Genomic DNA, 56773 nt, shown 5'->3' with positions numbered 1-56773 from the left:
TATCGATACGGCGACGCATTTCCGGAACGGTACCGAAAGCGCGGCCGTGCCCGCGCCGCAGGTCTTCCCGGTCCAGGCACCCGCCACGCGGGCAGCCTGCCGTACGGACTACGCCTTTGCGGTGGACATGCGGGTCGACGGAGGTCAGCTGGCGCTGCGCTTCGCCAATACCGGGGCGATCGGCGTCGCCCTCATCGCGTTTCATCAGCCGATGTCCGCGGCGCAGACCTCCGAACACTTTACGATCGAGGCCGGAAAGTCGCTTTCAGCGGTACGGCCCGTTGCCGACGACGGCCGTTATGACGTCGCGATTCATGGTCCCAACGGCTTTCTGCGCGAGTGGCGAGGCGATCAGCGGGCCATGGGGTCCGCAGGACTCGCGGCGGAAGTCAGTGCTTCGCATCAGGAGTGGAAGGGCAGTCTCTCCATTCGTCTCGACAACCGGGCCAGTGACAAAGCGTGCGTGTTTCAGCTGGGCGATAACGCGTATTACGAGAATGGACCGATGCAGGTGCGCGTCGAGGCCGGTTGCGAGCGGACGATCGAGTGGCAGGTGAGCCGTGGCTGGTACGACGTCGCCGTGCGCGTCGCGGGGCAGGCGGGTTACCTGCGACGCATGGCTGGCTATGTACCGCAGAAGCTCCGGGCTCCGGTCACCGACCCGGCCATTGGCAACGACCGGATGTTCCACGCGCTGGTGTCGATCCAGGGCGAGGGCTATGCGGGCCGTCGCTTCGACTACGCGGTGCCACCGTGGCACCACCGTCCGAAGAACTGGATCGGTGTGTTCGCCGCGGGTTCGGAGCCCACTAAAAAACACCTGCTCCGCTGGGTGTATGCGCCGCGTGGTGTCGGCTCGGTCATGCTGGCCGACGCGTCGGGCGATGCGCTGCCGCCTGGCCGCTACGAAGCGTGGTACTTCTTCGACGACGGATACACCATGCTGGGTGGCAGGCCCATCCCGTTCCGCATCTGACGTCTCTGTCTGCTCGTCTAGGGTGTCGCGCTTGCGTCGACCCCCTGGATCAGCCGCTTCGCCAGCCGCGGATCGCGAAACTGGTCCAGCCACCAGGCGAGCGCACGACCTTCGTGTTCCTCCCGCCATGCCACGTACAGCGTGTTGGGCTCGCGCGGATTGGCCACCGTCTTCTCGATGAGGCTGCCGTTCTTCAGCAGGCTGAGGATGCGGTCGCGCGGCAGCCAGCCCACGCCCAGGCCGTCGCGCTGGGCGCGCATCTTCGCGCGCATGCTCGGCACCGCCAGCGTGGGCTGGCCGCCGACGACGCCGTAGCCGCGACGCTGCCGGCGCGACGAATCCGCGACCACGATCGCCCGATGGTGGGCCAGGACGTCCTGCGTGAGAGGGCTCGTTTCCTTCGCGAGCGGATGGCGCGGTGACACGGCGAAGACCCAGTCCATGGTCCCCAGTTCAAACCAGCGCAGCCCCGGAATGGCCGGTGGTTCGTTGGTCGCGCCGACGATGAGGTCGGCGCGACCGTCGGCCAGGGCTTCCCAGGTGCCTCCCAGGACTTCGTGGGTCACGCGCAGCGTAACGCCGGAACCCAGTGCGTCGAATGCACGGATCGATGGCAGCAGCAGTTCGAACTCGAAGATCTCGTCCGTGACCAGCCAGAGCTGTTCCTCCCACCCACCGGAGATCTGCTTGACCCGCTGAGTGAGGCGGCCGACGTCCGCGGCCAGTCGTGCGGATTCCTGAGCGAGCAGCTGGCCGGCGGGTGTCAGCTGCAGACGGTAACGACGCCGGTCGAACAGCAAGGCATCGAAACGTGCTTCCAGCTGCCGCGCAGCGTGCGAAATGGTGGAAGGCGCCTTGCCCAGCCGGCGTGCTGCGCGCGACAGGCTGCCGGCCTCTCGAATGGCCTCGAGCAGGGCGATTTCATCGTCCGAAAGCATGAGACGTTCGACCCCTTCGAACGAGTGCGTCGAAAGGATGGTACGGCAAAAGACACGGCACGGCGCAGCATGCTTCCATCAACCACCCCACGGGAGTCATGTCATGAACCGTTTCAAAGACAAGAACGTTCTGGTCACCGGCGGCACCACCGGCATCGGCTTCGCCGTGGCTCAGGGCTTTATCGCCGAAGGTGCGCGGGTCATCGTCACCGGTCGCGATCAGGCGGGTATCGATCGCGCCGCAGCGGAACTGGGGCCGCGCGCCACCGTTATCCGCAACGACGCCGGTTCCATCACCGATGCCCGTGCGCTGGGCACCACCGTGGCCGACCTCGGGATCAAGCTGGATGCGGTATTCATCAACGCCGGTATGGCCCGCTTCGCCTCGCTGGCCGAGGTGGATGAAGCGTTCTGGGACCTCAGCTTCAATACCAACATCAAGGGTGCTTTTTTCCAGATCCAGGCGCTGGCACCTCACCTCAATACCGGTGCATCGATCGTGCTCAACGGCTCGATCAACGCCCACATCGGCATGCCGAACTCGTCGGTGTATGCGGCGACCAAGGCGGCGCTGATCTCGCTCGCCAGGACCTTGTCCGCCGAGCTGATCCCGCAGGGCGTACGCGTGAACGTCGTAAGCCCGGGCCCGGTGCAGACGCCGCTCTACGGCAAGCTCGGCATGGATGCGGCGACGCTGCAGGCCACCGCGGACAGCATCCGGTCCCAGGTGCCGATTGGCCGCTTTGGCCGTCCGGAAGAAGTCGCCGCGACGGTGCTTCACCTGGCCTCGCCGGAGTCGGCTTTCATCGTCGGCACCGAGATCATCATCGACGGCGGGATGAGTCAGCTATGAGCACGCCGTCCACGATGAAAGCGGCCTGGATTGCGGATGCCAGGTCCGGCGATCTCACGATCCACGTGGGCGAGACGCAGGTGCCCGCCAGCGCCGACGACCGGCTGCTGATCGACGTCGAAGCCGTTTGCCTGACGTTCGGCGAACCCGCGTGGGTCACGAATGGAACGATGGCCTTACCCGACGGTTCGCCTCGTGCGCTTCCCGTCATCATCGGTCACGAGTTCGCGGGGCGAGTGGCGCATGCTGGTGCCGGGACTCAGGGCTTCGCCATCGACGACCGCGTCGTCGGCCTGATCGACTTCTGGCGCAACGGGGCTGCGGCCGAGCAGGCCAGTGTCCTGCCGTCAGAGGTCACCCGGCTCCCTGACATGGTGACTGCCATCGAAGCGTCCACGTTGCCGATCGGTGCACTGACCGCGTGGCAGGCGCTGTACGACATCCCTTCGCTGCGTGTCGATGCGTTGCCGGTCGTAGTGTTTTTCGGCCCGATCCTGTAACCACGTGACGTAGCGGCGCAGGGCCCGACCGCCGCTGCGTTCACGGCTTACGGTTGCCGCGAAAGTCGACGACGTCGCGCGCTTCCATCAGGTCGAACCAGCTCGTAGCCAGCTTCACGTAGAGCTGTTGCTCCGTGTCGGCCATCTGCCAGTTGGCCTGATCGCTCGCGTGGCTCGCCTGGTCCAGCGCGACGCTGTTGGCTTTTCGCCAGAGCGGCTGGTTCAGGCTGAGCTGGCCGGTGTGCGCGTGGTACGTGTCATGCAGCGTCGGCGTGACCCCTGTACGGTCAGCATTTTCGCACCCCTAAGGTGGCGTGCCGAGTGCGCCTTCACGACGCTACAATGCCCTACGGTCCGCCGACGGCGCCGACCGGAAACAGGGGAAAACAATGAAACGGATGCTTTGTGCGGTCGCCCTGGTGATCGCGGTCACCGGGTGCCAGACGACCGGTCACAAAATCACGCAGATCGATATCGGCGCGAGCCGCGACCAGGTGGTGGCCACGCTTGGGCGACCGGATTCGGTGCGGACCATCGGCGATTTCGAAGTCCTGAACTACCTGGACCGGCATCGCACGCGGGTGTCGATGGGTCATACCGACTATGCGGTGGTGCTGCTGGATGGGAAGGTGAGTCAGTTCGGGCCGGGGCAGGTGAGGCGGGATGGGCTGCGGTCGGTGGTGATTGATTCGGGAGTTCGATGAAGTGAAGCGATTCGTCTGGGTTTTCGTATTGCTGTGCTTGTTGCCGGCGGTGGGGCAGGCCGGCGACCCGTTGAAACAGCAGGAGCCGCTTCACTCCATCCTGCAGCAGAAGGTGCCGGATGATGACGTCGGCGCGTACAAGCTCCTTTGGCAGATGTACGACGCAAACGGAGTCCTATGGACGCCTTCACTGCGGACGTGGCTGTGGCGACGCGACCTCACTCGTCTGGAAGGTGGCACGCCGCCGTCTATGACGGTGGAGCAAGCGATCGACTCCCCGCTCGCCGACGGTGGTGCATACCGCGAGGCTGCGATGGCTTACGTGGCCGAACGGTTCAGCATCCGCCTGGCTGTTGACGGCGTCGCTGGAATCCCGCCTGGGACCATTCGTTCAGGGGAAGGAATCTACGTCACCCGCGCCGGCGACCACGTGTTTGTTGGGGCTGTCGTGACGAATCGTGGATCGTTGAATGCAGAGCTAGGTGCTCGCGTTCAAGTCGACGACGCGTCTTTGTCGTGCGCTCCGGTCCAGATCAGCGCGGGGGGAGTGGCCGGAACGTGGTGCAGGGCTTCTGGCCCTGGCGGTACGGTGGCTGGACAAGTTGCCTACATCGTGGAGGCGCTCAAGCATTTTGATGGCATCGTAAAACGAGTCGATCTCGCGACCGGGGACCCGACCCGGCATGTCATGGCAGACTCTGGTGCTGACTACGCCCCGCCATGGGAAACGGCGTTGGGCGTCCGGGAGCTCGCAGGCGTGGAGATCTCGAATCGAATTCGCGCCATCGAAGCGGCCAGGAGCCCGGTACCGACGACAGCCTGGGCCGTACTTGTCGTTATCGCGGCCTTACTGGCGACCGGAGGTACGGCACATTACAACTCCGCCCATCGCGCCTTTCTGCCTCGTGGGCTGTTCGTCGGCTACGTGATACTGGTGGTCGTGGCGCTCTGCATTTCGGGCCTTGATGAAAGCACGGGTGCGCCGATGAAGGGCGTGCTTTCTTTGATGGCTCAGATGGTGGTGGGGTTGCCTTGGTCGCTTTCCTTGCTGTCGCCGGATAATCGATTGCCGAATGGGTCGGGTTTTCCTTGGCTGTTCGCTGCAGGGAATGCGGCGTTGCTGTTTGTTTTTAGTTCGCCTGGGCGCCGGTATGAGGCGGGCTGACGGTTATGTCCGGGATACTGGAGGAGCGACGAATGCCGATACGTGTTCTTTGCCGGCTTTTCAGGCGGGCTGGTTTAGCTATCACGGTCATGACGGTGTTCAGCAGCATCGCGAAAGAACGGGTGCCCGATGTCGCTGCGCGCGTTTGTGGTGCCGAAATCATCGAAGCGGTTGCCGGAGAGCTGCGCTTGCCTACCTTCGACCCGGCCTTGTCCTCATGCCGTCGTGATCCGGTCACGTCTGGCACCTCTATTGTCGCCATCGTTAGTCCTGCTGACGACGAGCATTTTAATCTGGACGTGGCTATCTGGGATGTGCGTGCCCGGAAAGTTGTGGCAAAGCGACGAGATCCAGCCTATCTCGTCTCGGATGCTTCCTCCTTGCGGGCGACGGAAGTTGATACGGCGCGCTATCAACTTGCCGCGGACGTTCGTGCGTTTGGTGTTCGCGACATCCACTACCCCTACAACACGCATTCGAAATGGAGTGAGACGCGCCTGACGATGTTCGTTCGGCGCGGCGAGGCGATTGACAGGATCTTTTCGACCCAGGTTGAGCTTTTAACAGATGGCGGTAGTTCACCTGGGTGCGATGACGCTACGCGTGCGGTCCGCTCGGCGATCACGATCGCGCCGACCGGCGGTCGTGGCTTTAAGGATCTTCTCGTGGTCACACATGACAGTGTTGAATCGGGTGTTCCGGGAAAATCCTGTAAGGCGGCGACGATCGATCGTCAGCGGCTCACGTATGACGGAGCGACGTATGGATCGTTTTCTGCACCGGGCTACTCACGCCTTTAATCATTCGATGTCGCATTTCACCGAACCTAAATCGATTAAACGCATAGGAGATGCATAGCTTGAGCATCAGGATGGGCGCCATCGCCTTCACTCTTGCACTAGTGCTTTCATTCGTGGCGCACGGCTTTCCCCTGGTCAGTCGCGCCCCGCCTGATCTTCTGGTGGAATGGGAAGGCAGACTTACGGCCGACCAGAGCGCAAGCTATGGCGCGTAAAAAGCTGCATCCAAGGCGTACTTTGAGCAGCGCGCCGCGTTCGAGGACGTTTCGCCAGCTACCCATACACCACCGTGACTCGAGCAAGCAGCGAACAGCGCATCGGAACCGTCCATTGGCACGAGAACCCCGTAGCGTCCGGGTGTGTTCTCGCCATCATCGAAGGCCACGGGCACGCCTAGGTAAAGGGGGCCGGAACGGTGGTAGCCGTGAGCGTTATCGCAACACGGTTCGTCTGCTACCGCCGGGAACGGGATGAAGAAAATCGCGAGCGCGAGGGAAAGGCCGGCGACGAAGAAAGGATGTTTCATAGCAAAAGCCTTCCGGGAGCAACGTCGACGACCCTCGCGCCTGGGCCGACCATGCGGATGGCGCTGAAGCCAGCGATCGACGCTGGCTGGCGAAGCCATTCCGTGAGGGCCATGACGAAGCCATGTGGCAGAGTGTAGAGGCTGGCGTCGCCGGACGCCCAGATGAGGCCCTTTTCTTCTGGAACCTCTGCCTCGAGTGGTGTACGCCACTGTCTGCCTAGAGATCCGACGTACCTGTGTGTATGTGCGGCATCTGCGAGCACGGAGTGCGCACTCCCCTCTGACCTCCGGTCGGTAGCCCATCCGGCACTGCTTAGGAGAGAACTGAGCATAAGAAGGCGTTGTCGAAATACTAGTTGTCTGCTTCCGGGCTTCATATTTCTCTTGTCTCAGGGGAGCTCCTCAGGCACCAGCGATGTGAGCAGCCGAACGACTCGAATGTGACAACAGGTCCTGTACCTCAGGCTGTTCTATCGATTGCGCCCCCAGATCCATACATGCCCGTCGCGATCGAGTGCGGCGCTGCGGTCACGTCCCGCCGCGATACCCACGATAGGGGGCAGAGAGGGTACCTTCACCGGCACTTCTGAATAGTTCTCGTCGGCACCGAGTTCTTCGCTCGACGCACACTGTCGTGGATCCGTATGTCGGGGAACCATTGCTCCCAATTGCCCCGCGCCGTCATTACCCGTCGCCCAGACCACGCCGTTCTTGTCGAGAAATAGCGCATGTCGGACGCCCGCGCTGACTGCGAGCAGAGACGGCATGCCCTCGATGCGTTGTGGCTGCCTCTGAAACGTCGCCTGCGCCGCGAGGGCCTTCGGATCACGCCCGGTGACGCCACATTCGTCGTAGCCCCAAGCCCACGGGTGGCCGTCGCGATCGATCGCAAGTACGAAATTCTGGAACATATCGATCGAACGAACAGATGGAAGCCCCGTGACCTGCACGGGTAACACATGCGGGGTTTCGTCCAGGCCCATGGCACTCCTTCCTGCGGGTCGGCATAGCGGGGCCATCGGCTCGGCGTGGTAGATTCCGCCTGCAAGAGCCCACGATGTCGAGAGACTGCCCCAGCCCCATACGCGTCCCTCTTCATCTAGCGCCGCACTGTAGCGACTTCCGGTCGCCACGGCGGTGATCTTCGGCAAGCCAGGCACACGGCCATAACCGCGCGATTCGGAAGAGAACTGCCCCTGGCGGTCGAAGCTGCCCAACTGGCCGCAATCGTTCATTCCCTCGCTCCAGACAGCGCCCTCTCGATCAACGGCGAGCAGATGCTCGTGACTTCGCGACACATCCGTCATGTCCCGGCGAACGTCAGTAATTCGATCCTGGCAGGGTCCGGGATGATGACTGCCATGTGGGCATGCATCGTTGACGCGGTCGTGGTACCAGCGCACAACGCGCCCGTCGTCGGACAGCCCGATGGCTTCCGATGTCGACGACGCGAGTTTATACATCCGGGTGGCTGACGGATCGTCGTCGCCAGCGTGACGTCCTAAATAGACATGTTGTGGCGTGCCGATGCAATACTCGGTTGGTTGCGCACGATACGACCAGGTGCGGCCTTCACTGTCGATTGCCGCCAGCCAGCCGCCCTGGTAGGCGATAGATACGATGTGATCGAGGCCAGGGATCTTCCAGGGCTGGGTGCGTTCATGTGGACAAGCGGCGCCGGCAGGACGCGTCCCCTGCACCTGGAGAAAATGGCGCCCGCTTTGCCAGGAGCCGATCAGGCATAGCCCGCAGGCCGCGAGTGCAACGAGTGCCAGAACAATCCAGCGCAGCTTTGCATTATTGAGTAAGGCCGGCCGTTGAGTTAACAACTCTGATCCTTTCTGTTGCGATAGCAGCGAAGTTTTGCCGATCGTCACCCGCCGTACTCGTAGCCGTTGTCGAAGTACCCAACCTGTTCGACTTTTTTACCGACGGCCCAAATGCCCACGCGCTTGCCACAATCGACAGGAACGATGAGATAGGGTTTGTCGGCAAGGACAAGGCCCGTGGGGCGAGCGGGCAATTCGGCAGCCCGACGGAGTATCCCGTGTTCGCGAGTGAAGACGGTCTCGGCGGTCGTTGCGCAGTCGTTTTCGCCATTACCGTCGGGAACGTGTCGCGTACCTGCCATGAACAACAGGGATGAGCCGTCTGGCAGGCTGATCGTTTCGATCGCCGCAGAATCGAGGGACGGGTCGAGTGCTCGTACGGACGCAACATCCACGGGCACGGCTTTAGCTATGGAGGGCTCGAATAGCTTGAACGCGGTCGTCGAAAAAACCACCGGGAGCGCAAGGCCCTGACCCGCGCCACCGAGAGCCGCCGGATCGACTCCAAGCACTGCGAGGGTGTCCCCCTTGGTGACACGGTTGCAAGCGACCGGGTTGGTTTCGCCAGCTACCCATACACCACCGTGACTCGAGCAAGCAGCGAACAGCGCATCGGAACCGTCCATTGGCACGAGAACCCCGTAGCGTCCGGGTGTTTTCTCGCCACCATCGAAGGCCACGGGCACGCCGAGGTAAAGGGGGCCAGAGTGGTGGTATCCGTGCGCATTGTCGCAGCACGGCTCGTCTGCGACCGCCGGGAACGGGACGGCGCAAAGTAGGAGCGCGAGGGAAAGACCGGCGATGAAGGCGGGATGTTTCATGGCAAAAGCCTTCCGGGAGGAACGTCGACGACTCTTCCGCCTGGACCGACCATGCGGATGGCGTTGAAGCCGGCGACCGACGCTGGCTGGCGAAGCCATTCCGTGAGAGCCATGACGAAGCCATGTGGCAGCGTGTCGAGGCCGGTTTCGCTGGACCAGATGAGAAGCGAACGGCGCGCCGACGTCTTGGCATCCTGGTAGAAGAAATGGACGAGCGCACCAACGACCACGCCGTCACTGGACGCCCAGATCAGGCTCTTTTCCTCGCACGATTGTGGTCGGCACGAGTCGACCTGAACGGAACCGTCGCTTCGTTCGACCGGCCATCCTTGCGACGTCGTCGCGGCGACTGCGTAAAGCAACGGCTCAGGCCGGTCGTCTTCGCTCATGCCGAGATAAAGATCGACCTTGGGAACCTCTGCCTCCAGTGGCATACGCCACCGCTTGCCCAGAGCCCCCATGTACGTGTGTGTATGTGCGGCATCTGCGAGCACAGACCGCACGCTCCCGTCTGACGTCCGGTCGGTAGCCGATACGGCACCGCATAGGAGAGCCGTGAGCATGAGAACGCATTGTCGAACTACTAGTGGTCTGCTTCCAGGCTTCATATGACTCTTGTCTCAGGCGAGTGCCTCAGGCACCAGTGGTGTCAGTAGCCGAATGATTCGAAGGTCGTGACCGGGGTTTTGTCGATAGGAATAGCGGGCCCAAAGAAGCGTTCGTCCTGAAGCATTCCCGAATAGATGACTTGATCGGCTTCGCACTGCTTATTCGCGAGAAGTTTTCCTGCTCGTTCGATAAGTATGCCGCCTCCTTCCGTACCGTCTTCTCGCCCGTATGACGACGAAAACGCATCGTGATAGACGGTGTATGTCACGTCGGCGTTCTTCATGCGCAGGAACTGCATGGAGCCACGCCCCATATTTCCGCGGCTGCCGCCCGACGCGCTGGCCTGTGCCGGGACGTCGTTCGACGGAAACGCCAGATCAAGGCTCTGGCTTGACGATCCGAACCTGTATTGAAGTACTCCAAAAGGATTGTCGGCTCGAGGTGAGGCGCATACGGCGACTTTCTTTTTCTTGATGTTGCACGCAAACATGATGGTCTCGTTCTCTTTGCACAACGTACTTTCGACAACGTGACCAAAGTAGATCTGGCTCTTTGCCTGTGCGGAATGCAAGGCGAGCACGAGAAGCGCCAGAAGCGTTAATAGATGCCGGTTGAGGATCTGGGACTCCCTTGGCATCGAACCGTTCATTTGCTTGCTTTCCTCAGTAAACGGCCGTTGCCTGGATAGTTTACGAAGCCAATGGGTGCATGAGAGACGAATTGCGCGTCTCCATAGGTAGGGGCGTCTCGATTTGCAAGACTTCCCAACGTCCCATAGCTGTTTCGTCCCCAGCAGCGGACACCACCACCTTCTAACAGTGCGCAACCCTGTTCGGCACCGACGCTTATGCCGACAGCGTGCTCTACTCCGGATACGAAGACTTTCTCGACCATACCGGTGACCGGCGTGCCGAGCTCGACGGTCTGCGCCGGTTCGATCAGGCAATCGTAAGACGGGCCGGGCGGTGTCGCCGGCGCGGCGCGGAGGGGCAGGGCGACAGCGACTGCCGCGCTCACGGCCCACGCCAGTCGCCAGGTGCGTCCTTCCGGCCGGGGCCATGCCCGCGGCGCATCATCATCGTGACGAAGCTTCAATCCATTGCCCCTGACAGACCCCCGCAAGCACCACGGATGCGGCGCCCCCTGTACGGTGGTCTGGCCGCGAAATCTAGCGGAGCGCAAAGCCCTCAGCAAGCCTGAGTTGCGTATGAAAAAAACGAAAGCGCTAACGCAGTCGGGATGGGCGCCCCGTCAAAGGATATGGATCAATGTCTTGCACGATTTTCCTCAACGCAAGTCTGCGACGGCCACCGAGGGCTCCTTTTCGCAAGTTTGTGTCGCTGGCGTCTGGCGCTGCCCTCGCGGCGGGGATCAGAAGAACCTCACGCTCGCAATCGGCAAAGGCGGCCACCGCCATCCTGTGTCTGAATCGATTCCGACCACGCGAGGGGTTACAGCGGCCCGTCTTCAAGCCGCGTCCCGATGGTGCGATGCCGCATCACGACGCGCTTTGGCGACCCTTGACCGGTGAAACCGTGGGGAGCGAACGCGTCCCTGCCTGAACTTCGATGCCAATCACGGGTTGCAAACGCGCGAGTGCCTCTTGCAAGTTCGGGACGTCCCCTTGCAAAGCGAGCCTTGCATGCCAACACAGCCTTCACAGATCGACCCCGCGGCCTACGTGCTCCACCGCGCTCGTCCGCATTTGCCGCTCATCGCCACGGTGGCGGCGTGCGCCACGTTCGTCGTCGCCTCCGATGCGCCGAGCCGGCTGGACCTCTGGACCGCTGAATGGTTCGGCACGATGGTCGTGCTCGCGGCACCGCCCGCGATTCTCATGCGTTGGTTCGGCATCCGAGATTCGGTCCCCATGCTGATTCTGACGCTGGTGCTCGCGCTGGGCCTCGTCCAGGCGCGTGACGCGGGTCGTGGCGCCGACGATGCCGCGCGGAAACCCGCTGTGCAGACACCCGCGACCCAGAGCAGGTCGCTGCCGACCGCTTCGGACGGGTTTGGCGCGTATACGAAAACCCCCGACACGTCGCGCAGCAGCTGACGCCAACCATCGAGGAGAAAAACCATGCTCGTTCCCGGCCATGCGCACGTGAGTCACCTTTGGCGGTATGTCGGCGTTCCACTCCTGATCCTGTTCTGCTGGGACGTACTGGTGACAGCCGCCTGGTACGTCACGCAGGAGTCATGGGATACGTTTCCCGCGCTACCGCTCACACTGTTCGGCACCGCCGTAGCGATCTACCTGAGTTTTCGCAACGCCACCGCGTATGCGCGCTGGTGGGAGGCGCGGACGCTCTGGGGCGCGATGGTCAACTGCTCACGTACCCTTGTGCGCGACGCCTGGACCTTACTCGACGACGCCCGCGTGGCCCGCGAAATCTCCTATCGGCAGATCGCCTTCGTCCACGCCCTCCGTCTGCATCTTCGCCGACAGAAGGATCGTAGCGAGCTGGACGGTCTGCTGTCGGAAGAAGAGATCGCGGACCTGTCGTCCGTGGCCAACGCGCCCAATGCCATCGCTTTGCGTACCGGCGCGCTCCTGAGCGATGCGTCGCCCGACTCCATCATCCGTGCCGCCTTCGCGCGGACGCTGGCGGAGATCTCGAACGCGCAGGGCGGGATGGAGCGAATCAAGAACACGCCGTTGCCGCAGCAATACTCGGTTTACCCGGTGGCGTTCACGCACCTGTTCTGCGCCTTGCTGCCGTTCGGCCTGGTCGAACAGCTGGGCCTGCTGACCCCGCTAGGTTCGACCGTCGCCGGCGTGCTCTTCCTCGGCCTTCTGCAGTCCGGTAACGATCTGCAGGACCCGTTCGAAAACGGCGTCAACGATGTTCCGATGAGCGCCGTCACCCGCGGCATCGAGATCGATGTGCGCGACGGACTGCGCGAGAACCATCAGCTATCGCCGTTTCCGATCGAGGCGGGTGTCCTCAAATGAGCAGGCTGGCGTGGCGCTTCAGAACGTCGGATGCGGCGCCACGCCGACCACCTTCATGCACAGGCCTTCGTACGGATCCAGGTGAATCTGCAGGACACCGTCTTCGCCGACATCGCCCTCCAGCGTCTCGTTGAGCAGATCCACGACCGGACCGGCGGAGACGTTCTCGAGAATCAGCTGCTCGTCGATCGGCTCGGCACTGAAGTTCAGTGCGGTGATCTGGACGCCGCGCCCGGCGGGCAGGTCGTGCAACATGACGAGCAGTCCGGGGGCGATCACGTCGGGAATGGGACGCTGGTGACCCCCGGGCAAGCCGGTGGCCTGGCGTACCGTGAGGACGCGACGCACGCGGCTGGCGAACGAATCGTGCTGCTCCAGCTGCTCGCGAAGGCTGCCGTAAAGCGCGCGCGCACGTGGCAGGCCCTGGCTCGACGCGGTCGCCTCGGGGTCCAGATCCATCAGATCGTAGGCGCCGCGGTTGATCCAGCGCGTGTCGCCGTCGGCCATCAGGGAAGCGACCTCGTCCGGTGGAAGGGTGAGGGCGCCGACGATATCCCAGCCGGAAATGGCGAAGACCCCGGGCTGAAGCGCGTTGAACATCACCAGCAGCAGATGCAGCTTGCGGATCCGCTCGATGTCGTCCTCGGTCAGGGCGTCCATGTCTCGCAGGCCGAGCACGGCCGCGGCAAGGCTGGCGGTGGTGCAGGCGATGCCGTTGGTGACGAAACGCAGGTTGTAAGGCGCGTGCTCGCCGCTGAGCCGCTCATACATGATTTCGCGGATCTGTTCGCGAAGCATGGCGCCGGGCATGGTCTGGCCCTTGAAGAAGAAGGGTGTCGTCGCGTGCGTCGTCCAGAAATGGACCAGCTCCAGCGTCATCTCGTCGTGGTTCTGCATCGCGTGGATCAGCGAGGCGGGATCGATGCCATGCTGGTGCACGCTACGCAGCATCAGCCGCAGGAACTCGGTGTCGCCGGTCGCCAGTGCGTGCTGCACCGCCGGTCGGGTGATGAAGTCGTAGGACAGGTCCGCGCCGCCACGCGACATGGCCGCGATATCGTCGACCGTCAGGTTGAGCTCCTGGAAGCTGAAGCCGCCCGCCTTGCGCACCATGCCGGCGATGATCTGGTTGCCGGTGATCGACAGCGGGTGGCTCTCCGACCAGGCCGGGCCGCCCGCCCGTCGCTCGATGCCGAGAAAGCCGTTGGCATCGAGGCGAAGGCCGCGTGCGCCCATGACATCGAGGCTGTGCAAGGCGTCGCCGATCACCAGCTGCTGGGCGGCGAAAGACGGATCGAGCCAGTTGAGCGCCGGCTGGCCTTCCTTGAAGTAATGCAGGTAGACCCAGCGGCGGACCTTGCCGTCGACGCCCGTCACAGGTGCCGTCGCGCTCCAGTCGGTGTCCTTGACCCCGGGCTCCAGGAAAATGACCCGCTGCAGCTGTCCGACGATGTAACCCTTCTCATGCAGGGCATCCACGACCAGGGGTCCGAGGTTCACGGAGTCGCGCCCCTCCAGCACGTCCGGCAGCAGGCTCCAGTCGTCCTCGCGGATTTCCACCATGTGGTACAGGCCCGGGAAGTCGCCATAAGCCATTTCCGCGAGACGGAAATCGGCACCCTTACCGGTATGCGATGGGATCACGTCGTCGATGACGATGCCGCTGAATACCGACGCCATGCGCGAGATGTCCGAAAACTCCGCGCTCGTGCCGAATTCCTCGTCGGTATCCAGACCGATGCGGTCGAAGTGACCATCGATCGTCGGCGTCTTTTCGCGCCCGCGCAGACCGCCTGCCTCCTTGGTGGGGCCGACGTGCATGCCTTGCACGCCGAGCACGGACAGCGCGTGCCACAGGTCGTGCTGACCCAGAGCGGCCAGCACAGACTGGCCGGGGCGCGTCACGAGGGACGCCGGATAGGCGGTGAACCAGACGGACGCCATCTCCGACGCGCTACGGCCCCGGCTTTCCGCATACGGAAACGCCCACAGCCGTGACTGGCCGCCGTAGAGCCTCGCGCGCTCGCGCGCCTTCATCAGCATGGAACGCTCGAGCAGCCATGCCACGTAATCCTGGGTTTCGTCGGTCATTTTCGATGTGTGCAAGCAAAGTGAGGGCGGAGCGTAGAAGGGTTGAAGTGCAGGGGCGGTGTAGCCATGTCCCGAGGGTCGCGCCCCGACGGCGCAAACGAGAAGGTTACCGCGTCATGCCCACGCCCCTGAAAATCGACTTCGTCTCCGACATTGCCTGCCCCTGGTGCGTCATCGGCCTGGGCGGCCTCGAAATCGCCCTCGAGCGTCTGAAGGACGAGGTTGAGCCGTCGCTGGTCTTCCATCCCTTTGAGTTGAACCCGAACATGGTCGCGGGTGGTGAGAACACGCTGGAGCACATCGTCGGCAAGTACGGTATCTCCGCCGACCAGGCGCGGGTCAACCGCGACCGTATCGCGGCACGGGCCGCGGACCTCGGCTTCACCATGAGCACCTCGGATGCCAGCCGCATCTACAACACCTTCGATGCGCACCGGCTCCTCGCCTGGGCTCGGGATCAGGGCAGGCAGCTCGAGCTCAAGCGGCAGCTGTTCGTCGTCAACTTCACCGAGCAGACCGACCCGGGCAACCATGACGCGCTGGTCGACGCCGCCGGCAAGGTGGGTCTGGATCGCGACGCCGCCCGGGCCGTGCTGGAGTCCGACCGTTACGCGGAAGAGGTGCGCCGCGATGAGGCGCTCTGGCAGAGCCGGGGCATCTCCGGCGTCCCGGCCGTGATCGTGAACGACCGCTACCTGATCTCCGGCGGACAGCCTCCCGAGGAGTTCGAGCGGCAGTTGCGCGGTATCGCCGCTGAGGCTCACACTGACTGAGGGTCAGACCCATCGCCGCGCGCGTCGAGGAGGATCGGATGAAGCGAGTCACCGGTATTGGCGGAATCTTCTTTCAGGCACGCGACCCCGTCGCGCTGCGCGCCTGGTACAAGGCGCACCTCGGCATCGACGTGCAGGACTGGGGCGGCGCGGAACTCCGCTGGGCCGATTCGGCGACCGATCCCGCGGTGGGCAGCACGATCTGGTCGATAGGTGCCGCCGGGGGCGATCAGTTCCCCGTCGGCACCGCACCTTTCATGATCAATTACCGCGTTGACGACCTGGACGCCTTGCTCCAGGTGCTGCGCGATGAGGGCTGCGAGGTCCTCGAGAAGGCCGACGACTCCGGGTACGGCAAGTTCGGCTGGGTGATGGATCCGGAGGGCAACAAGGTCGAGCTGTGGGAACCGCCGGAATAAATCTACCTGTCTAACGACCCATGACCGGAACGGACCGGGCCGGTATCGTTGCCGCGCGATTCCGCCTGTCCTGACGGTCTTTTCCGGTATGCGATACCCCCTCCTGCTGGGCCTTGGCCTTGCGCTCGGCACCGTAGCCTGCACCCCTTCGGCTCCTCCGGCGCCGCCGCCGCTGACCGACTACACCCGTAACTCCGGTGCGCCGCGCGCACCAGAGCAGCTGGCGGTGACGTTCGACCATGCCGATCTGGGCATTCGCGTCGACCCCGTCAGGCACTGGATCGAGGGCGACGCACGGCTGACCTTCGGGGTGACCGCGCCGCTGAAGCGCGTCGTGCTGGACCTTGACCGGAACCTGCCCATCGACTCGGTCGAGGTCGACGGCAAGGCGTTACCGGTGAGCGGGTATCGCAATCCGGATGGCCGTCTTTCCATCGACCTGCCGCGTCCGCTCGGGGCGGGCGCAAAAACCACCGTGCGTGTCGTCTATCACGGCAGCCCGCATACGGCCGTCCATGCGCCGTGGGACGGAGGATTCGTCTGGACGACCACGCCGGACGGCAAGCCCTGGGTGGCGACCGCGGTGGAGGGCGAGGGCTGCGACCTGTTCTGGCCTTGTATCGACCATCCGCAGGGTCGCCCGAAGCTGGTGGACGAGCACATCACCGTCCCCGCACCGCTGGTGGCCGTCGGCAACGGCGTGGCCATGGGTATGGACGAAGCGAACGGCATGCGTACGTATCACTGGCGCAGTCACGACGTGAGCACGTATGGCGTCGCCCTGAACATCGCGCCGTATCGCGAGCTGTCCGCGTCGTATAAAAGTCGCTTCGGCAACGTCATCCCGCTGCACTACTGGTACGTGGACGACGAGAAGAAGGCGAAGCAGCTGTTCGCCGAGTTCCCCGCCATGCTCGACTTCCTCGAAAGCGCCGTCGGTCCGTATCCCTTCGGGGCGGAGAAGATGGGCGTCGCCGAGACACCGTTCAAAGGCATGGAGCACCAGACCGTCAACGCCTATGGCAACGAGTACGCGAAAAACGTCTATGGCTACGACGACCTTCTGCAGCACGAACTGGCGCACGAGTGGTTCGGCAATCAGATGACCAATGCGAACTGGGACGACATGTGGTTGCATGAGGCCTTCGCGACCTATATGCAGCCCGCTTACGCCGAGTCCATCGGCGGCAAGATGTCGTATTTCGCGAGCCTGATGCAGATCCGCAGCCGGATCGCCAACCACCATCCGATCGTGTCCGGCACACCGCGTCGCGAGGAAGACGTGTACGAGGACGAGCGCGGTGGTCCGGGCCAGGACATCTACAACAAGGGTGCGCTGATGCTGCACACCCTGCGCAACCTGATCGGCGACGAGGCGTTCTACCGGGCGGCACGCGAGCTGGTGTACGGCACGGATCATCCGGTGCCGGGCAACTTCGCGCCGCGTTACGGTACGACGAAGGAATACATCGACATCGTCGACAGGGTCACCGGCAAGGACATGCGCTGGTTCTTCAACGTGTATCTCTACCAGGCGGCGTTGCCGGAGATCGTCGCGACCCGTGAGGGGCAGCAGCTTCACCTGGCCTGGTCGGTGCCGGGCGAGGGCCCGTTCCCGATGCCGGTGGACGTACGTGTCGGCGATCGCATCGTGACCCTGCCGATGGCCGACGGACGAGGCGATGTTACCTTGCCCGAGGGCGCGTCCTATACCATCGACCCGGATTCGAAGCTGCTCCGCCGCGATACGGGGATCGAGGCGTATCGCGATTACATGGACAAGCGCAAGCCCAGGCCGCACTGATGCCCTGACGACGGACGTGCCGGAATCAGCGCCACCAGGCGACCATCTCGTCTGGTGCCTTCATGTCCACGCGCTCGCCCATCATCGGCGTGGTGATCTGCACGTCCGCGGCGCTGGCCAGCGCGACGATGCGTTCAAACGGTTCTTCCCACGGATGCAATGCCAGGTCGAAGGTGCCGTTGTGGATCGGCAGCAACCATCGGCCGCGCAGGTCCAGGTGCGCCTGCAACGTCTGCTCAGGCTGCATATGGACGAACGCCCAGCGTTCGTCGTAAGCACCGGTTTCCATCAGCGTGAGGTCGAACGGCCCATACGCGTCACCGATGGCCTTGAAGCCGTCGAAGTAACCGCTGTCGCCGCTGAAGAACACGCGCATCTCGTCATCCTGGATGACCCACGATGCCCACAGCGTATGGTCGCTGTCGCGCAGCCCGCGACCCGAGAAGTGCTGGGCTGGCGTGGCGGTCAGGCGCAGGCCCTGGACGTCGGTGGACTGCCACCAGTCGAGTCGTTCCACCTTGGCCGGGTCGATGCCCCAGGCCACCAGTTGGTCGCCCACACCCAGCGGAGCGATGAAGCGGGCTGTCTTCGCCGCCAGTTGCATCACGGCCGCGCGGTCCAGGTGATCGTAATGGTTGTGCGACAGGATCACGCCAGCGATGGGCGGCAGCTCGTCGATAGTGATCGGCGGGGCGTGGAAGCGCGCGGGGCCGGCCCAGCTGACGGGCGAGGCACGCTCGGAGAACACCGGGTCGGTCAGCCAGAACTGGCCGCGTAGCTTCATCAACATGGTGGAATGACCCAGTCGATAAAGGCTGCGGTCGGGCGCGGCCTCGAGTTCGCTTCGCGTCACCGGGCGCACGGGAATCGGGCGGTCCGGCACCGTGCCTGCGGGCTTGCCCCGGACGAACAGCCAGGTAAGTTTCAGTCCTTCCCAGAACCCCATCGCTGGACGAGGCCGGGGATTAGTGAAACGCCCCTCGCGATACTGCGGCGAGCGGTCGTGGTTCGGAAGCGGGCGCTGGCGGCAGAGGGCTAAGGTGGTCACTCGAGGTTCCGGGGCGGGGAGGGATGTGGGGGGCAGGTAATAAACTATACCAGCGGGTTCAATTAATCGCACGGCCCGGCATCGCGGGCTGTCGCCGTGGACGACACATGGCTTGCCAGGACACGGCGTGCGCGGCATGTTGCCGCGTACGTGAGCAGCCGAAGGGTAGGATAATCGCGATCTCTGGACGTGGGTCCAGACTTATTTCCAGCCAAGGACCATCGATGGGTTCGCGTTACCGCATGATCTGGCGATGGCACTTCTACGCCGGACTGTTCTGCCTGCCTTTCATCGTGTGGCTGGCGACCACCGGCATGATCTATCTGTTCAAGCCGCAGGTTCAGCCGTGGCTCGAGCGCGACTACGCGCACGTGGCACATGGCGCGCCGCAGGCGCCGTTCGTCCAGATCGCGGCGGCTCTCGCAGCGGTGCCGGGTGGGGTGCTCAACGCCTATGAACTGCCGGTCACACCCGATCAGGCCACCCGTGTGCTGATCGGCAAGGGGCCCCGGGTCATTCGGGTGTTCGTCGATCCTTCGACGGCGACCGTGTTGCATGTCGTCGATGAAAACGACCGTTTCATGCAGATCGTTTTCTATCTCCACGGCGAGCTGATGGCGGGGACGCCCGGCTCGATGCTGGTCGAGCTGGCGGCAAGCTGGACCATCGTGATGCTGCTCACCGGGCTTTACCTGTGGTGGCCTCGTGGAGGCCGTTTGCGTGGCGTGCTGATTCCCCGCCTGGCCAGCGGCTCGCGGATCTTCTGGCGCGACATCCATGCGGTGACGGGCGTCTGGATATCGCTGATGGCCCTCACGTTGTTGCTCTCGGGCCTGCCCTGGGCAAAGTCATGGGGCGGCATGCTCAAGGAAGGTCGTCAGCTGTACGCACAGACCACGATTACGCAGGACTGGACCATCGGCAGTGCCGCCGAGCGCAAGACAAACCGCGCGGCGAATTCGCCTGTCATGGATGAGCACGCGCACATGGCGGGCATGGGTGCCGCGACCGGCACCGTCATGGTCGATCCGGACGCCTATAGCCCGGTCGACGTCCTGGCGCCGAAGGTCGCCGCACTCGGGTGGCCCGCGCCGGTGCTGATCAGTCCGCCGTCGGCGTTGAACCCGCACTGGTCGGCGCGTAGCGATACCCAGAATCGCCCCCGACGCATCGAGGCGAGGCTGGACCCCGCCACGGGTGCCGTGCTGTCACAGGTGCGCTTCGCCGACCGGCCGTTCCTGGATCGTCTGGTCGGCTACGGCGTGGCCATGCATGAAGGGCAGCTGTTCGCGCCGCTGAATCAGATACTTGGCGTGATCACGGCCCTCGGCTTGCTTACGATGTCGGCGAGCTCGGTCGTGCTCTGGTGGCGACGCCGTCCGGCGGGGGTGCTCGGTGCGCCTCCCGCACGCACCGATACACGGGCGGGAGGCGTGGTGGTCGCGTTGATCGTCGTACTGGCGATATGTCTGCCACTGTTTGGTGCGACGTTGCTGCTCGTGTTGGTGCTCGAGCGGTTCGTCGGACGCCGCTGGCAACGTGGACGACATTTCCTTGGCTTGTCCGGAACCTAGTTCGGCGCGACGAGCTCAGCTGACCGTCTTAGCCCATACGGCCTGGGCGTTGGTGAACTCGCGCAGCCCGAAGTGCGAAAGCTCACGCCCGTAGCCGCTTTTCTTGACGCCACCGACGGGGATGCGCGCGTCCGACGCACTGAAGCCGTTGATGAATACGCCGCCGGTCTCGAGCCGACGTGCCATGCGCTGTGCGCGGGCAATGTCCTGTGTCCAAAGGTTGCCGCACAACCCGTAATCGCTGGTGTTCGCCAGTTCGATGGCGTGTTCCACATCGTCCGCGATGGTGATCGCGGCGACCGGACCGAAGGTCTCTTCGTCGAATGCGGCCATGCCCGGAGCGACATCGCTGAGTACGGTCGGTTCGTAGAAGTTTCCGGCTCCCGGCACTCTCTTCCCACCCAGAAGCAGCGTCGCGCCGGCGGCGATCGTCCGTTCGACCTGGTCATGCAGTTCGTCGCGCAGGTCCTTTCGCGCCATGGGCCCGATCTGGGTCGATGCGTCCATGGGGTCGCCGACTTTCAGGGCCTTCGCCGCCTCGACGAACTTGCGCGTGAACTCCTCCGCGATGGGACGCTCGAGGATGAAGCGCTTGGCGGCCAGGCAGACCTGTCCGGCATTCTGGAAGCGACCGCGGATTGCCGCCTCGACCGCACCATCGATGTTCGCGTCGGCCAGCACGATGAAGGCGTCGCTGCCACCCAGTTCGAGCAGGCTCTTTTTCAACGCCCTGGCTGCCGTCGAAGCGACCGCGGCGCCCGCGCGCATGCTGCCGGTCAAGGTCACCGCGGCGATGCGGGAGTCTTCGATGACGTGCGCGACCGTCTCGTTATCGGCGTTGAGGTTTGCGAACAACCCCTTGGGAAAGCCGGCCGCCTCGTAGATTTCCTGCAAGGCGTGAGCGGCACCCATGACGTTGGGCGCATGCTTGAGCACGAAGCCGTTGCCTGAGAGCATGACCGGCCCTGAAGCACGAAGAACCTGCCAGATCGGAAAATTCCACGGCATCACGGCGAGAATGGTGCCGACGGGAAGGTAAGACACATAGACCTCGTCGTCGCCGTCCACGGTAACGGGTTCGTCGGCGAGAATGGCCGGTCCGTTCCCGGCGATCCAGTCGATCGTCACCGCGCACTTGGCGACTTCGGCACGCGCTTCGCCGATCGTCTTGCCCATCTCGGCGGTGATGAGCGAAGCGAGCGCTTCCGAACGTTCCCGCAAGGTGGATGCCAGCCGACGGTAGGCTGCCACTCGCTCGGTCATCGGCGTGGCGCGCCACAGGCGGAACGCGGCCGCGTTGCTCTCGAGCAGCCGCTCGACTTCGTCCGGGGTCTGGTAGGGGTAAGTCGCGATGAGCTCGTCGCTGGCGGGATTCCGGGACACGCCGCCGTCGGCGTAGATCGCGGCGGGGCTGTTTGCTTCGTTGGTCATATCAAGCTCCAGAGGGTTCGCCCCGGGTTATGGCGGGCGGCATTCATCCCGGTTCGCTGCTTTTATCCTGCGCCGTTCTGGTTCACGTCGCGTCGCTACCGGTTGTGGGGGATCGTCGACCAGTGTAGTTCGGGTCCTGGCAGCGGGACAGCCGCGCGCAGCATTCCCCTGCCCAACATGCGAAAATACCCGGTCACGCCGCCAGACCGCCCTCATGATCCGACTCACCGACATCAAGCTCCCGCTCGACCACGCCGAAGGCGCGATCGAGGCGGCCATCCGCGCCAGGCTGGGGCTCGGCAAGGGCGGCGTGCTCGGTTTCACGGTGTTCCGCCGCGGTCACGATGCCCGCAAGCGTGGCCATATCCAGCTGATCTACACGCTGGACGTGGAGGTGGCGGACGAAAAGGGCCTGCTCAAGCGCCATGCCGACGACAAGCACGTGCAGCCGACGCCGGATACCAGCTACCGGTTCGTCGCCCAGGCGCCGGCCGATCTGAAGCAGCGTCCGATTGTCATCGGTCTTGGGCCCTGCGGCCTGTTCGCCGGCCTCCTGCTCGCGCAGATGGGGTACCGACCGATCATTCTCGATCGCGGCAAAGCCGTGCGCGAACGCACGGTCGACACGTGGGCGCTCTGGCGCAAGCGCAAGCTGGAGCCGGAGTCCAATGTGCAGTTCGGCGAAGGCGGGGCAGGGACGTTCTCCGACGGCAAGCTGTACAGCCAGATCTCCGATCCGCTGCACCACGGTCGCAAGGTGCTCACCGAGTTCGTCAAGGCCGGCGCGCCGGAAGAGATCATGTACGTCAGCAAGCCTCACATCGGCACCTTCCGTCTGGTGACGATGGTGGAGTCGATGCGCGAGACGATCGAATCGCTGGGCGGCGAAATCCGCTTCAACCAGCGTGTCGAGGATCTGCTCATCGACACCGCCGCCGATGGCTCGCGCCAGCTGCGCGGCGTCACGCTGGCCAGCGGTGAGCAACTGTTGAGCGATCATGTCGTGCTGGCCGTGGGACACAGCGCGCGCGATACGTTCTTCATGTTGCACGATCGCGGTGTGTACATGGAAGCCAAGCCGTTCTCCATCGGCTTTCGCGTCGAGCATCCGCAGTCGATCATCGATCAGGCCCGGTTCGGGCCGCAGGCGGGGCATGCACTCCTCGGTGCCGCCGATTACAAGCTCGTGCATCACTGCAAGAACGGCCGCTCGGTGTACAGCTTCTGCATGTGCCCTGGCGGCACCGTGGTCGCCGCGGCCTCCGAGCCGGAGCGCGTGGTGACCAACGGCATGAGCCAGTACTCACGCAACGAGCGCAACGCGAATGCCGCGATCGTGGTCGGCATCGACCCGGAAGACTTCGCCGCGTTCGATGACAGCGGTAGCCCGCTGGCCGGCATCGCCCTGCAGCGTGCGCTCGAATCGCGCGCGTATGAGCTGGGCGGTCGCGATTACAGTGCGCCCGCTCAGCTGGTGGGCGACTTCATCAAGGGCAGAGCGTCCGAAGAGTTTGGCAGCGTGCAGCCGTCGTACAAGCCGGGTGTGCGTCTGACCGATCTTGCACCGTCGCTTCCCGGGTATGCGATCGAGGCCATTCGTGAAGCCTTGCCGGCGTTCGATCGGAAGATCAAGGGCTTCGGCATGAACGACGCGCTGCTGACAGGCGTCGAGACGCGTACGTCATCGCCGGTACGTATCCGCCGGAATGAGGCGTACCAGAGTCTCAACACGCAAGGGTTGTTCCCCGCGGGTGAAGGCGCGGGGTACGCCGGCGGCATCCTCTCCGCAGCGGTCGACGGGATCCGCGTGGCGGAAGCGGTGGCGCTGAGTATCAACGGCGGGAAGTGACGTCTTCTTCAGAGTGCGATCGCGTCGCCGACCGTCAGCACGAGTTTGCCTCGAGCCTGACCCGCCAGGCTTATCTCGAGTGCGTCGCGCCAGTTTTCCAGGGCGAAGGTGCGGGCGACAGGGATACTGAAACGCCCTTCGGCGGCCAGTTCGCCGTAGCGCTCCAAAACGTCCCAGCGAAGCCGGAAGCCGCCCTCTGCCTGCACATGTTCCGCTCCGGTGCGTGCTCCCGTTTTCGCCGCGCCCTCGAAATCGGCCGCGGTGATGACTCGGCTCGGATCGCCGTCCACGATGTCGATGAGGTCGGGAAGAGCGCCGACCGATCCTGGTTTCAAGTTGATGGGGGCCGTGTCGAGAATCACGTCTGGGCGCTGTCCAAGCGCACGAACGCGATCGACCATTCCGTTTCCATGCGCGACCACGGTGGCTCCCATTGCACGCAAGCGATCGGCGAAGGTGTCACCGGCCGTGGCGATGACACGGATGCCTTCGAACAGCGCCATCTGCACTGCGGCGAAACCCACCATCGACCCGGCGCCGTTGACGAGGAGCGTCTGGCCTTTCTCGGCGCCCGACCAGGTCAGATATCGCGCTGCTGTCTCAACCACCATGGGTAGCGCGGCGGCATCGACATGCGGGAGGCGGTTAGGGAGTCGGTTCCAGTAATAGAGGATGGCGACGCGGGCGGCGCCTGCCGTGGGGTAGTTCCTGAAATCTGCCGGTCCGTACACCGCATCACCGACCGCTACGTTAGTGACGCCCTCACCGACGGCCAGAACCGTGCCCGAAACATCCAGCCCGACGCCGCAAGGCAATTTGCGGGCGGACAGGCCGCGGCAAAGCGCCCAGTCTGCGGGATTCAGCCCGCAGGCGTGGACCTGCACCGCAATGTGGCCGGCTTGCGGCACGGGGAGAGGCGACTCGTCGAGTCTCAGGACCTCGGTCGGTTCGCCATGAGCGTGGAAGGACAGCGCGTGCATTGTTTTTGTGGTCACAGGGGTTCTCCATCCGGCGGAGTGCGCTAAAGTCAGTGACTGACATTTATAGCCGTTATGTCAGTCACTGACAATAAAGAGCCCGAACGTGCCGAGAAGTCGAAACAATGTGCGCCGCCGCATGCAGGAGGCGGCCCTCGAACTCTTTCTCGAGAAGGGTTACGACGGCACGACTGCGGCCGAAATCGCGGCGCGAGCCGGAGTGACGGAGCGGACCTTCTTCCGACATTTCCCGGATAAGCGGGAAGTGCTGTTCGACGAGGCCGAACTGCACGCCAGGCTGGGGGAAGCGATCGCAAGGGCGCCGGCTGAACTCGGTCCGCTTCGGATCGTGCTCTGGGCATTCGAGGCGACGGTCACGCTGTTTGAGGAGAACCGTCCGCTCGCCGGACCGGCGCAGTCGGTCATCGCGCAGACGCCGGCGCTTCAGGAGCGACAGTTGGCCAAGTCGGCGGCGGTTACCCGGGCTGTAGCGGGAGCGTTGCTTGGCCGCGGAGTTGACCCGACAGTCGCCGCCTTGACTGCGTCGACGGGTATGGCTATCGCTGGCCATGCGCTCGGTGCCTGGTTCGAGGACGAGTCGGTACCGCTGGCCGATCAGTTCCGGCGGGCGTTCTTCACGGTAGAGAACATGCTCGCTTGCAGCCGACGTCCGGCCCGTTGAAGCCGATGTGGCCGAGGTCTCGGGCGTCGATGCGCTCCGGTGCGCTCGTAGCGCTTCTGCCCGCGTGGGAGCAACCGGCCGGCGAAGGTCGAAGCCGTCGCCAGTTATTTGCGCAGGCGCTCGGCAACCCCGCGTGGCGCTGGCATGCGTCGACGAAGCCATCGGCTTGATGGGCAGACGGTGCCGCGAGGCCGCGCATGCGCTACCCGAAAGAGCGAGCCTTCATCGATCCTTTTCAGGGTCGTCGGGACAATCGATGCTCGTCTCAGGAGACCGCTGCATGAGTGACCCGACAGAGCGGGTGCCTACCCGTATCGATTATGAGGGAGTTGACCATCCGGGAAGTGACATCTTCTTTGCGGCTGTCTCGACGACACGTATGCCGATGATCGTCACCGACCCGCGAAAGCCGGACAACCCCATCATCTTCGCGAACCCCGCGTTTCTTCGGATGACCGGATATTCGACCGATGAGCTCATCGGTCGGAACTGCCGGCTTCTGCAGGGCCCCGGAACCGACCGGGTGACCATCGCGGCCATCCGCGATGCGGTCGCCGCCAAGCAGGAAATCGCTACTGAAATTCTTAACTACCGCCGCGATGGATCGACGTTCTGGAACGCGCTTTTCGTTTCACCTGTCTACGATGGCAAAGGCGAGGTGGTCTATTTCTTTGCGTCTCAGCTCGATGTCAGCCGGCGACGTGATGCGGAAGACGCGCTGCGTCAGGCGCAGAAGATGGAGGCCCTCGGGCAGCTGACGGGTGGCATCGCGCACGACTTCAACAACCTTCTTCAGCTGATGATCGGCTACGTCGAATCCGTCGAAGTGGGACTGACCCGCCCGCAGATCGAGCGCGACAAGCTGCTGCGCTTCATCGCCGGCGCCAAGTCCGGTATTCAGCGGGCCTCGACGCTCACTTCCCAGCTTCTTGCCTTTTCGCGAAAGCAGACGTTGCAGGGTCGCGTCGTCAATCCCAACCAGATTGTCGCCGACATGCAAGACATGCTCGAGCGCTCCATCGGTGCCGACATCGATCTGGAACTCGACCTCGCTCCGGATACGCAAAACGCGCGCCTCGATCCAACGCAGCTGGAAGTCGCATTGCTGAACGTGTCGATCAACGCGCGTGATGCGATGGAGGGGCGGGCCGGCAAGCGTCTGACGCTTCGCACGAGAAACGCGACGCCGCTGGAAATCAACAATCAGGGGGAACTTGCCACGCGCGGCGACGCGTTCGTGGCGATCGACGTCATCGACAACGGGTCGGGCATGGCGCCGGACGTCGCGGCCCGCGTCATGGATCCCTTCTTTACGACCAAGCCCGAGGGCAAGGGAACGGGCCTTGGCCTTTCGATGGTCTATGGCTTCGCGAAGCAGTCGGGTGGCGCCGTGGCCGTTTCTTCGGAGGAGGGCAGGGGAACGACCCTGACCATGTATTTCCCCGTTGCCACGGAAACCGACGGTCGCGGTCCGCAGCCGGTCCGCCGCATCGACCGGGCTGCCGACCGGGAGGGGCACGAGCGTGTCGTGGTCGTCGACGACAGGGAGGATCTTGCCGAGCTTGCCCGGACAATCCTCGAGTCTCATGGGTATCGGGTCGAAGCGTTTACGGATCCGCAGAAGGCGCTCCAGCGTATTGGGGACGATCTCCCGTTCGATATCCTTTTCACCGACATCGTCATGCCGGGCGACCTCGACGGCGTGTCGCTCGCCCGCAGGGCGAGGGCCATTCGTCCTGGGGTGAAGGTGCTCCTGACAACAGGCTATGCGTCGCAGTCGCTTCAGCGGACCGATGCGGGAGGCATCGCGTTCGATGTGCTGAGCAAACCGTATTCCCGCATCGACCTTTTACGGAAGATACGCTTCGTGCTCGATGGCCCGACCGGCGTGAGCTGAGTCAGATATGTGGTTGCTCCTTGCCTGCGGCGCGGACCGGATCTTCGCTGCCGCTGGCGATGGACTGCTTCAGGGCGACGGCATCCTCGAGACGAGCCGCGCGCGCGGTGATCAGTGACAGCTCCGCGTCGCGCCAGGCCTGTTCGGCGGTAAGGAGCGCGATGAGGCTCATGTCGCCGGCGGCGTACTGGGTCTGGGCGATGCGGTAGCTGGCCAGCGCGGTTTCCCTGGCCGTCTGCGCCAGGTCGAAGGCGCGCCTGTCCGCTTCGACGGCATGCAGCGCGTCACCGACGTCGGCGAACGCATTGATGGCCGTGCTGCGGTACAACGCAGCCGACCGGCGGTTGTTGGCCTCGGCGGAGCGCTGCTGATGCCGGAGCGTGCCACCGTCAAGGATTGGCGCCGCCAGATCGCCGGCCAGATTCCAGAAGGCCGTGCCGGGCCCGAACAGATCGCCGAACCGCGCCGCGGACGAGCCACCGCTGGCGCTAAGGGTCAGCGCGGGCAGGCGGGCGGCGACCGCGACGCCCACCTGGGCCGAGGCCGCATGCCATTGCGCCTCGGCTGCCTGGATATCCGGTCGTTGCTCCAGCCATGCCGACGGCACGCTGGTGGGCAGATCCGTCGGCAAGGTGAAATCGCCCAGTGCGAGGGAGCGCTCCCCGGCATCGACCGTGTGGCGACCTTCCAGTGCCGCGTTGCGGTCACGCTGCTTCAGCCACTGTTTCTCGATCGCGGGGCGCTGGGCCTGTGTGGCGGTCAATGTCGCCGACTGGAGCAGTACGTCGCTCTGCGCCGCATCACCCAGGGCATAGCGCTTGCGGGCGATCTCCAGGGACTGTTGCTGGACCCTGACCAACTGATCGATGGCGTCCAGTTGCGCCTGCAGGCTGGCCTCCTCGATAAGACCGACGCACAGGTTGGCGATCAGGGTGAGGCGTGCCGCCTGCCACTGGTAGCGCTGCTCGTCCGCCTGCGCGACCAACGATTCGACGGCGCGCCGGTTCGCGCCGAAGAGATCGGGGGAGTAGCTGATCGACAGCTGCGCTGTGTGCAGGCTGTACACGTAGCTCCCGTCGGCGGGCACGCTGGACAGCGCGCCCGATGTCTTCTGCCGGGTGGGATTCACGCCAGCCGTGACGGCAGGAAAGAATGCGCCCCGCTGCGCGAGCGCCGTCTCCTGCGCCGCCAGCAGAGCTTCTTGCGCCGCCTGGATATCGGGGCTGTCGCGCAGCGCCCGCGCCACGCGCTCGTCCATCGCTGGCGCGCCGAACGATGACCACCAGTGGTCCCGCTCATCGGGCGAGACCGTGGCCGGGACGGTGGGCGACGGAAAGGCCTTCGCCAGGTCCGGTTTCGCGAAGTCGGGGCCGACCGCACAGCCGGCCATCGACACGAGAAGCCCACCCATCAGGAGAGACGCAAACAGCACTTTGCACAGGTTCATACGATGCTCCTCGACCGGGCGGCGCGGCGCTGCGCGCGCTCTTCGATCAGGCAGTAAAGCGAAGGCAGGACAAAAAGGGTCAGCAACGTGGCAATGCCCAGACCACCGACCACGACGGTGGCCAGGCCGCGCTGAACATCGGTACCGATTCCCGTGGCCAACGCGGCCGGGAGCATGCCTGCCGTGGCTACGGTAGCGGTCATCAGCACCGGGCGGAATCGCTGCGTGGCACCCGCCAGCACCGCGGCTTCGATGGATGCACCTTTCTCTCGTACCCGGTTGAAGTTGGAGACCATGATCACGCCGTTCTGCACAGCCACACCGAACAGCGCGATGAAGCCCACGGCAGTCGCGATGTTCAGTGTCTCACCGCGCACGGTGATGGCAATCAGTCCACCCACGGCCGCGAGCGGCACCACGCCAAGCACCAGCGCCGCCTGACGCAGCCTGCCGAATTCGGAAAAGAGGAAGATCGTCATCACGGCGAGCACCATGACAAGCGCCAACGCAAGCCGCGACTGCGCGCGTCGCTGATTTTCGAACTGGCCACCCCATTGCAGCCGGTACCGGCTCTTGTCGAAAGTCACCTTCGCTGCGATCTGGCGATCCGCGTCGGCGAGGTAATCCGACAGCGCGCGGCCACGGTTGTCGATCCGCACGATCAGGTTCCGCTCGCCCATCTCGTGCGCCACCGTCGCCTCACCGGATTGCTCCCGGATCCGCGTGACCGAGGACAGGGGAATCTGCGCGCCCTCCGCGCTGCGCAAGGTCAGGGCACCCAGCTTGTCCGGGCTGCTGGCGATGTCGCGCGAGACCTTGGCCGTCATGTTGTAAACCCGGTCGTCCACGTACACCTGAGACACGGGGGCGCCGCCCAGGGCCGTCTGGATCAGCGCGTCGACGTCGCTTACGTTGATGCCATAGCGCGCGGCGGCTTCGCGGTCGATCTCGATCGCCACCTGCGGCACCGGCGGCTCCTGGAACACCGAGGCGTCGGCCGTTCCGTCCAGGCCCTTCAGCACGCCGACCACGGCATCGCCGATGCGGCGAAGCTCCCTGAAATCGTCGCCGTAGATGCGCAGCACCAGGGGGCTGTGCGCACCGCCTATCTTGTCGTTCTCGCCATCGATGATGGGCTGGCTGATGCCCACGCTGATGCCGGGAATGGCCTGCAGCCGGCGATTGAGCCTGGTGATGAACTGCGCCTTCGTCTCGCCATGCGGCCAGCTGTCATAGGGTTTGAGGCCCACACCGGACTCGATGTGCGAGGGTGTCCACGGGTCCGTACCGTCGTCGTTGCGACCCAGCTGGGTCACCACATACGACACCTCGGGAAACTCGCGCACCGCGTCGCGATACTGGCTGGCCATGCTGCTGGCCTTCTCCAGGGAAAGGCCCGAGGGCAGCTGCACCTGCACCCACAGACCACCTTCGTCCAGCTCAGGCAGAAACTCCTGGCCGACGCTGGCGCCCAGTGATACGACGCAGACCAGGGCCGCCACAACGATGATCACGGCCACCGACGGCCGGCCAATCAGGCGCTTCAGCGCGCGTCCATAGGCGTCCTGCAGGCGCTCCAGCGGTCGGTTGTGGAAGATTTTCCTCGGCCTGCGGAACGCCATGTAGGCAAGCGAGGGTACGAGCACCAGCGTCGTCACCAGCGCGCCGAGCAGGGCGAAGCCCACGGTGTACGCCATGGGAGCGAACAGCTTGCCTTCGGCATGCTCGAACGCCAGCAGCGGCGCATAGGCCGTGATGATGATGAGCGTGGCAAAGACGATCGGACGCGCCACCTTGCCCGTCGCATCCAGTACGGTTTCGGGCGTGAGCGTCGCCTCCGGATCGGCCTCTCGGCGACGCAGGATGGTTTCGGTCACCACGATCGCACCGTCGACGATCACGCCGAAATCGATGGCACCCAGGGAAAACAGATTCGCCGGCGTGTGCGTCAGGTTCATCAGGATGAACACCACGACCAGCGAAAACGGGATCGTGACGGCGGCGATCAGCGCGCTGCGTGGGCTGCCCAGAAACAGGATCAGCACGATACAGACGAGGCCCACACCCTCGATGACCGTATGCTCGACCTTGTGCACCGTCGCCTGCACGAGATCGTCGCGGTCGATATAGGGAACGATACGGACATCCTCCGCCGCGAGCTTCCGGTTCAGCTCATCGACGGTCGTATGAATGCCCTGGAGCACGCGCGAGGCGTTCTCGTGCAACAGCATGTCCACGATGCCTTCTATCGCATCGGGATTGCCGTCCTTGCCCAGGATGCCTTCGCGTGTCTGGTGACCGTAGGACAGCTGCCCAAGATCGCGCAGCATAACGGGCACGCCGTTGCTGTGACTGACAACGATGGCACCCATGGCGTCCAGGGTCCGGACCAGACCGATACCACGCACGACGTACGACTGCTCGCCACGCGAGATCCGGCCGCCGCCTGCGTTGGCGTTGTTGGCGCTCATGGCGGCGATGACATCGTTCATGCCTACGCCGTAGCGCTGCAACGCATCGGGGTCGACCGTGAGCTGGTACTCCTTCGTGAGGCCGCCGAAGTTGTTGACGGCGGCCACGCCGGGCACCTTCTGCAGCGCCGGGATGACGGTCCAGCGCTGCAGTTCCGATAGCTGCATCAGGTTCTTCGATGGGGATTCGAGCGTGTAACGGTAGATCTCGCCCGCCGGGCCGGTCACGGCATCCAGTCCCGCAGACACGCCGGCCGGCAGTGTCACGTTTTCCAGTTGCTCACGAATGCGTGAGCGCACCCAGTAATCCTCGCTGCCCTCGCTGAACGTCATCGTGATCAGGGACAGCCCGAATGAACTGCTCGACCGCATCGAGGCGAGCCCGGGCACACCGGCGAGCGCACGCTCGATCGGCGTCGTGATCTGCTGCTCCACCTCTTCGGCGGCTAGCCCGGGGGCCTGGGTAGTTACCTGGGCGGTGACGTCGCTCAGCTCGGGGTAGGCTTCGATGGCCAGCTGGGTCGAGGCGTAGTAGCCGTAGCTCAGGGTCAGCAGCATCACGGCGAACACCACGCCACGGCGGTGGAAGCAAAAGGCGATCAGGCGCGCGATCATTGCAGCAGCACTCCGCCACGCACGACGACACGATCGCCGGCTTGCAGGCCGTGAACGACTTCCACGGTCGCGCCTTCGTCTCGTCCCGTATCGATGTCGCGACGCTCAAACTGCCAGGGCGCGCGCTCGATGAACACACTGCGCCGGTCGTTATCCATGACCAGAGCCGTCTGCGGTACGAAGAGGCGAGGGCCACCCGGAACCGCGAATGCCGCCGTCCCGAACATATTCGGCAGCAGGCGGTGCCCGGCGTTGTCCACCCTGAGGTGAACCTTGATGCGTCGCGTGGTGCTGTCGAGCACCGGATCGATGACATCGACCTTGCCCTGCAAGGTCACGCCTGGCAGTGCGGTGAAAGTGAGCGTTGCATTACTCCCGCCGGACACCGATGCGCTCTCCGCCTCCGGCACGTTGGCGGTGACCCACATCCGATCGAGGTCGGTGACCGCCATCAGCACGGTGCTGGTGTCGTTGATCCGCGAACCCGCCGCGACACCGAGCGAGGTCACGACGCCATCCATGGGTGCACGAATGTCGAGGACGGACGCGTTTGACGCCGTGCGTGAGGTACCGGTAAGTGCTGCCACCTGAGTATCCGCCCGGGTACGTTCGGCCGACGCCTGTGCATACGCGCTCCTGGCCGCCTCGAGATCCTTCGTGGCTGCGCCACCCGCTTCGGTCACCCGCTGAGCACGGGTCAGCGCCTGCTTCGCAAGCGCTTCGGCGTCGCGCGCCCGGGCCTGGTCGGAACGGGCCTGCGCGACATCGCCGGAGGTCATCGTCAGCAGGACCTGTCCTTCCCGCACTTTTTCACCCAGAACGACGTCGACCTGGACGATCCGCCCGGCACCCGGTGCGAGCACCGTCACCGAGCGGGCAGGGTCGATCTCCACCGTCGCGGGCCAGCTGACATGCATGGGCGCAGTGTCGACAGCGACCGGCGCGATACGAAGCTCGCTCCGCAGCGGTGAGCGCGGGCCGACCTCGATGCGGTTGCCATGGACACTGAAAGCCGGCGCCGCATCGGACGCGACATCGGGTGTGGCCCGGTCACAACCGGCCAGCAGGAGCGCAGCCGCCAGAGCGGCAGCGATGAGGGCAGGGTGGTTGATGGCACGACCAGGTACGCGCACGCACCGGCATTCGCGCCGGGCCAGGGTGGCCGGCACGCTATTTTTGATGTTGTACATCGCTCTGCTCCGACAGCGGCCGGGAGCGAGCGGGATCAGCCCAGGCGGATCCGGCCCACGCCTTGCGCGCAGGGGGTTGGATGATGGGTGGCCATCAGCGATACATCGATCGCGATGATCATTCGACTGGGATAACTGTCCATATATTCCGGTTGGAAACCTAAGCCCGTTGGGTGACGGGGGGATGCCAGGCGTGCTCCTCTGTCGTTTCAGACGCACTGATGACGGGCACGATCGATCCGCACTTCAGCAGCAAGTGGCTAAGTGTATGCGTACGGATTTTTCCCGAATCTTTCGGTACCGAAGAATTTACGCATTTTTTGCGCGTCGGGGCTTTGATCGTGTTACATGGCATTCGATTCGGGGCTGCGGCCAGATATAAGCATGTTCACCGCTTCCCTCAGTTGCTCGTCGACGCCACCCGTGGCTCCGAGCGGTCGATCGCGTACCTCGACATCAGGTGACGCGCCGCGGTTTTCCAGTACGAAGCCTGCATCGGCGTCAACAAGGCTGTCCTTAGGGACGGTCACGGTTGTGCCGTCCACCAGTAGAAGCCTTCCCTGGATGCCCCGGACGCCTCCCCATGTTCGCTCGCCCACCACGCGGCCCAGACCGTACTTGCGGAAATAGTAAGGAAACTGATCGCCGTCGGAGGCAGAAAATTCGTTGGTGATGACGACGAGTTTCTGCGGTCCGCGCCCCGCGGGAAGATCTTCGCGCGCACCCTGCCGATTGAGGAACTGCCCGGCATGCCGCCGAAGCAGGAGGTCGAGCACCCACTGGCTGGTAAAGCCGCCTTCGCTGGCCCGAATGTCGATAATGAGCCCTTCTTTTCCTGACTGCGCGTTCCACTGACGCATCAGATCTTCCGTCCCATTGGCACTGAAATCGCGAAGGTGCAGATACCCGACGCGTCCTCCGGACGTCTTCGTGACATAGGCCGCGTTCTGTACGATCCAGTCGAACCGTCGAACCTCATGCTCGTCATGGATGGGGATCGCGCGGACACGACGCACCGGGCCGGTCGCCGTTTCAGCCATATCCAGTGACACGGGTGCGTCGCCTGTCGGCAGCAGTGCATACGGGTCGACGGGAGCACGCAGGCTTACGCCGTTGATGGCCAGGATGAAATCGCCAGCAGTTCGCCCACGATGTACAACACGTCCTCGTGCGAGGCCGCCCGACCGGCGAGCGGAAGATAGCGTTCGAGCAAGGCTGGCCAAGTGGAACGGCGAGCCCTCCGTCGGGCAATACGCGATACGTATCGAACTCGCCACGCAGGAGGAGGGCGCGTTGCGAGACAAAGAGAATCGCGCCGTCGGATGTCCAGCCTGTGACAGCATTGTCATAGGGCGAACTGGAGGGCCCGTGCGTCACCTGCCTGGCGACTCCGCCGGCGGTTTCCACGACATAGACATCACTCACCCCACGCTTGCGCCAGGTGAACGCAACCCGCGTGCCATCCGGTGACACATGAGGAAACAGCACCTGGCCAGGGCCCCCGACGAGGCGTACCGCCGTGCCTCCCGGCAACGGTGCTCGCCACAGTTCGCCGCGTGCGACGAACACCAGCGCGTCCTGAGATAGTGCAGGGAAGCGAACGAGGGGCGATTCGGCGTGTGCGACTCGCCATGGACCCGAGACGAGCGCCAGCGCCAGAAGAACATGTTTGATCGTCATAACGTCGTTCGCCGTTCTCTGGGTGGTGTGACTACTGGAAAACGACGAGCGCCTTGCCCGGTCTACAACGGCATTGGAAGCGGCGAAGGATAGCCAACCATCCGCATCTTCGTCAGTATATTGCCGAAGCCAGTCGATACCGTGATCACCAGTTGCGTCTGGTCGGAAGCGGGCGGAACGTCTAGCGGCATAACGATCCTCGTGCCATGCCATGCCATGGCGCGGCGGGTCGGTGCCACCTCAGTCGTTGCCTTCATCGTCGCACCATCGTCGCCGCCGTCAGGGTATGTACGGCCTGGACCTGCGCCACGCGTGATCCGATCGCCGTGACCTGTGACTTCAGTGCCTGAATCGCGGCGCTCACACGTTGTTCGGGCACTGTGACACGCAGTGTATGCTTGCCCTCGAAGGTGCTGAAGGTGGCCTCCCGCAACAGCTCCGGCCCAGTTTTCAGCGCCCGCGTGAACGTCGCCTTCCAGAGACCGGACGGCACCGGGTCCAGGATGGCGTGAAAGGTTTCCACGCCCGCCACCGGCGGTGCTGGATCCATTTCCAGATAGACGATGCGCACGCAGCTCGTGGGCGGTTCGATCATAGCTAGGCTTCCGGTGAGGGGCGGGCAGGGGAGCTTCCGATACGGAGCGCGGTGGAGCCGTCGTGCGGCCCGGCATCGTTCTCGCGGAAAAGGGTGTCGTACAACAGCGGGATCAGTCCCAGGGTCACCAGCGTGCCCAGCAGCAGGCCGCCGATGAGGGTAATGGCCATGCCCGTCCACAAGGGCCCGGCAAACAGCATCAGCGGAATCAGACCGACGATGCAGGTCAGCTTGGTCATCACGATCGGGCGCAGTCGCTTGACCGCCGCTTCGATCACCGCCTCATGGTGATGACGGCCTTCAGCCAATTCCACCTCGATCCGCTCGAGCAACAGCACCGCGTTGTTGACGATGATGCCGGCCAGGGCGAGCAGGCCGAAGGTCGCCATGAAGCCGAACGGATATCCGCTCACGACCAGGGCCAGCGTCGAACCGATCAGTATGAAAGGAACGCTGGCGACGACGATGAACACCTTGCGGAAGGAATTGAACTGCCAGACGAAGAGCAACAACATGCCGCCGATGGCCAGGGGCATGTATTGGGCGATTACCTCGTTAGCTTCGGCCGAATCCGCGATCTCGCCGCCGAGCGTGATCGCGTAGCCGGGCGGCAGATGGATACGCGCGATCGCCGGCGCCAATCGATCAGCAATCTGCTGGGCGGTCAGGGTGGGATTGCGCGCGGTTACCGTGATCGTACGGCTGAGGTTACGCCGCTGCACCACGCCCGGTTCCGAATCCAGGGCGATCGTGGCCAGCGCGTTGAGTGCCACGGGGGACATGGACGAACTGGCGGGATAGATCAGGGTATCACCCGGGTCGGCGTCCGAGGCGCGCTCAGTCGCACTGCCGCGCAGCACGATGGGTACGGCGGCACCGCCATCGTCGATCGAAGCAGCCTGATAGCCGCTGTAGCGGACCTGCAGCGCACGCAGCACGTCCTCGCGTGTGATCCCGTTGGCGTTCAATTTGCGCTGATCGATCGCGACGCGGTAGCGAGGCACACGGGGTCCCCAGCTGTTGATCGTATCGAATGTGCCCGGCAGCGCACGCAGCACGGCTTCGACCTGCGCGCTCAGTGAGCGTAGCGTGGCCTCGTCCACGCCGCTCACGCGGTATACGGCCACGCCGGCTTCGGTCGCCCCCAGGGAGAAACGTTTGGGCTCGGCGTGCAGGTTGGGGAACTCGTTGGCGAGGTACTTGCGCGTGCGCGTAATGAGCGCATCCATGTCGGTATCGGGCATCACCGAGACGGTGAAGTAGCCGATGTTCGCCCCCGGCAACGGCGGGTTCAGTCCGAGCACCACGCGCGGACCGCCGTCGGCGACATACCCGACGCTGTTCTCGATCTCTGGGTTGATCTTGCGGTTGTCCAGCCACTGGCTGATCTGGCGGACCGAGGCCAGGGTCTGTCGCGAGTCGACGCCGGCCTGGAAGATCAGCGGAATCTGGAACTGCAAACGGTCCGACTTGGGCAGGAAGTCGTAGGGCAGGCGTGACAGCGTCCAGCCCGCACCACCCAGCAAAGCAACCATGGCGCCAACGAAAATCACCTTGTGGGTGAGCACCCAGCCGATCACGCGCCGGTAGCCGTGGTAGAAGCGTGACTCGTGCTCGGCCACGTCGGCGGCGTCCGCATGGACCATGGCGAAGTAGAAGCACAGCAGCGGTGTAACGGTCAGACCCAGCGCCCAGGAGCCGAGCAGGGTCACGGCCAGCACGACGGCCAGCGACCGCAGGTACTCGTTGGTGCTGGTCTGGCCCAGGAAAAACGGCGAGAACGCAAAGACGATGACCAAGGTAGAGACCAGCAGTGGCACCGCCAAGGTCCGCCCCGCATCGATGCAAGCCTGGCGCCGTTCTTCGCCTGCCTTCAGACGCCGCTCAATGTCTTCGGCGATTACGATGCCGTTATCGACGAGCAGGCCCAGCGCCAGGATGATGGCGGCCATCGAGACCATTTGCAGTTCGATATTGAACGCACGCATCACGATGAGGGAGCTCAAAATCGTCAGCGGCACGATCGAGCCGACGATCAGACCCATCCGCCACCCAAGGAACAGCATCACCACCGCCATGACGATGACGATTGTCTCGCCCATGACGTGGTGCATCTTGCCCATTTCGCGGGCGACGACGTCGGCCTGGAAGGTCACAACGTCGGCGTCGAAGCCGGTTGGCAAACGATGGCTGGCTTCTGCGATCCGTGCCTTGAGTTCTTTGCCGAAGGCGGCGATATCCAGGCCCTTGGCCATGGAGACCGAGACCACGACGGCCTGCTGACCCTGGTAGACGGCGGCGCTTTGCGGCGGATCCGTCGGCATGGCCTGGATCGTCGCCACCTCGCCGAGGGTCACATCCTGGCTTTGGTCGCCGCGCGGGACGGACAGGAGGAATCTGCGCAGGTCATCCACCGAGCGGATCTTGCCTTCCACGCTCACCGACACGCCCAAACCGGAGACCGAGGGCTGTCCTGCGGAGGCGATGGCGTTTTGCGCCGCGAGCTGCTGGGCGATCGCCGTCGGGGTCAGGCCGAGCGAGGCGAGCTTGCTCTTGTCGAACTGCAGGTACAGCTGGGTGTCCTGCAGTCCATAAAAAGCCACCCGCTCGACGCCCTTGAGCGCGTAAAGGTCCGAGCGGAAGCGTTTGATCGGTTCGCGCATCTGGGCCAGGCTGACGCCGGGCGCCGTGATGGCGATGGAGGCGACCGAGACGCGACCGAAATCATCGTCCAGGAACGGGCCGATGGTGCCTTGCGGGTAGGTCAGGGCGACTTCGGTCAGCTTGGAGCGCACCTTTTGCCACATCGCATCCAGGTCGGTGACATTGTCGTAGGCGGTCAGCTGAATCACCACCGACCCCGGCCGGACCGTGGTGGCGATGGTCTTCAGCCCGCCCAGTTCGCGCAGGCGCTCCTCGGCCGGCTTGGCCAGGATGTCCTCCACCTCATCGGTGGCCATGCCGGGCAGGCTGATGGAGACGATCGCATCGCGCACGGTGACCGAAGGTTCCTCCTGCGAGGGGAAGTGCAGGAAGGTCCAGGTACCGGCGATGAGGATGACTGCGGCGATGAAGAGGGTCAGGCGACTGGCGTCAAGCGCCGAGCGGGTCAGCAGCATGTCAGCGGCTCTCCAGCTGGCTTGCGCCTTCGAACTCGCGCACGTGCTGGCCATCGGTCAGAAACGCGGTCCCGGCACTCACCACCCGATCGCCCAGCGCGAGGCCCGAACGGACCAGCGCGCGGTCACCGGCGTAACCGGCCAGGGTCACGTCTTTGCGGGTCACCTGGCCACGGATGCTATCGAAGACGAACACGCTGTCGGTGCCTGCGGTCGCGCCCGGCAGCACGGCGGTCACCGGAATGGCCAGCTGACCGCTGGCCGGACCGCCGGTGAGGCGCAACGGTAACAACTGCCCGGCAGCCAGGGCGGCGGGCGCGCCGTTGGTGCGAAAAATCGCCTCCAGGGTCGCGCCTTTGCCGAGGTGATCGGACAACTGCGTCAGGCGCACCGGCAGGGTCGTGCCGTCAGCCACAGTGATGGTCGCTTCGCTGCCCACCGAGACGGCGGCCCGCGCCTGGCTCGGCAGCGAGGCAACGACCTCGAACTGCCCTTCGCCATCGATGGTCAAGAGGACCTGGCCGGCGGCGATGTCCTGCATGGGTTCCTCCGCGCGCGAGACCACGCGGCCGGCAAACGGCGCCATGAGCACGGCGTGCTTGAGGTCGCGGCTGGCCAAGGCCACCGCGGCATCGGCCGCCTCGGCCTTGCCACGGGCCGCCTGGTCGGCCGCCCGCGCCATTGACAGGGCCGTCTGCGTGGCGGCGCCGTCGTTGAACAAGGCGCTCTGCTGACGCAACTGTTCGGCGCGATTGAGGAATTCCGCGCGCGCCGCGGAGGCATCCGCCCGCGCCTGCGCCAGACGCAGCCGGATGGGTTCGGGGTCGAGCTCAGCCAGCAGCTGGCCCTTGGCGAAGGCATCACCGGGCTGGACGGCGATCCGCGCGATGCGACCGGCCACATCGAAACTCAGCCGGGCGCGCTGGGCTTGGCGGACCTCGGCGGTGATTTGCGAGACCGCGCCCGGCGCCGCGGTGACCTCGGCCAGCAGCACGGTACGTGGCGGCGCGACTTCCTTGGGGGCCTCGCCGCACGCACTCAGCCACAGGGGCGTCAACAGGGCGGCGACCGTGAGCGGTAGACGTGTCATCTCAAACGAACTCCAGCAAAGGCGACCCGCGCGACGCGGAAGTAGGCGGTCGCGGGTGAGGGGCAGGGCCCGTGCAGTGCGGGCACCGGGCGTGGGAGCGAGGGGGTGCGGGCGATTCATGGTTGCGGGACGGCCGAGGCGAGGGATGCGGAACGCAGCGAGACGCCGTAAAACGCGCGGAACACCGCCACGCGATTGAGGGCCTGATCACGCCGGGCCGAGGCGCAGTCGATCTGGACCTGCGCCGCATCGATGGTGCGCAAGAGCAACTGGGCCGGATCTTCCAGCCCCTGCCGACTCCGGCCCAGCGCCTTGACCAGTCGCGTCGCGTCGGCCTGACACATCTGATCCAGGCGAGCGACACGGGTAGTGACCAGGTCGCGCGCGCCCAATGCGTCGGCGACCTCGCGAAACGCGCGTTGTACCGTCGACTCGTAGTTGGCCACCGCCGCGTTCTTGCGCGCCGTGGCCAGATCCAGATTCGCCCGGCGCGCCCCGCCGTCGAAGATCGGCAGCGTGATCTGCGGCAGGAACGTCCACCCGCCTGTGTTGGAGCCGAACAGATGATCCAGATCCGAGGAGACATGCCCGAGGGAGGAGGACAGCTGGATGGAGGGGAAGAACGCGGCGCGGGCGGCACCGATACTGGCGTTGGCGGCGCGCAGCCGTTCTTCGGCGCGGACCACGTCCGGTCGGTCCAGCAGGACCTGAGAGGGCAACGCTGCCAGACCGGTTGCCTCGGCATCCAGGCGGCCGAGCTGGCTAGGCTCGGCGGTGGGCGCGGGCAGCGTGTAGCCGGTCAGCGAGGCCAGGTAGCGCATCGCCTCCTCATGCTGCCGCTGTGCGTCCAGTGCCGACACGTGCACGCGTGCGGCCTGATCCCGCCGCGCTTGCAGATCATCCGCGGAGAGCGTGCCGACACGCTGTTGCGTCACCGCATTGACCACCAGGGCCTGCGCGGCCGCATCGGCCGCGCGGAGCTTGTCGGTGACCTCAGCGCCGGTCCGCTCGTCGACGTAAGCACCCAGCACCTCAGCGATCAGTGCGCCGCGCGCCTCCTTGCGTGCAGCCTCGCTGGCCAGGTACTCGTGCGAGGCAGCGTCGGACAGGCTGCGCAGGCGACCGAAGAAATCCGGCTCGTAACGAAAATCCAGCGTGGCGTATTTGAAATCGCGGCCCAGCAGCGCCGCCGCGTTCGGATCGTCGAGCTGGACCTTGTCGCGCTGCAGGGTACCGTCGAGCTGCGGAAACAACGCCGCGCGCTGCGCCGCCGCGCCGGCTCGTGCCTCGGTCACTCGGGAGGCAACCGCCCGCATGTCGGGGTTGGCCGACAGCGCGATGGAAACGATGCGGGCGGCCTCATCCCCGGGCGCGAACGCGCCCAAAAAGCGCGCCTCGTCCGGCGATAACGTCACCGGCTCAGCAGGAGCGGTGGGCTGCGCTGCCGCTGAGGGCTGCGTGAGACCGCCCAGCGTAGTCGGCAGTGCAACGATGGGTCGGTGGTAAGCGGGAGCCAGCGAACACGCCGACGCGAGCGTGCACAAAACGACCAGTAAGACGAGCGCGGCCGAGTGCGGCCAGAGAAATTGATCATGGCGGAATAACGGACGCACTGCCTGCTCCCAGACTGATAAGCTGGGAGCATTGTTAATGACCTATCTCAAGGCTTTATCGGCCTTTCTTCAAGATTTGATCAAGGGAGCGAACGATGACGCGACGCGTGCTCGTCGTGGAAGATGACGCCGACAGTGCGAGCATCCTCCAGGCTTATCTCCTTAAGGACGGCTTTGAGGTTCATGTGGCCCAGGATGGTCGGCGAGGCATTGAGACCCATGCGCAGTGGCATCCGGATATCGTGCTGCTCGATGTCATGCTTCCCCACGTCAGCGGGACCGATGTGCTCACCACGATCCGGCGGACCAGCCAGACGCCCGTCATCATGCTCACCGCGTTGGGCGATGAGCCGGACAAGATCGGCGCCCTTCGTTACGGCGCCGACGATTACATCGTCAAACCCTACAGCCCGCGCGAAGTGGTCGCGCGCGTGCATGCGGTGTTGCGTCGCGCGGTGCAGCTCGCGCCCGCGACCCTCTCGTTTGTCGAAGGCCCGGTGACGGTGGATACCGAATCGGTCACGGCGACGGTCGCGCACGCCACGCGCGGCACCGTCGTGCTGGACCTGACCCCGACTGAGTTCGGCATCCTGGCGATGCTGATAAAAACCCCGTTCAAGGCCTTCACGCGTGCCGAACTGCTCGAGGCGTGCCTGCCGGACAGCGATGCGCTGGAGCGCGTGGTGGATACCCACGTGCATAACCTGCGGCGCAAGCTCGAAGCGGTCGACGTGACGGGCGTGCTGGTGACCGTGCGTTCGGTCGGGTACCGCTACCGATGAGCGGGGGAGCCCGTGCTAAGGCTATTCGGCCCCACTCGCTGTGGCGCTGGGTGGCCGTACGCATGAGCTTGCTTGCGCTTGGCGTCGTCTCCCTCATCGCCCTGTGCATGTGGCTGCGCTTCGCGACAGAAACCTATCTGACCGAACAGAAAATCCCCCCGGCCACCCTTGAACGCATTCGCACGATCAGCGCATCGCCTGCGCAACACGAGCAGGAGTTGTGGGGCTACCTGCGGCAGTACTACCAGCCTCAGGACGTGGTCCCGGGCATTCTCGGTGCGGACTGGCTGCTGTTCTACGCGCTCATGGCTGCCTCGATACCGCTGATCGTAGTGCTCGGCTTTGTCACCTCACGCCCGCTGTCGCGGCAGTTTTCCATCGTCGCCGCCACGGCCAGACGGGTGACCCAGGGCGACTTCTCGTCCCGTGCGGAGCTGGTACCCAACGCGCCGGCCGAACTCAACCGCCTGGCCGAGGATTTCAATGCGATGTGCGAGAAGCTCTCGCGCTACGAGCGGGAGGTGCTGGATTCCAGTGCGATCCTGGCGCATGAACTGCGCACGCCGCTCAATGCCGCGATGGGGCGACTGCAGGGCATTCTCGATGGGGTGTTCGAGCCGCAGCCCGACCAGCTGGCGATGATCCTTCGCCAGTTGGTCCAGTTGAATCGTCTGGTCTCGGACCTGCACTTTTTGTCCGTGGCACGCGCGGGTGAGTTGCGTCTGAGCGAGGACAAGTTCGATCTGACGGAGCTGATTCGCGATCGGATAAATTGGTCGGTCCCGGCGCTGGACGCAGCGGGCATCGTCAGTCGCGTCGAGGTGCCTTCCTCGGCGCCCTGGTACGGCGACCGTGATCGCCTGGGACAGGTCGTCTCCATCCTCATCGAGAACGTGGTCCGCTATGCCGGGTCCGGCCGCGCGCTGACGGTGCGCCTCAGCGCCTCGTCGGGCACGGCTCGCCTCATCATCCAGGACCGCGGACCGGGCGTGCCAGCCGAGGAACTGCCACGCATCTTCGATCGCTTCTGGCGGGCGGAACATTCCCGCGGCAGACATTCCGGCGGCAGCGGGCTGGGTTTGTCGATCGCCGGCGTTATCGTGGAAGCCCATGGCGGGATGATTCAGGCCGCAAACCGGGTCGACGGAGGCCTGGAAGTCAATATCAGCCTGCCAAGGCGCAGCGCGGCGCCGCGGTAAGGGCTCAACCGCGGCCTTCGCCATCCGGCTCCATACACGCGGCGACCGCCCGGGCCAGGCGGGCGACCGCATCGGTCCTTCCGCGGGCTGCGGCATCGTCCTGCGCGGTCGCGCTGAGCGCCTTCACGACCGCCTGTGCGGCCGCCGAAACGGCCAGATCGCCGCAGGCGCGCGCCCTGTCGCGAACCGCGTGACAGTGACGCCGTGCGGTAAACCAGTCGTCGCGCTCGAGCGCATCCAGGAAATCGTAGGTCGCCGTCAGCACGGGGTTCGCATTCGCCACGGCTTACCTCCGGGAACGCGTCAGAACGAATAGTTCATCGCCACCGCCGAGGTCAAGGCGGTGCGACGGGCAACGATCGGGCTGTCATCGATTTGCCCGATGTAGCGCGCACCGGAAACGATCACGTTGGACGACCAGTGCGGACTGAACACGTGTGTCCAGTTAAGACTGCCCGAATAGGCATACAGTCCACCCGACGCTCGGTACGCAACGAAACGTGTCCGTGCGCTCTGCGCGGCCGATACCCCGAAATAAGCGCGGTTGAAGGCCGCATTGCCGCCATGGACGTCGATATTGAAGGTCAGGATGTCCGCGTCCTGCTGGATCAGCCCGAACTGCGCACCCGCGCGGTAGCGAGCGCGGCGTGTGCCGTTCCTGAGCGAGTATTCCGCTTCCGCACTCGTTGACAGCAGGCGATTTAACTGCTGCGCCACGACGGTACGGCTGACGATCGAGCCGGGAACATCGCCCATCCCGCGCAGGGACTTCGAACCGGGCCGCAGGTTGCTGTCCCGCTCCACGCGCCCGAAGTCGTAGTGAAACGCTTCGCTGATGGAGAAACCGCTCTCAGTTTGGTACTGAGCACCGATGCCACGCAGCGTGTCCGCGAACCAGGGACCCTTCGACACCGAGGCAGCGGAAATAAACTGGACGCGGTCCCGGTCCGATCCGGCATAGCGGGGCGCATTGACCGCGACCACGCCGACCGCAGCCTGCAGCGCGTTCGGATCGGTAGCGGGCGTGGTGGACGCATGGTCCTGAGCGCTGGCCAGCGGGGACACGGTGACCAAGCCCAGGGAAGTGATCACCCAGGCGGCATGGGAGGGTCTGAACGGATTCATCGGGAGGTCCTGGCGATGAGGGAAGGGAAGGGGAGCACATCGGTCGTGCGAATGCCTCGCGACACGCCCCAAAGGCCAGCGGCGTGATGCGACCGGGAGAGGCTAGGGGGCGATCCTCAAGATCCTCTTCACGAACCTTCAAGATTTGATGGAGGGCGCAACGGCAAGCGTTCGCGCACGCCTCGGTCTTGATCAATTCTCGACGCACCCTCCTCCCAAGAAGGGTTATCTGCTGGCTCAGTCAGAGTCGTCACCGACGTCGACACGCCGGGGGTTGCCTGCTGCTCGTCGCGCTCGTCTGTCAGGTCCTCAGTGGCTGCGCCGTGGTTAAGCTGCAGTCGCTAAAGACCGACGCCTACATCGATGCCCGACGCGGTGACATCCTGACGACCGGACGGCTGGGGGCCGCTTCGGTGTATTACATCCCACCGGTGGTTGCTCTGGTGGTGGGTGCCCTGTTCGCGAACGAGCACATAGCAGTGCGCCAGACGATCGGCACCATCTTGCTGATGGGCGTCGTCTACTTCGCTATTGAACGGCGAACACGTGCTAGGAGTGCTCGGACAGTAATAGCATCTGGGAGTCGAGGCTGGGCTTCGTACCGAACTGCTGGGCAGAATGGTTGCGATTAATGCGCGTCGCAGCAAAGGATCGACAGGATGTCCTGTAACCATTCACCACTTATATGGCGATTAACCGCGCCGTATACGTAAGGTTCAATGATCTACATCATCGTCAGAGTTCTGCAAACGTACGGCCTGCGGCGTCTTGCCGGTCCAAAGATGGAAAGCTCTCGAGAAAGAGTTGGAGTCTTCGAATCCCAGCAAGAACGATATTTCTGATCTTGAAAGCTCAGAATGGCGAAGATAATGGCGGGCCAGCGACTCCCTGAGACTATCCAAAATCCTCTGGAACGACGTCCCCTCGTCACGAAGCTTGCGTTGTAGTGTGCGCGCACTGATGGCGAGCCGCCGGCTCACCGTTTGCATCGACACTTCGCCGGCAGGAAGCGTTTCGAGCAACGTGCTTCGCACCCGATCGGACATACTCGCCGTGCGATCTAAGTCGACCAGACGCTGCCGCAGAGAAGGCTCGAAGAACGACCACATTTTGTGGTTCTCTGTGAGAAATGGCCGATCGACGTCTTCGTTTGAAAAGACCAGCGTTGCTAAGGTATCGTGCTCAATGGGCACACCAAAATACGCTTCATACGCAGCCAGAGCATTCTCTTCTGATCGCGAGTTAAGTGGCCAGCTTACGCGCACGGGGCGTACCGCTGTGCGCGTCGCTAAGCGTGCCAGTTGAATGAAGAAGACAAGCTTGAACGCTAGGAACACGTTCGGTGGCGGAGCAGTGCGATCAAGGAAATCGACCCACACCGTCGTGTATTCTCCTGATCGATCCACCCGAATAACCATCGGTGCGATCAGCCTGACATACTTAGAAATCCGGCCGAGCGCACTGTCCATGTTCGGGCTGCAAAGAGCAGCGAAGAGTTCAGGATCGAACCAGTCCGAGGACATTACCTTCGCTATCTGCAGCGCAGCCGGTAAGCCTGGATCGATCGATGACGCCTCCTCGTCGATGGCTGTCCAGAGACGGAAGAAACTCTCTTGGTCCAAGCGAACGTTTTGCCGGGCGAAGAGGTCGCCGGGAAGCTGTGCACGTCGCAACACCGGCGCGGCCGCGAGCCCCGCGTCCTGCATGAGCAATCGCCACCCTGGCCATATCGCGTAATCGAGCGCGTGCGCAAACCGGCCACGTTTTGGCGCGCTTCTTGTTGTATTCACCGGGCCATATTATTTAGCGGATCATGCCGTCGCAATAGCAGATCGCGCCAACCAGCTGTGACGCATATTGGCGCGTTCCGCAAAAGTTTTGGCGCATTTCGCTAGAGCGATTGGCGTGAACTGCGGGCACAGTGGCGCCAATGGCAGTGGATTAGCAGGCGTGTCGCCGCTCCGCACTTCTGACGGTCGTCTATTTCTTTGCCCCATGAAACACGCATGTCCGGTCAGCCATTCAGGTTCGCGGCGAATATCAGCCTTCCCACCCCGGGACGTGTGCTGGAGCGCTGAGCACCCCAGGGTTGGGCCGCAGGACTGATTATTCCCATTAACGGAAATTAAACAATGAAAAAGACGGTTCTCGTTACCGGTGCATCATCGGGCTTCGGCCTGCTCCTGGCCACCAAGCTACAGAAGGATGGCTACGACGTGATCGGCACGAGCCGGCAACCAGAGAAGTATGCTGGCAAGGTCCCCTTCAAACTGTTGCGTCTTGATCTTGATGACGACAGCTCAATAAAGGCGTTCATCCAAGAGTTGTTTGGCTACACAAAGCGTCTCGACGTACTGGTTAACAATGCGGGATACATGGTCACAGGTATCGCGGAAGAGACGCCTCTCGATGTCGGAAGGCAGCAATTCGAGACAAATTTCTGGGGGACAGTCAAAATCACCAACGCGCTCCTCCCTCACTTCCGAAAACAGAAGAGTGGTCAGATTGTCACGGTCAGCTCCATCGTGGGTCTGATTGGCCCCCCGAATCTTTCCTTCTACTCTGCATCAAAACACGCCGTCGAAGGATACTTCAAGGCACTCCGCTTCGAGCTCAACCAATTCAACATCAAGGTTAGCGTCGTCGAACCAGTTTGGTTTAAAACCAGTCTGGGTGAAAACGCTGTTACATCGGTTGGTAATAGCATTGCAGATTACGACGCGTACCGCAGGCAAGTTCGTGCGGTGACGCAAAAAGGAATCGATGAAGCCGAAGAGCCTGGCGCCGTCGTTACGACCATTGCAAAGATAATCTCCGGCAAGTCGCCTAGGTTCAGCAACCCCGTTGGAAAGATGACGGGAATGATCCTATTTCTTCAAGCGTACGCACCAAAAATCTTTGAGGGATCGATCCTCAAGAGTGTCAAAGCGGCCAGGTGAGTCGAAATACCGACGCTCCACCGTCAATCAGTGGGTTGACGGGCTCGCCCGAGCGCCGCTTAGCCGTGAAAACGAGAATTACATGAAGAACTATCTCTGCAAATTTATCCCTCCACGCTCGGACTTTCTCACGACGATGACCAAAAAGGAGCGAGAACTCATGGCTGAGCACGGCGCGTTTTTGGATGACCTGCTGGAAAGGCGTATCATCGTTGCGCACGGCCCCGTCTTAGATGACAGCGGTGGCTACGGCGTGTCGCTCTATAGCGTCGCAGATGATCAAGACATCGTGCTTCTAACATCCCAAGATCCCATTGTTCTTGCGGGAGTGGGTCATTACGAGCACTTCTTAATGCCCCACCTCAAAGCGAGAGGGTAGCGGCACAAGACCGTCCGCACGCGAATTGACGATCAGCCCTCACGAGCGGTGCATCCACGAGCACCTTGGCCGATTGGGTCCCGCTGGAGTACAGCGGTATGTTCAGCTGAAGGCCGAGCGTGAGCGTCCTGATGCGATAACCGGACTGGCCGGGGAAGGTGCCGACATCCTGATCGTTATTGCCATAGGTCGCTACGATATCGAGGGTGGGCTGCTGCCCGGCTCGCTGCTTGGCGATCTCCGTGTCGGCGGCGCCAATCGCTGCGGCGGCAGCGCGCAGGGCAGGGCAATGATCGTCGATCTGCGACACCCAGGCATCCTCATCGTCGCCGAGCAGATCCGGAATGCACGCGTCCTCGCGCAGCCAGGGATGCACAAGTCCATCAGCGCTGGCGATCCAGGGTTCGGTGGCCGCAGCCTTGGTCTGCGCGTCCATTTCGTCGCGCTGCGCCGCGTTGAAATCGACCGCGTCGCGCGCCTTCATTAGATCGCTTTGAGAGCCACCTCCCGCGAGGCGTACTCCTTTGCACGCGATCGCCGATAAGGCTGCAGGGTTTCCACTGAGGATACGCTCGCGGAGTCACCAACGAAGAAGGCCGGCCATCATTGACCGGTTTTCCGTTTGAATGTCCTGTCGGCCATCGTGACGGGCCATGGCCCAGTTCAAGATCTCGCGGTGTGGTAAGTGTCGACCTCATGGTACGTGTCGATTGCCTGCGAAGCTTTATCAACTATTCGCATAATGTATATAGGCCAAGGTTTCGTAAAATTGGCACTATTCTGCGAAATAGCGTCTGCTTTAGGCGTATAGACGGCTAAGCCGAATGCGAGCGCGATGCCCGCCGCAGTACCCGAAATCCTCGTAGCACATCGAAGCCACACCTGTGCGCGCTTTGGATTGATTGCTGATTCTCGGTCTGCTTGCACTCGAAGAACCCACTCCTCCGGATCCAAGCCTACGGCTTTCGCCATCGTCTCGACGCTCTCAGGTTCTGCGTGCCTGTTGCCATGTCGCCATGCTGAGACCGTTCCACGGCTGACGCCTAGCTTCGCGGCCGCCGACATATCTGTCGTTAGCGAGCACGCCTCACGGTATTTGTCAAGCAGCTGATTCGTGTAGTTCATGTTCTCGCCCTGTAGACAAGCTGTGTTCGCGGGGAGTATACATACGCCCCATGTTCTCAGGGCGAGAACACGACAGGGGCTTTAGATGGTCATTCTCACTGCATGGTTCGCGTCGTGGGCGGCTTTCGCCGCATGGTTCACGGTCCCCCGTGTCTCCGCCGTCCTCCGCCGTAACGCGGAGCTCAAGCGGGCAGGGTGGCTCTGATGGCGACCGAGATTGATATCGCATACGCGCTGGGTTGGATTGCCGGTGGGCTGTCCGCTGCTCTCGTCCTGTCCGCCGCATGGACGGGTGCTCGGATCGGCGTCACCTCGTCGAAGCTCCCCCGCGAAGGCGTCGAATCCCGTCGTTACTACGACCGCCTTGACGACGTTGGAACCGTCGCTGTCTGCCGCAAGTGCGGTGAGACCGTCTACCCCGACTCTCCCGGCGAATCCGTCGAGTGCGACAGCTGCGGCTATGAGGGCGTTCCTTACGAAACGGACGACCTCGATGAAAACGGTGATCGCCTGAGGGTCGGCGAATGATCGCGTTCCTCGCATCCGTCGTCGGCGGCTTCATCGGGGCGTGGTTCGCCCGGTCGACGTACGACTTCATGTTCTCGTTTCTTCTTCGCACGCCTCGCTGGCGTCGCTTTGACCGTGCGATGGCTCGGTTTTTCCGGGCGCGCTCATGATTCTTCTCGTCATGGCGTTCTTCTTTGTCTGGTTTGCCACCTGCTACGCATGGATTCGGAGGCATAAATGATCGCGTTCACCGAGACCCAGCGCCGCGACTGCATCGTCGCCCTCGGTCGGTCGTGCGAGCACGAACTCATCCTCGCCGACAACGTCGCTCGCACCGGCACGGTTCGCGAGCGTTTCGTGGGTACCGCCGAGCACAAGCGCAATGCGGCCCTGTACGCCTCCGCAGCATTCACCTGGGCGAAGCGCGAGGTGCTCCCGTGAGGGACGCTATTGAACAGATGGTGGCCGTCTTTGCGATGGTTCTCGGCGGCTACGTCGCTCTGTTCGCCCTCTTCGCGGGTGTGTCGCTCGCGTTGCGGCTGACTGGCTCCTGCCTATTTGGGGTGTGCCCATGATCCGTCGTGGGCTCCCGGAAGCGTTCGAACCGAACGATTACCACCGCGTCGTCTCTGCCAAGCGCTTCGATGTGCGCGTGCTCTGTGGACGTGCTGCGGCGCTCCCTGTCGTCGTTCTGCGCAGCACCCCAGTGCAGGGCATCCCTTCGTCTCCGATCGTCGACTACGTGTCGTGGGCGGACTTTGTTGCGGTCGAGGCGGCACACAAGGCGGAGCCGTGCCCAGAAGGCCCGATCAGTAACACGGGCCTAACAGGTTCCCTCGAGGGTGCTACAGGCGATCCCGCCTTTCAGGTCTCTCACGACTACCTGACGCTGGTGTTTCCTGAGGAAACGGCAGGGCAGGCCGGCCAGAACGGCAAGACGGTCGTTGGCTTCCTGTTCCCGGGCAGCGGGTTCAAGGTGTCCTCCCTCGCTGCCAAGCCGTGGCAGTTCTACCGTCGTTCGGCTTACATCACCGACGCCGAGGGCAACATGATGGGTCGCCTCGGTGTGGGTGGTAACGGCGATACGTGGTGCGTCTCCCTGACGGGTGCGGGTTGCCGCATCGTCAAAGACTGGCCGAAGGTCAAGCAGCGTGCGGAAGCGCTGTACGCGCACATCAGCCGCGTCGACGTCGCTTTCGACGACTTCCGTGGCTCTGTGTTCGACATTCATCAGATCAACGAGCTAGCTCGCTCGGGTGCGTTCGCGGGGCAGGGCAAGCCGCCTTCCACTCGCTTTATCGATGACCACGGCTCGAATAAGGGCTGCACGGTGTACGTCGGCGGCAAGGGCCGTAAGGAGCTTTGCGCGTACGAAAAGGGCAAGCAGCTCGGCGATACCGAGTCCCCGTGGGTGCGCATTGAGTTGCGCCTCTGGGCGAATAACGGGGTGATCCCGCTCGACGTCCTGCTGTTCCCGGAGCGCTTTCTCCGTGGCGCCTACGCGATCCTCGATACGCGTCTTCCGGTTGTGCAGCACGCCGAGGCTGCTAGGCCCGAGTACACGCGGCGTGAGGTCGACGCCACCGTCGAAGGCGCAAAGCGTTTCCTAAAGCAGCAATGCGGGCCTCTCCTGCACTTGATGTGGGCCGCGCTCGGCCCTTCTGCTGAGGACTGGTTTAAAGAAAACGTGTTCCGCAACTCGATGCCTGGGCGATTCAAGGGCAAGGGTGGGGATCGCGAATCGTTGTTGACGCTGCTCCGGGAAGAAACCGGGCACGCCTTCGTAGCGCCGTTCTGACGGCATAAAAGTCAAATAGACGTCCATACACACAGAGAGAATCATCATGCAAATTGTCGTCGAGTCCGAGATCGTCAAGGTCCGCAAGGGCACCAGTCAGCGCACCGGTAAGCCGTATGAGCTTCGCGAGCAGGAAGTGGTCGTCCACGGTGTCGGTCGCTTCCCCGTGATTACGAAGCTCACGCTCCCGGAGGGGAACGAGGGCTACAAGGCGGGCACCTATGAGGTCACGACACCGTTCAACGTCGGTCGCTACGGCCTCGAAGTGTCTCGCGATCTGGGCCTCGTCCCGGCACGCCTTAAGAACGCCGCGTAATGGAGCAGGGCGCGGGGAACTACCTCACCTGCGTCCAGTTCGACGTAGGCACCAATACATGCACGCAAACTGCGTGGATGCCGCCGCCAACGCTACTCCCGACGTTGTCGGTGCAGGATGCCGCGATGCTCGGCGGGGCCATCATGACCGGCCTCGTCGCCATCTGGGCAGCCAAACTGCTAGATCGGGCCATGTGATATCAACGGAGAAACACCATGATTAAGAACAGTATCAACCTCGCCCGTCGCTTCGGCTCCAAGATCAAGTCGTCCGTCGATGCCAAGACCGGTCAGGTCTTCGTCGCTGTCGCCTCGCTCGCGTCCGTCGCGCCGTCGTTCGCTGCCGGTGAAAGCATCGACACCACCGAAGCGCTCGCTTACATCGCCGCTGGCCTCACCGCCGCGCTCGTCGTGTCGGCTGCGATGACCGGTGCTCGCATCGGCGTCAAGGGCTCCAAGCTCCCGCGTTCGGGCGCGTAAGCAATGTGGGCGAACACGGCCATTCGCACGATCGCCCGCATGTTTTGCAATTGGGGCGGCGTCGGCACCCGGGGGGTGCAGCTTGCTGCCCCCCGCCGCCGCCGCCCCCACTCTATTCTCAACGACGGTGTCGCGCATGACAGGCTGGATCGTATTCATGGCTTACGTCCTCTTCGCGCTCGCGGTCTGTCGTCGCTAGCGCGTTCATTCGGCGGTTCCTTCTTCTTTTTCGTCGCCTCGTTCGCCGTCGTCGCCCCTTCGGTTGCCGATACATCCACATGTCCATCTGAGGCGACGGCCTACAACAAGTGCATGACTGCCGCTAACGGATATACCGACGGTAAGGGCACCGTAGGCTCGTGCGTCTCTGCCACAAGCGGTGGCAATCCCGCATATCAGGTCAAGGTCACTTACGCGGCTGGATCGACTTGGCTCGGTTCTGTCTACCCGTACGCAGCGTGCCCGCCACCGGAAAATCAGTGTAAGAGTCACGCTTCGCCCAGCGGCACGATCTGGGATAGCGGTTACGTCAGTGGCAGCACTGTGTGCGCCGACAAGTGCGAGTTTGTTTTTACGCAGTCACCTGGCACCATTACTGTTAGCGTAACGGGCCAACCGAGCGTAGGTCGCACTTCCGGAACGTTCGCGCCGACCGGCAACACTTGCAGCGGGGACACCACGCCTCCGCCACCTGCCTCGCAACCTCCCCAGTTGTGCAGCGGTGGTTCCTGTTACGACCCCAATTCGAATAAGTTCTGCTCGGTGAGTAGCTCGGGCGCCCAGACGTGCGTCAGCGGTCCTACGGACCCCGGCGGTGGGGCACCCCCTCAACAGCCCCCCGCATGCTCTGTGAACGGCTCTGCTGCTTCTTGCGCGGGTGACGCAGGCCAGCCCCCGCCCACGCCTCCCAATCCGCCTGTAACCGACCCTCAGCAGCAGCAGACGGGCAGTGGCTCGTTCACCGGTTCCGGCGTTGGTGGCGGCATCACCATCACGACCGGGACCTATCAGGGCACGTCGTCCAGCAGCGGCGGCACTGGCGGCAACGGTGGGACGACTACGCCCGGCGGATCATCCGGTGGCGACGGCAGTTCTGGCGGTGGCACCGGTACCGGCGATGGTGACGGTGACAATGGCGATGGCACCACCAAATGCACGGCTGGCAAGCTGTGCAACGACGCGTATACCGGCGTTCCGTGTGGAGCTGACCCCGCGACTTCGGGCGATCCGCTCCTTGCGCAGATGGCTCTTGAGGCGCATCGCTCTAACTGTTTTCGCCAAGGCATCACCGACGAGCTCGGCACTGCGGATAAGAGCACTGGCAAGGAGTCGGATCTTGCTGATCTCACCGACACGGACGGCGGCAACGGAACGGTCAACCTCGATAGCTCGGGTTTTCTCGGCGGTCGTGGAGCTTGTCCCGGTTTCACTCCCCTTGAGTTCAATGGGTACAACATCATGAACTCGGACGGCATCTGCGAAACCGCGCCTATGCTCGCCGCCTTTGTCCTGTTCGCGGCTTACGTTGCGGCTGCGCTCATCGCTGGTCGCGTCATCTCCGGGAAGGGTTGATATGCCTCCGTTTTTGCTTCCGTTGATCGAGGTCGTCGGTTCGGCCCTTTCGCGCCTGATTTTCAGTCGCGTAGGCCAGTGGGTTCTCACCGGCATGCTGTTTTTGGGCATCAAGTTCACCGCTCAGAAGGTCGTCACTGAGCCGCTTATCGCGGCCATTCAGCAGCACGTGTCTGGCCTTGGCGGCGGCATCATCGCTTGGCTCGCGTATCTCAACGTCGACGTTGCCATAACCATCGTACTGTCTGCCTACGCTTCTGCCAGCGGCACGAAGATGGTTCTCTCGCGCATAGGAAAGACCGCATGATTTACCTCATTACGGGCACGCCTGGGTCGGGCAAGACGCTCTCTGCTATGGAACTCATCGAGAAGTGGGGCAGGGAGCACCCGGGTCGCCTCATCTACTCCGCGAATATCGACGGCCAGTCATTTCCCGGCGTGCTTCCCCTTGACGATTCGGGTGTCCTCGAATGGCACAAGCAGTGCGCGAAGGACTCGCTGGTCGTTGTTGATGAGGCGCAGCGCTACTGGCGTGCGTCGCGCGGCGGTGATCCGTCGCAGGCCATTATCGAGATGGAAACCCACCGGCACGACGGTATCGATATCGTGCTTATGACTCAGCATCCGACGTTCGTGCACGCGAACATACGCAAGCTCGTCAATGTGCACATTCACCTGGTCGCCTATACAAAACAGAGCGCGCTCAGGTACGAGTGGCGCGAGTGTCACGATGACGTGCAGGAAAACGCGCTGCGTAGTCAGGGCGAGTTCTCCGAATGGAAGTACCCGGCGCACCTCTATCAGTTCTACAAGTCCGCCACCATGCACACGAAGCGCGCTAAGCGTTCGTCGTCGCAGGTGAAGGCTCGCATCTGGGGCGTCGTCTCCATCGTTTGCTTTCTCATCCTTGCCGCTTTCGTCGTGGTCATCTGGCGCAAGTATCAGGCATCCAAGCACGCTCCCGGCGACGTGATCGCAGCTGCCGATGACGGACGTCCAAGTGATAAGGGGCCGCTACCGGCTGAGCCCGCAAAGCGTTCTTCAGGCTCACCGGTTCGATGGGAAAACCCGGGTCAATACGTGCAGGCTCAGGTGCCTCGCATCCCGTCGCAGCCGTGGAGTGCGCCGCTCTACGACGGGCAGCAGGTGACGACTCACCCGCAGGTGTACTGCATCGCGAAGGGGGACGATAGCGACTGCCATTGCATCACGGAGCAGGGCACTCGTTACACGATGCCCATGGATATCTGCCTCAACGTCGCTAAGAACGGTCCGGCTTACGACCCGTTCAAGCCTGAGCGTCGCCAGGACGATCACGACCGTGAAGAACGGGCTGTAAAGCCGTCGACCACTGAAGCCTCCGAGCCTGTTGTCGCCTTGGCGGCCGTGCCGTCTTTGTTGCCGAGGGGCGTTCCCGCTCCGGCGCGAGCTGCCTCCGCTGGCAGGTAATTACTAGGTGTCGATCGGCGATTTCAGTACAGTAATTCATGCCGAATATACGTTACGGTAACGTAAAATAGTTCTTGCATTATTCGTTACTGTAACGGATAATAGGCTCATGAAAGATAACCGCGACCCCGGCACCCTCGACCTTCTCGGCCCTGCTAAGCGGGGTCGTGGTCGTCCACGCAAGGCGGATGCCCTATCTAACGCGGAGCGTCAGCGGCTCCATCGTGCTCGTGTTAAGGCGAAAGAGCAGATCGCTGCAGTAAGCGCGGACCCGGGTTTGCAGCTTCTCGCTGCGACGTTTCGTGATCTTATCGAGGCGGAAGCGCGGGCGAAGGCTGGCTGCACCAGTGACGAGTTGACTGCGCTGTTGACGCGTGCGGTCAATCGTTTTTCGTAACGCATCGAGGCATAACGGAAAAGGAGTGGTCGTGATGAGCGTTACCGAGTGGTGTGGTGTGGGTCTTTTCTTCACGATGGGCATGCAATACGTCTTCTGGCGCATTCGTAGGCAACGCGCAGCTCATTGAGGGGTGCAGGGATTCCCCCCTGCGGATACGCTCTCTGACTCACCAAAGAAGAAGCCCGGCCATCACTTACCGGGCTTTTTTCGTTCCTGACCGCCCCCGGTATAGAATCCCGCGAAACAGGGAGGGTTCTATGAAATCGGGTGTCTACTACGCGCTGACCGCGTTGCTTGTCCTGGCGTCGGTGCCGATTTACTGGGCGATCTGGCATCGGTCATTCGGCGTGCCGTCGCCGCGGCCTGAGTCGTCGAGCCGCGTCGTCGTGAGGCCTGTTTCAGAGAGGCGTGCCAGCTTGACGTGGGGCGAGGCTGCGGCAATGCATGCGCTTGAGGCGCGTCGAGCGAAGTGTATCGCTGGCGTGGTGTATCGCACCTATGATCACGTCATCGAGCCGTGGCCCGGTGGCGTCCGGTGCGTCGCGCCGTATGGCGTTTCGGACGGCCCGACAGTGGGCGTCGTGATGACGGGCTCGCAGTGAGGGGTGCAGGGGTTCCCCCTGCGGATACGCTCGCGACCTCACCAACGAAGAAGCCCCGACCATCACTGGCCGGGGCTTTTTTCATGCGTCATCCAATGCCCGCAAAACCTGCTCTTGTTCCTCGTGGAAGACTAGCGACTTGATCGCGCCGAGGCTGATGCCGCCATTTGCCATCGTGCGTCCAGGTGGAACTAGGTATTGCTGTACGATCCGCCATCCTCGCCACTTATCGGTCTGGATGTCCTGTCGACCATCGTGGCGGGCCATGGCCCAGTTCTGGATCTCGCGGAGGGGGATGCGTCGACCTTCGGGGTTGATCAGGTCTTGGCCGTCAAGCCGCCATGCACTGGAGTGCATCAGAATGTCCTTTCTGTCGGCGGTACAGGTTACGTAGACCTCGTGTCAACCATTCGCGAACTGTTCGCATAATGTATATTATGTAAAATCGTGCACGACGTCTTCGTATGACCCCCCGTTAGTTAGTGCCAACCACAAACCTACTTTGCCGGGTCGTTTTGCTGCCTGAACTCGGCGGGTGTCAGCCCGCCGAGGCTGTCGTGCAGTATCTCGCGGTTGTACCCGGCAAGCCAAAGCTCCGCCTGCTCGCGTACTTCGGTCAGGTTCCGGAAGACGTGCGTGTCGAGAACACCACGCCGGAAGCTTCCGTTGAAGCGCTCGATGAAGCCGTTCTGCATGGGTCGTCCGGGCTCGAGGAAGTCGAGCTTGATGCCTTTGCGCTCTGTCCACTCTGCGAGCGCCAAGGTGACGAATTCGGGGCCATTGTCCAGACGAAGCTTTGATGGGTAGCCGCGCCATGCAGCGACGCGCTCGAGCGTGCTAACGACGCGCGATGCAGGCAAATTGAGATCGATTTCCACGGCGAGTGCCTCGCGGCTGAAGTCGTCGATAACGTTGAACGTTCGGAATCGGCGACCGTCCCAGAGCGCGTCAGACATGAAGTCGACCGACCAGCTGCCATTGATCGCTTCGCCAGCGACCAACGGTAGCGGGTGGCGCGTCGGAACACGCCTCTTGCCGCGTCGGCGGCGATTCAACTGC

Annotated in this window: 54 protein-coding genes (1 of these 54 cut by a window edge); 29 read left to right on the top strand and 25 right to left on the bottom strand. The window is 63.5% G+C overall.

The genetic code is table 11. From position 1 onward, the window contains the following. On the top strand, positions 1 to 976 hold the end of the coding sequence (locus B5X73_RS12045) for a phosphocholine-specific phospholipase C (protein WP_079521886.1). The gene continues 1631 nt to the left of window position 1, outside the view; the window shows 976 of its 2607 coding nt (coding positions 1632-2607); its start codon lies off the left edge, out of view; the stop codon is at positions 974 to 976. Between the two features lie 17 nt (positions 977 to 993). Here the strand turns inward: B5X73_RS12045 and B5X73_RS12040 are convergent, their stop codons facing one another. Continuing rightward, entirely contained in the window at positions 994 to 1914 is a 921-nt protein-coding gene (locus B5X73_RS12040) for a LysR family transcriptional regulator (RefSeq protein WP_079521885.1), read from the bottom strand. A gap of 103 nt (positions 1915 to 2017) precedes the next feature. On the opposite strand from B5X73_RS12040, the gene B5X73_RS12035 reads away from it, so the two are divergent. Together B5X73_RS12035 and B5X73_RS12030 are read left to right on the top strand one after the other, a co-directional pair. Further along, complete coding sequence (locus tag B5X73_RS12035) at positions 2018 to 2767, top strand: SDR family oxidoreductase (RefSeq protein WP_079521884.1); 750 nt, start codon at positions 2018 to 2020, stop codon at positions 2765 to 2767. Further along, positions 2764 to 3267, top strand: a complete 504-nt coding sequence (locus tag B5X73_RS12030) for an alcohol dehydrogenase catalytic domain-containing protein (RefSeq protein WP_079521883.1) — start codon at positions 2764 to 2766, stop codon at positions 3265 to 3267. Before B5X73_RS12035 ends, B5X73_RS12030 begins: the two co-directional genes overlap by 4 nt. Before the next feature lie 40 nt (positions 3268 to 3307). Here B5X73_RS12030 and B5X73_RS12025 read toward each other — a convergent pair whose 3' ends face one another. Next, on the bottom strand, positions 3308 to 3532 hold the full coding sequence (locus B5X73_RS12025; protein ID WP_079521882.1) for a TolC family protein: 225 nt from the start codon (positions 3530 to 3532) through the stop codon (positions 3308 to 3310). 124 nt (positions 3533 to 3656) lie between these two features. Between B5X73_RS12025 and bamE the strand changes: the two genes are divergently transcribed. The 3 genes from bamE to B5X73_RS12010 are packed head-to-tail and all read left to right on the top strand — an operon-like array spanning position 3657 to position 5936. Next, positions 3657 to 3971: an outer membrane protein assembly factor BamE domain-containing protein gene (gene bamE, locus B5X73_RS12020; protein ID WP_139382767.1), complete on the top strand. Its 315-nt coding sequence runs from the start codon at positions 3657 to 3659 to the stop codon at positions 3969 to 3971. A gap of 1 nt (position 3972) precedes the next feature. After that, complete coding sequence (locus B5X73_RS12015) at positions 3973 to 5136, top strand: hypothetical protein (protein WP_079521880.1); 1164 nt, start codon at positions 3973 to 3975, stop codon at positions 5134 to 5136. Between the two features lie 32 nt (positions 5137 to 5168). Next, positions 5169 to 5936, top strand: coding sequence for a PA3715 family protein (locus B5X73_RS12010; protein ID WP_079521879.1), 768 nt, complete (start codon positions 5169 to 5171; stop codon positions 5934 to 5936). Positions 5937 to 6138: 202 nt separating this feature from the next. On the opposite strand, the gene B5X73_RS20670 is transcribed toward B5X73_RS12010, so the two are convergent. From B5X73_RS20670 to B5X73_RS11990, 5 genes are all read right to left on the bottom strand, one after another. Beyond that, positions 6139 to 6462, bottom strand: coding sequence for a hypothetical protein (locus tag B5X73_RS20670; protein WP_139382766.1), 324 nt, complete (start codon positions 6460 to 6462; stop codon positions 6139 to 6141). A gap of 470 nt (positions 6463 to 6932) precedes the next feature. Continuing rightward, the gene (locus B5X73_RS12005; RefSeq protein ID WP_139382765.1) at positions 6933 to 8339 is read right to left on the bottom strand and encodes an RCC1 domain-containing protein; all 1407 of its coding nucleotides are present in this window, start codon (positions 8337 to 8339) and stop codon (positions 6933 to 6935) included. Beyond that, positions 8336 to 9112 (bottom strand): hypothetical protein, encoded by a 777-nt coding sequence (locus B5X73_RS12000; RefSeq protein ID WP_043693945.1) that lies wholly within the window; start codon positions 9110 to 9112, stop codon positions 8336 to 8338. Before B5X73_RS12000 ends, B5X73_RS12005 begins: the two co-directional genes overlap by 4 nt. Beyond that, the gene (locus B5X73_RS11995) at positions 9109 to 9573 is read right to left on the bottom strand and encodes a hypothetical protein (RefSeq protein ID WP_139382764.1); all 465 of its coding nucleotides are present in this window, start codon (positions 9571 to 9573) and stop codon (positions 9109 to 9111) included. The genes B5X73_RS12000 and B5X73_RS11995 overlap by 4 nt, the downstream gene beginning before the upstream one ends. Before the next feature lie 188 nt (positions 9574 to 9761). Then, entirely contained in the window at positions 9762 to 10370 is a 609-nt protein-coding gene (locus B5X73_RS11990; protein ID WP_036113341.1) for a hypothetical protein, read from the bottom strand. Positions 10371 to 11363: 993 nt separating this feature from the next. Here B5X73_RS11990 and B5X73_RS11980 point away from each other — a divergent pair. Further along, positions 11364 to 11777, top strand: a complete 414-nt coding sequence (locus B5X73_RS11980; RefSeq protein WP_043693954.1) for a hypothetical protein — start codon at positions 11364 to 11366, stop codon at positions 11775 to 11777. Between the two features lie 24 nt (positions 11778 to 11801). After that, positions 11802 to 12677 carry a bestrophin family protein gene (locus B5X73_RS11975; protein WP_036113334.1) on the top strand — a complete coding sequence of 292 codons (876 nt, stop codon included), beginning with the start codon at positions 11802 to 11804 and terminating at the stop codon, positions 12675 to 12677. A gap of 18 nt (positions 12678 to 12695) precedes the next feature. Here B5X73_RS11975 and treS read toward each other — a convergent pair whose 3' ends face one another. Next, positions 12696 to 14768 (bottom strand): maltose alpha-D-glucosyltransferase, encoded by a 2073-nt coding sequence (treS, locus tag B5X73_RS11970; protein WP_043693959.1) that lies wholly within the window; start codon positions 14766 to 14768, stop codon positions 12696 to 12698. A 116-nt stretch (positions 14769 to 14884) separates the two neighbouring features. Between treS and B5X73_RS11965 the strand changes: the two genes are divergently transcribed. The 3 genes from B5X73_RS11965 (at position 14885) to B5X73_RS11955 (ending at position 17764) form a co-directional block, all read left to right on the top strand. Then, entirely contained in the window at positions 14885 to 15541 is a 657-nt protein-coding gene (locus B5X73_RS11965) for a DsbA family oxidoreductase (RefSeq protein WP_079521876.1), read from the top strand. 38 nt (positions 15542 to 15579) lie between these two features. Further along, positions 15580 to 15960 carry a VOC family protein gene (locus tag B5X73_RS11960; protein WP_079521875.1) on the top strand — a complete coding sequence of 127 codons (381 nt, stop codon included), beginning with the start codon at positions 15580 to 15582 and terminating at the stop codon, positions 15958 to 15960. An 88-nt stretch (positions 15961 to 16048) separates the two neighbouring features. After that, positions 16049 to 17764 carry a M1 family metallopeptidase gene (locus tag B5X73_RS11955; protein WP_079521874.1) on the top strand — a complete coding sequence of 572 codons (1716 nt, stop codon included), beginning with the start codon at positions 16049 to 16051 and terminating at the stop codon, positions 17762 to 17764. Positions 17765 to 17789: 25 nt separating this feature from the next. Here B5X73_RS11955 and B5X73_RS11950 read toward each other — a convergent pair whose 3' ends face one another. After that, positions 17790 to 18812, bottom strand: a complete 1023-nt coding sequence (locus B5X73_RS11950) for an MBL fold metallo-hydrolase (RefSeq protein ID WP_254857282.1) — start codon at positions 18810 to 18812, stop codon at positions 17790 to 17792. A gap of 224 nt (positions 18813 to 19036) precedes the next feature. On the opposite strand from B5X73_RS11950, the gene B5X73_RS11945 reads away from it, so the two are divergent. Further along, a complete protein-coding gene (locus B5X73_RS11945; protein WP_079521872.1) occupies positions 19037 to 20386 on the top strand; it encodes a PepSY-associated TM helix domain-containing protein in 1350 nt (449 codons plus the stop codon). Between the two features lie 15 nt (positions 20387 to 20401). Here B5X73_RS11945 and B5X73_RS11940 read toward each other — a convergent pair whose 3' ends face one another. Continuing rightward, on the bottom strand, positions 20402 to 21817 hold the full coding sequence (locus B5X73_RS11940; protein ID WP_079521871.1) for an NAD-dependent succinate-semialdehyde dehydrogenase: 1416 nt from the start codon (positions 21815 to 21817) through the stop codon (positions 20402 to 20404). Between the two features lie 214 nt (positions 21818 to 22031). Here B5X73_RS11940 and B5X73_RS11935 point away from each other — a divergent pair, with 214 nt between their 5' ends. Further along, positions 22032 to 23666: an NAD(P)/FAD-dependent oxidoreductase gene (locus B5X73_RS11935; protein WP_079521870.1), complete on the top strand. Its 1635-nt coding sequence runs from the start codon at positions 22032 to 22034 to the stop codon at positions 23664 to 23666. Positions 23667 to 23674: 8 nt separating this feature from the next. Here the strand turns inward: B5X73_RS11935 and B5X73_RS11930 are convergent, their stop codons facing one another. Further along, the gene (locus B5X73_RS11930; RefSeq protein WP_217699773.1) at positions 23675 to 24661 is read right to left on the bottom strand and encodes an NADP-dependent oxidoreductase; all 987 of its coding nucleotides are present in this window, start codon (positions 24659 to 24661) and stop codon (positions 23675 to 23677) included. A 121-nt stretch (positions 24662 to 24782) separates the two neighbouring features. Here B5X73_RS11930 and B5X73_RS11925 point away from each other — a divergent pair, with 121 nt between their 5' ends. Then, entirely contained in the window at positions 24783 to 25325 is a 543-nt protein-coding gene (locus tag B5X73_RS11925) for a TetR/AcrR family transcriptional regulator (protein ID WP_079521868.1), read from the top strand. Between the two features lie 280 nt (positions 25326 to 25605). Continuing rightward, positions 25606 to 27222, top strand: a complete 1617-nt coding sequence (locus B5X73_RS11920; RefSeq protein WP_079521867.1) for a histidine kinase famiy protein — start codon at positions 25606 to 25608, stop codon at positions 27220 to 27222. A 1-nt stretch (position 27223) separates the two neighbouring features. Here the strand turns inward: B5X73_RS11920 and B5X73_RS11915 are convergent, their stop codons facing one another. The 8 genes from B5X73_RS11915 to B5X73_RS11875 form a co-directional block, all read right to left on the bottom strand. Continuing rightward, complete coding sequence (locus B5X73_RS11915) at positions 27224 to 28669, bottom strand: efflux transporter outer membrane subunit (RefSeq protein WP_079521866.1); 1446 nt, start codon at positions 28667 to 28669, stop codon at positions 27224 to 27226. Beyond that, positions 28666 to 31755: an efflux RND transporter permease subunit gene (locus B5X73_RS11910; RefSeq protein ID WP_079521865.1), complete on the bottom strand. Its 3090-nt coding sequence runs from the start codon at positions 31753 to 31755 to the stop codon at positions 28666 to 28668. The genes B5X73_RS11915 and B5X73_RS11910 overlap by 4 nt, the downstream gene beginning before the upstream one ends. Next, positions 31752 to 32945 (bottom strand): efflux RND transporter periplasmic adaptor subunit, encoded by a 1194-nt coding sequence (locus B5X73_RS11905; RefSeq protein WP_079521864.1) that lies wholly within the window; start codon positions 32943 to 32945, stop codon positions 31752 to 31754. The genes B5X73_RS11910 and B5X73_RS11905 overlap by 4 nt, the downstream gene beginning before the upstream one ends. A gap of 344 nt (positions 32946 to 33289) precedes the next feature. Continuing rightward, a complete protein-coding gene (locus tag B5X73_RS11900) occupies positions 33290 to 33997 on the bottom strand; it encodes a S41 family peptidase (protein WP_176167826.1) in 708 nt (235 codons plus the stop codon). 881 nt (positions 33998 to 34878) lie between these two features. Next, on the bottom strand, positions 34879 to 35220 hold the full coding sequence (locus tag B5X73_RS11890; RefSeq protein WP_079521862.1) for a hypothetical protein: 342 nt from the start codon (positions 35218 to 35220) through the stop codon (positions 34879 to 34881). 2 nt (positions 35221 to 35222) lie between these two features. Beyond that, the gene (locus B5X73_RS11885; protein ID WP_079521861.1) at positions 35223 to 38339 is read right to left on the bottom strand and encodes an efflux RND transporter permease subunit; all 3117 of its coding nucleotides are present in this window, start codon (positions 38337 to 38339) and stop codon (positions 35223 to 35225) included. Position 38340: 1 nt separating this feature from the next. After that, entirely contained in the window at positions 38341 to 39429 is a 1089-nt protein-coding gene (locus B5X73_RS11880; RefSeq protein ID WP_176167825.1) for an efflux RND transporter periplasmic adaptor subunit, read from the bottom strand. A gap of 116 nt (positions 39430 to 39545) precedes the next feature. Beyond that, the gene (locus B5X73_RS11875; RefSeq protein WP_176167824.1) at positions 39546 to 41042 is read right to left on the bottom strand and encodes an efflux transporter outer membrane subunit; all 1497 of its coding nucleotides are present in this window, start codon (positions 41040 to 41042) and stop codon (positions 39546 to 39548) included. Between the two features lie 95 nt (positions 41043 to 41137). Between B5X73_RS11875 and B5X73_RS11870 the strand changes: the two genes are divergently transcribed. Together B5X73_RS11870 and B5X73_RS11865 are read left to right on the top strand one after the other, a co-directional pair. After that, positions 41138 to 41824: a response regulator gene (locus B5X73_RS11870; protein WP_079521858.1), complete on the top strand. Its 687-nt coding sequence runs from the start codon at positions 41138 to 41140 to the stop codon at positions 41822 to 41824. A 62-nt stretch (positions 41825 to 41886) separates the two neighbouring features. Further along, the gene (locus B5X73_RS11865) at positions 41887 to 43023 is read left to right on the top strand and encodes a sensor histidine kinase (protein WP_079521857.1); all 1137 of its coding nucleotides are present in this window, start codon (positions 41887 to 41889) and stop codon (positions 43021 to 43023) included. A 4-nt stretch (positions 43024 to 43027) separates the two neighbouring features. Here B5X73_RS11865 and B5X73_RS11860 read toward each other — a convergent pair whose 3' ends face one another. From B5X73_RS11860 to B5X73_RS11850, 3 genes are all read right to left on the bottom strand, one after another. After that, positions 43028 to 43306 carry a hypothetical protein gene (locus B5X73_RS11860; RefSeq protein WP_079521856.1) on the bottom strand — a complete coding sequence of 93 codons (279 nt, stop codon included), beginning with the start codon at positions 43304 to 43306 and terminating at the stop codon, positions 43028 to 43030. A gap of 20 nt (positions 43307 to 43326) precedes the next feature. Beyond that, positions 43327 to 44148 carry a MipA/OmpV family protein gene (locus B5X73_RS11855; RefSeq protein WP_079521855.1) on the bottom strand — a complete coding sequence of 274 codons (822 nt, stop codon included), beginning with the start codon at positions 44146 to 44148 and terminating at the stop codon, positions 43327 to 43329. A 716-nt stretch (positions 44149 to 44864) separates the two neighbouring features. After that, positions 44865 to 45854 carry an AraC family transcriptional regulator gene (locus B5X73_RS11850; protein ID WP_079521854.1) on the bottom strand — a complete coding sequence of 330 codons (990 nt, stop codon included), beginning with the start codon at positions 45852 to 45854 and terminating at the stop codon, positions 44865 to 44867. A 426-nt stretch (positions 45855 to 46280) separates the two neighbouring features. Between B5X73_RS11850 and B5X73_RS11845 the strand changes: the two genes are divergently transcribed. Together B5X73_RS11845 and B5X73_RS11840 are read left to right on the top strand one after the other, a co-directional pair. After that, the gene (locus B5X73_RS11845; RefSeq protein ID WP_079521853.1) at positions 46281 to 47087 is read left to right on the top strand and encodes an SDR family NAD(P)-dependent oxidoreductase; all 807 of its coding nucleotides are present in this window, start codon (positions 46281 to 46283) and stop codon (positions 47085 to 47087) included. Between the two features lie 82 nt (positions 47088 to 47169). Then, on the top strand, positions 47170 to 47466 hold the full coding sequence (locus B5X73_RS11840) for a YciI family protein (RefSeq protein ID WP_079521852.1): 297 nt from the start codon (positions 47170 to 47172) through the stop codon (positions 47464 to 47466). On the opposite strand, the gene B5X73_RS11835 is transcribed toward B5X73_RS11840, so the two are convergent. Continuing rightward, complete coding sequence (locus B5X73_RS11835) at positions 47450 to 47950, bottom strand: TolC family protein (protein ID WP_079521851.1); 501 nt, start codon at positions 47948 to 47950, stop codon at positions 47450 to 47452. The genes B5X73_RS11840 and B5X73_RS11835 overlap by 17 nt on opposite strands. Positions 47951 to 48795: 845 nt before the next feature. On the opposite strand from B5X73_RS11835, the gene B5X73_RS11825 reads away from it, so the two are divergent. The 10 genes from B5X73_RS11825 (at position 48796) to B5X73_RS11775 (ending at position 55714) form a co-directional block, all read left to right on the top strand. Further along, on the top strand, positions 48796 to 49119 hold the full coding sequence (locus tag B5X73_RS11825; RefSeq protein ID WP_079521849.1) for a hypothetical protein: 324 nt from the start codon (positions 48796 to 48798) through the stop codon (positions 49117 to 49119). A gap of 216 nt (positions 49120 to 49335) precedes the next feature. Next, complete coding sequence (locus B5X73_RS11820) at positions 49336 to 49539, top strand: hypothetical protein (protein ID WP_079521848.1); 204 nt, start codon at positions 49336 to 49338, stop codon at positions 49537 to 49539. Between the two features lie 130 nt (positions 49540 to 49669). Continuing rightward, a complete protein-coding gene (locus B5X73_RS11815; protein WP_079521847.1) occupies positions 49670 to 50896 on the top strand; it encodes a replication initiation factor domain-containing protein in 1227 nt (408 codons plus the stop codon). 46 nt (positions 50897 to 50942) lie between these two features. Continuing rightward, positions 50943 to 51212 (top strand): single-stranded DNA-binding protein, encoded by a 270-nt coding sequence (locus B5X73_RS11810; RefSeq protein WP_079521846.1) that lies wholly within the window; start codon positions 50943 to 50945, stop codon positions 51210 to 51212. Between the two features lie 215 nt (positions 51213 to 51427). Next, positions 51428 to 51691, top strand: coding sequence for a hypothetical protein (locus tag B5X73_RS11800; RefSeq protein ID WP_176167823.1), 264 nt, complete (start codon positions 51428 to 51430; stop codon positions 51689 to 51691). An 849-nt stretch (positions 51692 to 52540) separates the two neighbouring features. Further along, positions 52541 to 53263 carry a hypothetical protein gene (locus B5X73_RS11795; RefSeq protein WP_079521844.1) on the top strand — a complete coding sequence of 241 codons (723 nt, stop codon included), beginning with the start codon at positions 52541 to 52543 and terminating at the stop codon, positions 53261 to 53263. Position 53264: 1 nt separating this feature from the next. Next, on the top strand, positions 53265 to 53570 hold the full coding sequence (locus B5X73_RS11790) for a DUF2523 family protein (RefSeq protein WP_079521843.1): 306 nt from the start codon (positions 53265 to 53267) through the stop codon (positions 53568 to 53570). After that, a complete protein-coding gene (locus B5X73_RS11785; RefSeq protein WP_079521842.1) occupies positions 53567 to 54712 on the top strand; it encodes a zonular occludens toxin domain-containing protein in 1146 nt (381 codons plus the stop codon). Before B5X73_RS11790 ends, B5X73_RS11785 begins: the two co-directional genes overlap by 4 nt. 109 nt (positions 54713 to 54821) lie before the next feature. Continuing rightward, positions 54822 to 55109: a hypothetical protein gene (locus tag B5X73_RS11780; protein WP_079521841.1), complete on the top strand. Its 288-nt coding sequence runs from the start codon at positions 54822 to 54824 to the stop codon at positions 55107 to 55109. Positions 55110 to 55369: 260 nt separating this feature from the next. Next, positions 55370 to 55714 (top strand): hypothetical protein, encoded by a 345-nt coding sequence (locus tag B5X73_RS11775; protein ID WP_079521840.1) that lies wholly within the window; start codon positions 55370 to 55372, stop codon positions 55712 to 55714. 81 nt (positions 55715 to 55795) lie between these two features. On the opposite strand, the gene B5X73_RS11770 is transcribed toward B5X73_RS11775, so the two are convergent. Both B5X73_RS11770 and B5X73_RS11765 read right to left on the bottom strand, forming a co-directional pair. Continuing rightward, positions 55796 to 56071: a hypothetical protein gene (locus B5X73_RS11770; RefSeq protein ID WP_079521839.1), complete on the bottom strand. Its 276-nt coding sequence runs from the start codon at positions 56069 to 56071 to the stop codon at positions 55796 to 55798. 140 nt (positions 56072 to 56211) lie between these two features. Beyond that, positions 56212 to 56773 (bottom strand): integrase core domain-containing protein (locus B5X73_RS11765; protein WP_139382763.1); only part of this gene is annotated, 562 nt, incomplete at its 5' end.

Source organism: Luteibacter sp. 22Crub2.1 (assembly GCF_900167995.1).
Taxonomy (GTDB): domain Bacteria; phylum Pseudomonadota; class Gammaproteobacteria; order Xanthomonadales; family Rhodanobacteraceae; genus Luteibacter; species Luteibacter mycovicinus.
This window is presented reverse-complemented; position numbering and strand designations above follow the sequence as displayed.

Bases quoted from the DNA above. Each gene is read 5' to 3' on its own strand.
- B5X73_RS11935 (WP_079521870.1), top strand. From the start codon at position 22,032: ATGATCCGACTCACCGACATCAAGCTCCCGCTCGACCACGCCGAAGGC.
- B5X73_RS11990 (WP_036113341.1), bottom strand. From the start codon at position 10,370: ATGAACGGTTCGATGCCAAGGGAGTCCCAGATCCTCAACCGGCATCTA.
- B5X73_RS11865 (WP_079521857.1), top strand. From the start codon at position 41,887: ATGAGCTTGCTTGCGCTTGGCGTCGTCTCCCTCATCGCCCTGTGCATG.
- B5X73_RS11945 (WP_079521872.1), top strand. From the start codon at position 19,037: ATGGGTTCGCGTTACCGCATGATCTGGCGATGGCACTTCTACGCCGGA.
- B5X73_RS11780 (WP_079521841.1), top strand. From the start codon at position 54,822: ATGAAAGATAACCGCGACCCCGGCACCCTCGACCTTCTCGGCCCTGCT.
- B5X73_RS12010 (WP_079521879.1), top strand. From the start codon at position 5,169: ATGCCGATACGTGTTCTTTGCCGGCTTTTCAGGCGGGCTGGTTTAGCT.
- bamE (WP_139382767.1), top strand. From the start codon at position 3,657: ATGAAACGGATGCTTTGTGCGGTCGCCCTGGTGATCGCGGTCACCGGG.
- B5X73_RS11880 (WP_176167825.1), bottom strand. From the start codon at position 39,429: ATGACACGTCTACCGCTCACGGTCGCCGCCCTGTTGACGCCCCTGTGG.
- B5X73_RS11925 (WP_079521868.1), top strand. From the start codon at position 24,783: ATGCAGGAGGCGGCCCTCGAACTCTTTCTCGAGAAGGGTTACGACGGC.
- B5X73_RS11825 (WP_079521849.1), top strand. From the start codon at position 48,796: ATGGCGACCGAGATTGATATCGCATACGCGCTGGGTTGGATTGCCGGT.
- B5X73_RS11980 (WP_043693954.1), top strand. From the start codon at position 11,364: ATGCCAACACAGCCTTCACAGATCGACCCCGCGGCCTACGTGCTCCAC.
- B5X73_RS11790 (WP_079521843.1), top strand. From the start codon at position 53,265: ATGCCTCCGTTTTTGCTTCCGTTGATCGAGGTCGTCGGTTCGGCCCTT.
- B5X73_RS11965 (WP_079521876.1), top strand. From the start codon at position 14,885: ATGCCCACGCCCCTGAAAATCGACTTCGTCTCCGACATTGCCTGCCCC.
- B5X73_RS11910 (WP_079521865.1), bottom strand. From the start codon at position 31,755: ATGATCGCGCGCCTGATCGCCTTTTGCTTCCACCGCCGTGGCGTGGTG.
- B5X73_RS11845 (WP_079521853.1), top strand. From the start codon at position 46,281: ATGAAAAAGACGGTTCTCGTTACCGGTGCATCATCGGGCTTCGGCCTG.
- B5X73_RS11960 (WP_079521875.1), top strand. From the start codon at position 15,580: ATGAAGCGAGTCACCGGTATTGGCGGAATCTTCTTTCAGGCACGCGAC.
- B5X73_RS12000 (WP_043693945.1), bottom strand. From the start codon at position 9,112: ATGAAACATCCCGCCTTCATCGCCGGTCTTTCCCTCGCGCTCCTACTT.
- B5X73_RS11885 (WP_079521861.1), bottom strand. From the start codon at position 38,339: ATGCTGCTGACCCGCTCGGCGCTTGACGCCAGTCGCCTGACCCTCTTC.
- B5X73_RS11800 (WP_176167823.1), top strand. From the start codon at position 51,428: ATGATTAAGAACAGTATCAACCTCGCCCGTCGCTTCGGCTCCAAGATC.
- B5X73_RS12040 (WP_079521885.1), bottom strand. From the start codon at position 1,914: ATGCTTTCGGACGATGAAATCGCCCTGCTCGAGGCCATTCGAGAGGCC.
- B5X73_RS11850 (WP_079521854.1), bottom strand. From the start codon at position 45,854: ATGCAGGACGCGGGGCTCGCGGCCGCGCCGGTGTTGCGACGTGCACAG.
- B5X73_RS11975 (WP_036113334.1), top strand. From the start codon at position 11,802: ATGCTCGTTCCCGGCCATGCGCACGTGAGTCACCTTTGGCGGTATGTC.
- B5X73_RS11905 (WP_079521864.1), bottom strand. From the start codon at position 32,945: ATGTACAACATCAAAAATAGCGTGCCGGCCACCCTGGCCCGGCGCGAA.
- B5X73_RS11785 (WP_079521842.1), top strand. From the start codon at position 53,567: ATGATTTACCTCATTACGGGCACGCCTGGGTCGGGCAAGACGCTCTCT.
- B5X73_RS11855 (WP_079521855.1), bottom strand. From the start codon at position 44,148: ATGAATCCGTTCAGACCCTCCCATGCCGCCTGGGTGATCACTTCCCTG.
- B5X73_RS11920 (WP_079521867.1), top strand. From the start codon at position 25,606: ATGAGTGACCCGACAGAGCGGGTGCCTACCCGTATCGATTATGAGGGA.
- treS (WP_043693959.1), bottom strand. From the start codon at position 14,768: ATGACCGACGAAACCCAGGATTACGTGGCATGGCTGCTCGAGCGTTCC.
- B5X73_RS11890 (WP_079521862.1), bottom strand. From the start codon at position 35,220: ATGATCGAACCGCCCACGAGCTGCGTGCGCATCGTCTATCTGGAAATG.
- B5X73_RS11775 (WP_079521840.1), top strand. From the start codon at position 55,370: ATGAAATCGGGTGTCTACTACGCGCTGACCGCGTTGCTTGTCCTGGCG.
- B5X73_RS11840 (WP_079521852.1), top strand. From the start codon at position 47,170: ATGAAGAACTATCTCTGCAAATTTATCCCTCCACGCTCGGACTTTCTC.
- B5X73_RS11995 (WP_139382764.1), bottom strand. From the start codon at position 9,573: ATGGGGGCTCTGGGCAAGCGGTGGCGTATGCCACTGGAGGCAGAGGTT.
- B5X73_RS11770 (WP_079521839.1), bottom strand. From the start codon at position 56,071: ATGCACTCCAGTGCATGGCGGCTTGACGGCCAAGACCTGATCAACCCC.
- B5X73_RS11820 (WP_079521848.1), top strand. From the start codon at position 49,336: ATGATCGCGTTCACCGAGACCCAGCGCCGCGACTGCATCGTCGCCCTC.
- B5X73_RS11955 (WP_079521874.1), top strand. From the start codon at position 16,049: ATGCGATACCCCCTCCTGCTGGGCCTTGGCCTTGCGCTCGGCACCGTA.
- B5X73_RS12030 (WP_079521883.1), top strand. From the start codon at position 2,764: ATGAGCACGCCGTCCACGATGAAAGCGGCCTGGATTGCGGATGCCAGG.
- B5X73_RS11870 (WP_079521858.1), top strand. From the start codon at position 41,138: ATGACGCGACGCGTGCTCGTCGTGGAAGATGACGCCGACAGTGCGAGC.
- B5X73_RS11940 (WP_079521871.1), bottom strand. From the start codon at position 21,817: ATGACCAACGAAGCAAACAGCCCCGCCGCGATCTACGCCGACGGCGGC.
- B5X73_RS11835 (WP_079521851.1), bottom strand. From the start codon at position 47,950: ATGAAGGCGCGCGACGCGGTCGATTTCAACGCGGCGCAGCGCGACGAA.
- B5X73_RS11810 (WP_079521846.1), top strand. From the start codon at position 50,943: ATGCAAATTGTCGTCGAGTCCGAGATCGTCAAGGTCCGCAAGGGCACC.
- B5X73_RS11815 (WP_079521847.1), top strand. From the start codon at position 49,670: ATGATCCGTCGTGGGCTCCCGGAAGCGTTCGAACCGAACGATTACCAC.
- B5X73_RS11915 (WP_079521866.1), bottom strand. From the start codon at position 28,669: ATGAACCTGTGCAAAGTGCTGTTTGCGTCTCTCCTGATGGGTGGGCTT.
- B5X73_RS20670 (WP_139382766.1), bottom strand. From the start codon at position 6,462: ATGAAACATCCTTTCTTCGTCGCCGGCCTTTCCCTCGCGCTCGCGATT.
- B5X73_RS12035 (WP_079521884.1), top strand. From the start codon at position 2,018: ATGAACCGTTTCAAAGACAAGAACGTTCTGGTCACCGGCGGCACCACC.